Raw genomic sequence first — 57,671 nt, forward strand, 5'->3', positions numbered from 1 at the left:
TAAAGCAGAGAAGTAAGTCAATATAAAAGAAATAGATCACTTCCTATTCAAAAACTAAACAGGAAGTGATCTATTTTGTTTTGAGAAACAATTACTAATTTAAAAGCGCAACTTTTTCAGTGGCCTCGTATGCTGCCGGAGTCATCTTTTTTAATGTCCATTGCTTTCTTGTATTGTTATAGTGGTCCATGTAATCATCAACCATTCGTTTTAGTTCTACTATACTGTTTGCTTGTTTATAAGGTATTTCATCTTTCATGTGCCCAAAGAAGGATTCCATCGGCGCGTTATCTAGGCAGTTCCCTCTTCGCGACATAGATTGTAGGAGTCCCATCCTCTTTACACGAGACTGGTACTCCGGATGGGTGTAATGAAAACCTTGATCCGAGTGAATCATGGCTTCCGGATGTAGTCGATTCCCGATAAAGTCTTCTAGTTTGCTTAACGTTCGATAGACAATTTCCATCCGTAAACTCGTTGAAAGTTCATAAGCGACAATTTCCCGTGTCGCCACATCTTTTACACAAGACAAATAAGCCGTTTTACCACCCTGAATTTGCAAGTAAGTAATGTCGGTTACGAATGTTTTCCCAGGTTCCTCTTGCTTGAACTGACGTTTTAAGTGGTTTGGTACCTGGCGGTGAGCTTCTGTAGCTTTGGCTAGCGTACGATAAGGATTTGCTCTTCGTACTTTGGCAAAGAACTGAAACTTGCGCATTAAACGCAAGATTTTTTTATGATTCATGGGCTGACCGGCCTTTTCAGCAACTTTCATATACAAACCACGATAACCAATTTTCCCATTGGCTTGATCATAAATTTCTTTTAGAAAGAGATAATCTTGATAATCTGATTCTTCACTCATGGCTCGTTTTTCTCCGTTTTGAAGCCACTTGTAATAGCCACTAGGACTTACTTTAGCTACTTCACATAAGTAACGGACCATGTTTTTTAATTGATAGAGTCGAATCGTTTCATTGATGGCTTGGTATTTCTCTCGAGCTGTTAACGACGATTCTTCTTCGCCTGCCTTTCTAACTCGTCTAGCTTTTTTAGTAAAGACAACTCCGCCTCTAGCAATCGAATACGCGCTTCTGCTTGAGCTAATTTCCTTTCTGCGGAGGCATTTTCTTTCTTAGGACGTCCTTTACTGCCTTTTCCTCGACGTTCTTCAAAAAAACCATTTTCTCCATAGGCTTGAAAGGTTCTGCGCCAACGATCTAAAGCACTTCGTGCTTTACTTAGGCCAATCACCTTCAAATCAAATCCAGCTTCTGTGAAAATTTCTGCCGGTCCTTTGCCAGCTTGGTTTTGTTTAACCGCTAGTAGTTTGAAGTCAGGGGTATATTGAATCGTTCGATCTGTCACGATTCTAACATTTGGATTGGCCTCTAATTGTCTTTGTTGGTGTTCATTAAAGATGATCTTACTCATGAAAAATACTCCGTTCTAAAAAATTGTAATGTTAGTATAACGGGACTTTTCTAGAAAGAAAATAGAAAAACCCCGAATGGTAGTCACTTTTTAAGTGTCTACCATTCGGGGTTCAGTTCAGGATAAAGGGGCTCACGCGCTTTTTCTTTTTTTGATTCATGAATTAAAAAGGACGATGCAAGGACGTACTAAGCTTCTAGTGGAGTAAGTGGATCTACTCCCTTGGCTGATTCGGAAGAAAAAGCGGGATGAGCGTTATGGGTTATTTCTTTACATACGAGATTTTCTTCTCTATACAAAATCTCATTAACAAAATGCATAACTTCCTTACGGTATAAGGACGGATTGGTCATATAAGCATTAGCGTGCTCTGCTTTTTCCACTAATAATAAACGTTTGTATCCGATTTTATGGGTGAATAAATCTTCGCTCATATAGGTAGGAACAAATCGATCCTCTATGCCGTGAATAAACATGACAGGGAGCTCACTTTCTTCTACAGCGCGCAGCGGCGATACCTGTTCTATCCGAAAACCGGCTCTTTTTAGTACACGTCGATGCATGATCGAATAAAACCAGGGAAAAGCTTGAAGTTTCACTCGTTTAATCTGATACTTCATAAGTTCAGTCAGATCGGAGTAAGGACAATCGGCAATCACAAATTTTACACAGGGGTTTGCAATGGACAGATATTCGAGAACCGTACCGCCGCCTAAAGATTGCCCATGCAGACCGATGAGGCAGTCCTGACCAACGCGTTCGTATAAAAAATCCACCCAAGCTGCTACATCATACTTCTCTTTGTATCCAAACGTTGTATAGATGCCTTCACTTTTTCCATGTCTCCGCTGATCAACGAGCAGTAAATTAAATCCTAACTCGGAGAACATCGTAATGTACTGCGTTGATATGGAGTGAGAAGCGGTGTAACCGTGCACTATAATAATCCAGCGATGGGAAGAAGGGTTGGGTTCGACTATGACGCCATGGAGCTTCAGACCATCTTGGCTTTTAATCCATACATCTTCTTTAGCCAGTTCATCATAGGCAGAGCGGTGATAGACACCTGCCTTTTCAAGCATGGAGAACAAATAATCTTCACTTCGTACCTTCATACGTATCATTTTTCTAAAAGTATACGTAAGAAGTCCTTCAACTAAGAGTAAGAAGGAAAGTAAAATGAAAGCAATTTGATACATAGTGGGTTGTTCCTCCTTCCGTGGATACTGACCGTAGTATACCCCTTGATTTATGTCTGATATCCCGGTACCTATGATTAACCACTTGTCTTCTTTTTCTTCCTGTGATTAGATGACTAGAGCAACAAGCTGTTTTACTTCAGAAAGGATGAATAGGAGGAATTAACATGTATAGATGCTCAGGACACCTCCCTGAATTACATACAGAACGATTGTGGCTGAGAAAGCTACGGAAGCAGGATAGCGCAGCGATTTTCCAGGTATGGTCTGATCCAGCCGTCACAAAATATATGAATATTGAGTCCATGCACAGCAAAGAGGATGCTGAGGAAATGATTGAACTCCTCGATGAGTGCTCGCAGAATGAGGAAGGTTTCCGCTTTGCTATTATTGAAAAGAGCAGTGGTAAAATTATTGGCAGCTGCGGATTTAACAATTGGCAGCTTGAAGGTGCTTTTCGTGGTGAGATTGGATATGAACTGGCTTCTTCGCACTGGCGGCAAGGATTCATGACAGAAGCGGTAACCGCAATGCTGAATTTCGGGTTTACTACAATGGAATTAAACCGTATAGAGGCTTTAGTTGATCCTCGAAATGATGCTTCTGCCAAGCTGCTTTCATCCCTGTCATTTACCTGTGAAGGGATTCTTCGACAGCTGCAATATACATCTACAGGTTATAAGGATATGCAAATGCACTCCCTTTTGTTTGAAGAATGGAAGTACTTGAGAAAATAAAATTCCAAAAACACTTCAAATTATTTCCCGTGAATAAATGTAGATGCTTTCTTCCATGGGAAGTAAGGGAATGGTAATATGGAATAGGTTTGCGTGAAGAGCAAACAAAGGAAAGAAGGTATTAATTTTCATGACGAATACAAGTAAAATAAATGGCCGTGGCCTCATCTTAATCGGTGTGCTGCTGGCCACATTTTTGTCTGCAATTGAAGGGACTGTGATTGGACCTGCAGGACCAACCATCGTGAGTGACCTTGGCGATGTTTCGCTGCTAAGCTGGATCTTTACGTCCTACTTACTGACGATGGCGGTCAGCACCCCGATCTTTGGTAAAATTAGCGATTTGTATGGCAGAAAACCTGTGTTTCTAATCGGTGTAGCTTTGTTTTTATTAGGCAGTATCTTATGTTGTTTTGCTGTAAATATGGAAAGTATGATTGCTTTTCGTGCCATTCAGGGGATTGGAGCCGGGGCTGTAGTTCCTGTGACGTTTACGATTATCGGCGACATTTACAGTATTGAAGAACGCGGCAAGGTGCAGGGATTGATTAGTTCGGTATGGGGAATTTCTTCGTTAGTCGGACCATTAATCGGCGGTTATTTTGTTGATTACCTTGGCTGGCAATGGATATTTGGATTTAATATTCCCTTTGGTCTTCTAGCGATGTGGTTTGTTGCGAAGTACTTTAAAGAAGAAGTAGTAAAACGAAATACGAAAATCGACTTTGCGGGTGCTTTTACTTTTATTATTGGGATTACTTCGTTGTTGATTGTACTCACACTCGGCGGTCAGTCTTACGCATGGACCTCACCGTTCATCATTTTTCTACTCATTGGTGCGATAAGTTTTCTGATCTTATTTGTTTATATTGAGAGTAAAGCAGAGGAACCGCTTGTTCCACTGAGTCTATTCCGTATTCGGGATATTACCTTATCTAATATTTCTGGCATGCTCATCAGCGCTCTGCTTATTGGTCTTTCGAGTTATCTTCCCCTGTGGGTACAAGGAGTGCGCGGAGGAAATGCGACTTCTTCTGGATTAATGCTCGCTCCGATGTCAATTGGATGGTTAATTGGAGGGATCATTGCAGGCAGGCTTCTTGTGCGGCTGGGCTCACGTAAAACCACATTGATTGGACTTACGGCTATTGTCATCGGTTCGGTCGGTTTACTATTTGTGGCAGCCAGCACACCAGAATGGGTGATGTATGTATATACTTTCATCTATGGTATTGGGTTTGGATTTTCTTTTACCGTGTTTACGATTATTGCACAGTCTTCTGTGGGTCATCGTCAAAGAGGAGCTTCTACAGCGCTGAATACTTTTACACGTACGTTAGGACAAACCATCGGAGCTGCTGCGTTTGGTACATGGTTAAATGTGCGTATTGCCGCCCTTTCCGAAGAGAATCATCTGGCCCAGCAAGGCATCACACAAGCAGATATTAATCAAATCCTTGCTCCGCATGGTACGGCTTCTATGCCAGATCATTTGAAGATGATGCTGCAAAATGTGCTCGAACTCAGTTTACATTCGCTTTTCGTTATTATGATGATCATTTCCGTTATTGCTTTTCTCGTTACTGCGGGTCTGCGGAATGCAGCGCCTGAACCTGTTACTGACGAAGATTAGTAACGATTATTTATCTATACTTTAACTCCATAATCTATGTAAGATTATTTTTTTCTCTTCATCTTTCATAAATAGACTCTAACATCGGCATACTAAGAAACAGCGTGACAGGCATTCTTGAATTCTAGATATGATGAAGAGAGGATGAGCGACGTGGAGGAACCTGCAATCATGATTCAGTTTCCTGATCAGACAAAAGCTCGCGGAGCGTTTGAAACGTTACTAGAGCTAGGATATAAACCAGAAATGCTCGGATCAGGACTTATGGATGTAAAAATAGAGCAACAGGACATTACGACAGCACTTGAAATCATCGAAGTATTTGAAGGAAAGATACAGGATGAGAACGGCAATCGAGAGGGGATTACTCCAAGTTTCGATGCTAAAGATGATACCGAATTCGCATACCTGTCCATTCCGGCCCATACGGTTAATGAAGATTTAGATGAAGCTTATTTATCTGGACGGAGCGACAATCCTTTCGGAGATAACTTCTTGGAAGAAGAACGTAATTACAGTACGGACCATGATGATTTTGGGGCAGCATACGGCGGCTTTTCGGGTAGTGTAAAAGCGTGACTATACAAAAAAAGCGATCATTCCGCAATGATCGCTTTTTTTGTATGTCCATAGCTCTAATAGATCGTTTATATCTGCTTATGCTCCAGTAGTTTGTTCTGCGGCGTGTTTACCTGCGGTGTATCCGGTGGAGAAGGCAGCGGTGATATTATATCCTCCGGTGTAGCCGTGAATATCAAGAATTTCTCCACAAAAATAAAGACCTTGCATGAGCTTAGATTCCATTGTTTTCGGGTAAATTTCTTTTAAGTTTACTCCGCCTCCCGTCACAAATGCTTCAGCAAGAGAACGAGTGCCTGTTACGATAATAGGGAAACCTTTTATTAAATTCGCAAGGGTTTCCATTGCGCCTTTAGGAAGGTGGTGATATGTCGTATCTTCTTCAATCTCTGCCTTTGTCAGGATTACGGGAATAAGCCGCTCAGGGATAATTCCCTTCAGCGAGTTTTTGATCGCTTTTTTCGGTTCCTGTTCGAGTTTGTACTTCAGTTCGTGCGTCATTTCCCCAAGAGATTTCGAGGGATAGAGATCAAGCTTCATCGTTACCTGATGTGAACCTGTTTTCTTCTGTACTTTGCGAATGAACTGACTGCATCGTAGAGCTACAGGTCCAGATAAACCGAAATGAGTAAATATCATATCTCCTTCATGACGAATGACAACCTTATCTTTTGCATCGTGAACCGAGAGGGCAATGTCTGATAAAGACAGGCCTTGCAGTTCTTTAGACTGAATAAAACGCTCGCCTGAAACAATAGGCACCTCAGTAGGATATAGCTCTGTAATGGTATGACCCGCAGCTTCAGCCCATGGGTATCCATCACCTGTAGAACCGGTTTGAGGTACTGATTTTCCTCCCGTCGCGACAATAACCGCATCCGAATGAACCATCTTACCAGATGCGAGCTTCACCCCAGCAACCTTCTGATCCTCATACACAATTTCGGACACGGGTGTATCTGTATAAATCTGTACCCCGAGAGCTGTTGCTTTTCCGATCAGTGCATCCACCACCGTCTTGGCCCGGTCTGATACCGGGAACATTCTTCCGTTGTCTTCTTCTTTTAAAGCAATGCCGAGATCCTCAAAGAACCGCATAATTCCTCTGTTATCCATATGTTGAAAAGCACTATACAAAAACTTGCCGTTTCCTGGTATGTGGCGGATCAGCTCATCTGGTTCTTTGGCATTGGTTACGTTACAACGTCCTCCGCCGGAAATTCCAAGTTTCCGTCCAAGTTTATTACCTTTATCTATAAGAAGAACGGAAGCCCCATGTTCCGCTGCTGCAACAGAAGCCATAAGACCGGATGGTCCTCCGCCAATCACAATTACATTTACATTCATTGTATGAATTAACCTCTTTCTATACCTTATTACGAATTCAGAACCCTGTGTAGGTCTCAGGGTGGGTCTCTTATCTATCGTATCAGAACCATGACATGAAGTCGAAACGATGTCGTAATTTGTTTTTATGTTGAAATAAAGAGAAAAGAACTTGATGAATATTGGTAATCTTGCGTATCTACACACAGAAAATATTGTAAAATAATGCCTGCTATGTTTTAATCAGGTTACATAAGGATGTGCTTCGGTAACGGTGCGCGAAGGAGGAATAACAGCCCATGTTTGCGGTCAAAGGTATTTTGTTGCAAGTCCTGCTTGCTGGTATAACTCCGCTTTTATTTTTCCTGTTTTTAGGGCGACTCGGGACCGAATTTCAGGAGATGAAAAAAGTATCATCATCTGTGCAGATCCAGCGTAGTTTACTGCTCTCATGTCTTATTACGCTTTGTTTATGTTTTCTTTTTTCATCTGTCTTATTAGAAAAGATATATCTGAACTTAAGTCTAGTTCCCGTGACCTTATCCATCTTGTACGGATCCTATCCAATTGGGATTTTAGTCTCTATCATCTCGATGTTAGCCTTCTCTTTTATCTCCGACTATTGGACAGAACCCGCTATCTTTTTAGGATCAGGTGCTTTACTTTATCCTATCATGTTATTGTTCGTAAAATATTTTAAAAAAGCAAGTCTATCCAGTAAAAAGAAAAAATTTACGATAATATGGTTTGCTTACACGATTCCTTGTTATGGAATTGTTCTGTGGAAATATAATTTAGAGCGGACAGAACAGATTGAATATGCGCTCTATTCATCGCTATACATTTTTTCCTCACTGCTTGTCTTTCTAGCTGCTATTCATTTAATGGAAAAAATCTTGGTGTATCACAGCTTTGCTGCTGAACTTGAAATAAGTTGGAAAGAATATCGTCATCAATTAGATATGAATGAACATTTATTAAATACCGTCCCTGTGTCAGTGGTTGCATTTGACATCGAAGGGAATATTGTCAATGCCAATACACGAATGCTTACTCAGATGAAGACGAAGGAATTTATGCCAAATTCTCCTGAAGAAATGATTGGAAGGCGAATTGAAGCCATCATTGGTATGGAACATGGACTGCGTGTAACCGAGCGAATTCGGAGTGCAAGCCAAACCGGTGAGATCACCTCTGAGTACCTGAGAGTAGGAACTAATACCTATTTCACTACCATATCTCCCGTTAAAAACCCGATTAGTGGAAGAATGATCGGATCATCAATGGTTCTTCAGGATATAACGGAACTGGAGAAACTTCGAAATGAGCTTGCACATGTAGAAAGGCTGGGTGTTGTCGGTCAAATGGCAGCCAGTATTACACATGAGGTGCGTAATCCGATGGCTGTAGTCAGAGGATTTCTTCAGCTGCTTAGGGAGAAGAGTCCCCGGTCTCTTGATCATTATTACCATATTGTGATGGATGAATTAGATCGTGCAAATAGTATTATTAATGACTTTCTTTCTTTGGCTCAGAATCATGCTTCGGAAAAAGAAGAAGTTCATCTCCATCATATCATTAAGGAGCTGACCCCTTTACTGCTCGCAGATGCGAACATGAGAGGTCAAACCATAGAAGTTACATTAGATGAAGATATTCCAAGCAAATTTGTTGATCCAAAGGAAATTAAGCAGCTGATACTGAACTTGGCACGAAACGGAATGGAAGCGATGGGGAATAAAGGTACTCTGATCATTAGTACGGCATTGGACGAGGGTAATGTGAGACTCAGTGTAAGTGACAGCGGCCACGGGATTCCCCTTGAAACGCAAAACAAACTCTTCGAACCATTCTTTACAACCAAATCAGAAGGAACGGGACTTGGTTTATCATTATGCCAAGGCATCGCCGAAAGACATAATGCAATCATCAGAATCGAATCCGAGGAAGGGGTAGGCACTACTTTTCATGTGATTTTTAAAAATTAATAAAATGGCGGCCTGTTTAATCAAGGGCAGATTCGTGTATCAATACATAAGAACTTAGGGGCATAAGTTAAGAGGGGATAAAAATCCTTATTCAGAGTCATAATAAGTTTGCCATCATGCTTTAGGTGTGTGGCTTAAGCATAATAGATAACTTTGTGACGAAGAGAGGAGGGATTCCCTGTGTCAAAAAATGATTCTAAACAACAACAGCTACAAAAGGAATCCAACAAAAAGAGCCATTCTAAAGGTCAAGTAACTGACAAGAAGCTGCAAGGTGACAATTTCCCTGCAACCTAGGTTGCAAAAAGATTCAAATCCTTGTGTATCTATGAAGGGGATCCATCTGTTTGATGAGCGTTCATCCTCCCTTGCGTTCACAACTTATGAATGTATAATAAGGTTAGCATCGATTTTTACAGTGATTAATCTAATATACAGATATTCATAAGGAGTGAATAAAACATGTCTATGTCTTTTGATCAATACATGAGAGATATGGTTCAGCCAATGAGGGATGAACTTACAAACCTTGGTATAAAGGAACTTCGCACTGCGGAAGAAGTAGAAGCGAATTTGCCAGAAGCAAAAGGAACAACACTGGTCGTTGTCAATTCTGTATGCGGATGCGCAGCAGGTCAGGCACGTCCAGGAGTTGCTAAAGCACTGGAAAACGAGGTGAAACCGGATCATTTATTCACCGTGTTTGCAGGTCAAGATAAGGAAGCTACTGCAAAAGCGCGTGAGTTTTTTGCTCCGTATCCACCATCATCTCCTTCTATAGCCCTGCTCAAGGATGGGGAACTTGTACACTTTATCGAACGTCATCAGGTGGAAAACCGTTCTGCAGAAGAGATTGCAGCTGATCTGACAGACGCTTTTAATCGTTACTGCAAATAGTCAGTTACATAACGCCCCTAGGTTTTCGGTTAAAACCCGAACTCACTTGGGGCGTTTTGGCTTTTCTTTTCTTATTGCCTATAAATATCATGGAGAAACCGAGGTGTGGATGATGAGTTTACAAGAACAGATCATTGCTGAATTAAAAGTGAAGAAAAGCATTAACCCGGAAGAAGAAGTTCGTAAACGTGTGGATTTTCTGAAGGACTATGTAAAACAATCACATACGAAGGGACTTCTCATTGCGATTAGCGGCGGACTTGATAGTGCAGTTGCAGCCGGACTATGTAAACAAGCGACCGATGAACTCACGAAGGAAACAGGGGAAGAATACAAAACGCTCGGCGTATTTCAACCTTACGGTGAACAATCGGATATTGAACATAGTTATGCTACAGCGAAAGCATTTGATCTTAAATATACAGTGGAAACGAATATTGAAGAAGCAGTGAATGAAATCGCACTTGAAGTGGAGCATGGTTTCAAAAATATGGGGATGTCTCGTCATATGTCACCACAGGGCAAAGGAAATGTAAAAGCTAGAACACGGATGGTTATGCAATATGCATTATCTTTTGAAATGAATCTACTCGTTGTGGGTACAGATCATGCATCAGAGGCGATTACCGGCTTCTATACAAAATGGGGAGATGGTGCAGTTGACATCACTCCGCTATCCAGTCTGAATAAACGTCAGATTCGCCAGGTTGCTGCTCATATTGGTGTACCTGATGAAATTATTAATAAGGCACCTACAGCAGGACTATGGGAAGGCCAAACCGATGAGGATGAACTCGGAATTTCCTATGAGGATAACAGCGACTATCTGGAAGGAAAAGAAATTCCTGCTGAAGCAAAAGAGAAGCTCGAAGCAGCTTATCAACGTACTGGTCATAAACGTAACGCGATCCCAGGTATTTAATACATTACGAATAATTACGATACGGAGTGTCTTACGTACATGTTGCCCCCGTTATTTCTGGCTTATGCCGGAAACGGGGGTTTTTGTCATCTCTAGAACATAGATTCTGGTGAGTCAGACTGTTACAATAGATTGGACCTAATATAGAAGGGTGGTGACCTCAGATGATCTATGGAATCGGCAATGATGTACTGGAAACGGAGCGAATTCGGCGTATTTTAGAAAGTGATCGAAGGACTTCGTTTATTAACAGGCTTCTGACCAAAAAAGAGCAGGATCTTCTTTATACACGAAATAAAAATGAGCTGGCTTATGTCTCGGGACGTTTTGCTGCTAAAGAAGCCATAACAAAAGCATTTGGCTGCGGAATCGGAAAAACGATTGGATTTCAAGATCTCGAAATTTTGCCTGATGAGAAGGGAAAACCTATCGTTTCATTAACTGCGGATGCTTGGCAGCGTCTTGATCTCACCGGGGAACAGGAGTATCTTATTCATCTGAGTATTTCACATCAACCCGCTGTAGCCGCAGCTTTTGCGATCATAGAACGAATAGACCAAACGGCAGAATAATGTAGCTTACTATAGATGTAGAAACAAGGATGGGAGAACAAACAGGAAATGGATCAACGTATGGCAAAACAATATTTCAGCACCGAGCTGCTGAATTGGTATATGCAGAATAAACGGGATTTGCCTTGGCGTCGCCATCGCAACCCTTATTATATTTGGGTATCTGAAATTATGCTTCAACAAACCAGGGTAGAAACCGTTAAGCCTTATTTTGAACGGTTCATTACTCGCTTTCCGACTTTGACGGATCTGGCCGAAGCGCCAGAGGAAGATGTACTGAAGCTCTGGGAAGGGCTTGGTTATTATTCACGTGCACGAAACCTTCAAGCGGCAGCAAAGCAAGTCCTTGAGCTCCATGGGGGAGAGGTGCCTAATGAAAAGGATGCTGTCTTTAACCTCAAGGGAGTAGGTCCGTATACAGCGGGTGCAATTCTCAGCATTGCTTTTAATCAGCCTGAGCCTGCCGTGGATGGAAATGTTATGCGGGTATTGTCGCGGTACTTCTTAATTGAAGACGATATTATGAAAGGCAGTACTCGGGTCAAAATGGAGACTTTGGCAGCGGAGCTCATTCCGCAAGGACGAGCAGGTGACTTTAATCAAGCGCTGATGGAACTAGGCGCCCTTGTATGTACACCGAAATCACCGCATTGTCTGACTTGTCCTGTGATGGAGATGTGCAAAGGCCGGATCGAAGGCAGAGAAGATACTTTGCCTGTGAAGAAGAAAGCGAAACCTCCTCGTCCAGAGCAGCGCATTGCAGCCTTGGTTACAGGAACATCAATAAACGAAGGTAAGATTCTCGTTCGTCAGCGTCCGCAAACCGGACTGCTTGCTAGAATGTGGGAGCTGCCGCATGTACTTGCTTCTGAGCCAGGCGGACTTGCTTCACAGGTACCGGATGAGCCAGCAATGGACATGATGAAAGGTCATCTACTAGAAGAGGGTTACGCAATAAATCCGAAAGAGTTCTGGAAGATTGCTGAACATACGTTTAGTCATATTCATTGGAATCTTCAAGTGTATCGCTGTGAACAAGCAGATCACATGGTAAGCCCTGCTATGGTGGCAGAGAGAATCGAAACTTATAAGACCGAAGGATATGTATATAAGTGGATCGGGCCAAACGATATGGAAACCATGGCGTTTCCGAATGTATTCCTAAAACTGCTTAAAGAACATTTTGCCTTATAAAATACAAATATTTCTTACACTAAGTCTGCTTCGTTGAAGCAGACTTTTTCTTTTTATATTTAAAAAATAAAATTATTGAATATAATGGAATTAAATGTTATAAAATAAGGTATACATACTCCACACGGAGTATAAATTTAGGAAAAGAGGAATTCCCCCGAGATGAATGATCAAGATAAAATCGAGAAAGTGACCGTAAATGTAGGGATTGTAGACTTAGGTCAGATGGATTTGTTGGTAGATCAAGCCTTTTATTCAAACCGGACTGATTTTATCAGGACAGCCATTCGGAATCAGCTTGAGGCGCATCGGAAGGACATACAGGATTATGTAACACGTAAAATAACAGCAGTCGGTGTGGTGATTTATGATCGGCACGATCTTGAAATGTTACGGGAGTCAAAGACAAAGATTGAGATTCGTCTTATCGGTCAACTCGTATTTACTAAAGATGTCGATGTAGAACTAGTACGTGACACAGTAAAGCACATCCAGCATTTCGGAGTAATAAAAGCAAGCAAAGAAGTGAAAGAAGTGATTAAGGAAATCCAAACTTTAGGATAAAAGGAGCTGTATAGGTGGCTGTTTTTAAAGGTCTAATCCGCAAATATTGGTACTTCTATGTGGTGCTTGGTCTAGTAACGGTTATTGATATCACGATGAATTTATCCATTGCATGGCTTTTTGGCAACTTAACAGAAACGGCTGTATCCCGTAATACGGCGAAATTTCTTCCTCTGCTGTACGTCGGAATCGCACTCATTCTCATCATGGGTATTAATCAATATGTGAACGGATATTTAAAATCTCGTGTATCTGCAAACGTACAGGATGAGCTCCGTGCCCTGACTTTTCGTAAAATGCTAGGGCTTTCACAAGCCTACTACGACAAGCATCATTCAGGAGACCTGCTGTCCCGAATTACGACAGACAACAAGACGATTGGCGGTGCGCTCGGTCATACTCTTATTGAATTGATCAAAAATCCGCTTATGGCTCTTTGTGCTTTTATCTACCTCGTCATCATTGAATGGCGGCTGGCATTAATCTCCTTGCTGATTGGACCGACTATTTTATTATGCGGTGTACTGCTTGGGCGCAGTATCCGGGAGAGATCAACTGTATCACAGCAAAAGTGGGGGACCATGACCTCCTTTGTGCAGGATGTGGCAGGTGCGAGTATAATTTTCAAAGTATTTCGTCTGGAATCCATTTTTAATCAAAAATTCAGCACCCAGTCTAGAGCAGTAAGAGAACAGGAAATAAAGCTGGGCGCAACCACAAGTATTTTGCAATCTTTATCGAATATGATCGGTTTTTCGGCTTTTGTCCTCGCCATAACATACGGAGCCTATCTTGTAGCTGAAGATGTAATTACAATCGGAAGTCTTATGGCTTTTGTTCAGCTGATGAACTACGTCATTATGCCATTCACGACATTTGCTTCTACCTGGGGAGAACTGCAGATTTCACTAGGAGCGGCGGACCGAATACAGGAAGTACTTAGAGAGCAACCAGAAGAAGTGGAGAAACGGGGATCGTTACCAAGGAGTAACCATGAAGAGAAGGAAGTTCGTATTTCCCTTGAGCAAGTCGATTTTGCCTATTCAGATCGTAAGGTGTTGGATCAATTCAGTATAGAGATTGAACATGGGAAGTTCACTGCAATAGTAGGAGCAAGTGGCAGTGGAAAAAGCACGTTGTTCCGATTGTTGCTCGGCTTTTATAGTCCTGATCAAGGGGACATTCGTATGAATGGGGTGAGCTATTCGGATATGTCTTTACACGAAATACGAGCCCTGTATGCACTTGTACCGCAAGAGCCTCAGCTTTTTACAGGGAGCATTCGTGAGAATATCTTATATGGTAATCCGGAAGCTTCGGAGGAAGATATGAGGGAAGCGGTGGTACATGCGAATGCGCATTTGTTTATAGAGCAGTTTCCTGAGGGACTGGATACGCAGGTGGGGGAGAAGGGCAGCCAGTTATCTGGAGGACAACGTCAGCGGATTGCTATTGCTAGAGCGATTCTAAAGAATGCGCCCATTCTTCTTCTGGATGAAGCCACAGCCTCACTTGATAATGAATCGGAACATTTGGTACAGGATGCACTTCGACAGCTTATGAACGGAAGGACAACGGTAGCGATAGCCCATCGTTTGTCTACCATTCAGCAGGCCGACAAAATTGTTGTTATTCATGAGGGAAGAATCGTAGAGACCGGTACTCATGAGGATTTGATGCAGTTATGTGGACATTATTATGAGTTATATCGAACCAGACAAAATAATGATCTTATCGAGACTGAATCAATTGCTTAGCATAACCTGATAAAAACAGCCGCCTTGTCTTATAACAAGGCGGCTGTTCGAGTAATTATGAAATTAATTATTTCGCAGCTTCGTAACGTTTATTTACTTCATCCCAGTTGATTACGTTCCAGAAGGAAGCGATGTAATCAGGACGTTTGTTTTGATATTTCAGGTAGTAAGCATGTTCCCAAACATCAAGACCAAGAACTGGAGTCAGTCCTTCCATAATAGGGCTGTCTTGGTTAGGTGTGCTTGTAATTGCAAGTTTGCCGTCTTTACCTACAACGAGCCAAGCCCAGCCGCTGCCGAAACGAGTTGTTGCTGCTTTAGCGAAATCTTCTTTGAATTTATCAAAGCCGCCAAGCTCGCTGTCAATCGCTGCTGCGATCGCACCTGTAGGAGCGCCGCCGCCGTTAGGTCCGATAATTTCCCAGAATAGGCTGTGGTTATGATGTCCGCCGCCGTTGTTGCGAACCGCTGTACGGATGCTTTCAGGTACGCTGTCAAGGTTTGCGATCAGATCTTCAAGGGATTTACCTTGAAGCTCAGGAGCGTTTTCCAAAGCTGCGTTCAAGTTAGTTACATAAGTATTGTGATGACGATCGTGGTGGATTTCCATTGTTTGAGCATCGATATGTGGTTCTAGTGCGTCGTTTGCGTAAGGAAGTGCTGGTAATTGGAATGCCATAATGAAATTCCTCCTAATAAAATAGTTTTAAGTGAAAGGTACAGTCTCTATGTAAGAATTACCCCTCGTCAATTCTATTAAACCGTATTCAGCGTATTTAATCAACATTTTTGTTGAATAAGTTGTTATATAAGGGTTTATAATTTACATCAAGTTAACATTGTAAAATTATCATATGATAGATAACCTAACGCAAATAACAGATGTTGGCCGAAATGGAAGCCTAAAAATGTAAACGCTATAAATGAAGCGCTTTCAGAAAAAAATTGCGTGTTTTCTGTAATAAAATGTGGTTTAATGGACCAAGAAGTAAATACTTTTCGTTTTTTGTCGTAATTATATTTCCTGAACATTTCTAGTTGGCCTTTATGGGCGTGACAGATGTTCCAGCCGGCTCTTGGCCGGTTTTTCTGCCTGTATTTGAATACATATTCTGATTGTATCTAAATACATACAGAAAAGTGATCATCGGGTTTTGGGTAAAAAGGGATGCCTTTTTTGTAAAACCTCACTAAAGTTAACGAAAAGGGAGATTAACAGATGAACATTCGTTCCTTTCAGTTGAGTGACGCAAATCGCGTGACGGAGCTGCTGCAAGTTGCTTTGTCGGAAGATTGCTACGAGAACACGATTGGGCCTTTTGCAAGACAACTATCCTGGGACTCGGACCTAATCATGGTTGCTGAGGAAGACGGAGAACTTGTAGGTGCACTAATTGGGACTATCGATCAGAATCAAGGTTACATTTATCGTATTGCCATTCATCCAGATGCTAGACGCCGTGGAGTGGGCAAAGCTTTGGTTAAAGCTGTGGAGAAACGTTTTCAGCAGCGCAAAGTAACCCGCGTATGGGTTGCTGGTGATGAACATAACAAGGCAGCGATGCCTTTGTACGAGGCAATGGGATATGGTGCCAACCAGATTATGAAAGCTTTTCAGAATCTGAGTATTCTGGTCCACAACTAACTAGAGAATCAGGCATAAAAAATAGACACAAATAAATAGAACTAATATTCATCATATCAGGCATATCTTGGCTTCCGTTGCAAATGGAACCGAGATATGCTTTTCTATTCATATGGCATTTATAGAATATAGATAAAAAACGGCACTACAGATGATAGAGGTGACTTAAGGGATGAATCGTCATGTACCGCAAAAAAAAGATCGTCCGGTGAAACCATCTCCCTCGGGCTTTTCGATCACAAGAGAGCTAAAGGAATGGTTCAAAACAATTGCCATCGCTTTAGTCATTATGCTGCTTCTGAACCTATTTGTGTTTAACATTTCCATCGTTAAGGGTGAATCCATGCAGCCTACTCTTACCGAACAAAATCGACTATTTATAAACAAAATCATATATGAGTTTGAACAGCCGCAGCGACAAGATGTGGTTGTGCTTCATGATCCAAGCAATGGACCTGACCGTAAAGAGTTTCTTGTGAAGAGAGTTATTGGGATTCCCGGTGATCTCGTTGAGATTCGGGATCATGTATTATATGTGAATGGCGAAGCACAACAAGAGTCTTACACGGATACAATCATTGAAGATCCTGATTTTGGACCGATCAAACTCCAGGAGGATCACTACTTTGTAATGGGTGATAATCGCCATGCAGGGATGAGTAAGGATAGTCGTTTATTCGGAAGTGTTATAGCAGATGAGATTGTAGGAAAGGCTGAATTTATTTTTTGGCCTAAGGAGAGTATGAAAAAACTCTGAACGATACAACGTATGACAGAAACATACATTATATAACTTAGAGGTGAGAGTATGATTAGCGGACAGTCAGTACCGAGCCCAGATGGGCGTTACGAATGGTTGAAGCAAGAAATTATTGCCGCAGCGCCGTCACTCGGTATTGATGATATCGGGTTTGCGGCCGCTGATCCTTTTGTTTCATTACGTTCAATCTTAGAAGAGCACCGGGCAAAAGGTTATGAATCAGGGTTCGAAGAGCGAGATATAGAGAAACGGGTCAACCCTGCTTTAGATGATGCGAAACCAGCTTCACTGATTGCGATCGCCATTGCGTATCCATCAAAGATGAAAGATCCACCGAAGTCAGAACCGGGAAAATATAGAGGGATTTTGGCGCGTTCATCTTGGGGGCAAGATTATCATCATGTCCTTCGAGCAGCGATGGATAAACTTTCGGATTTTATCAAGGAAAGAGTACCAGAAGCTCGCATTGAAAGCATGGTTGATACGGGAGTTTTGGTAGACCGTGCTGTTTCCCAGCGAGCGGGTATTGGATTTAGCGGCAAAAATTGTGCCATCATTTCTCCTACACTCGGTTCCTGGATTTTTCTTGGGGAGCTTGTGACGAACATTCCTTTCACACCGGATGAACCGGTTACGGAAGGTTGCGGGGAATGCACGAAATGTATTGATGCCTGCCCTACCGGCGCTTTGGTTGGACCGGGGCAGCTCAATGCTCAGAAATGTATATCTTTCTTGACACAAACCAAAGGATTTTTGGATGATGAATATATGAAAAAGATCGGGAATCGGCTTTATGGATGTGATACATGCCAGATAGTATGTCCTAAGAACAAAGGCAAAAACTGGAATCATCATCCTGAATTTGAGCCAGACCCGGAGGTTGTAAAACCGTTATTGTTACCGATTCTTGATTTAAGCAATAAAGAATTCAAAGAACGTTTTGGTCACACCTCTGCCGCTTGGCGAGGTAAAAAACCAATTCAGCGTAATGCAGTTATTGGACTGGGGAATTTTAAAGATAAGTCAGCTATACCGAAATTGAGCGAAGTGCTCCTGCGCGATCCGCGGCCTGAGCTGAGAGGAACCGCCGCATGGGCACTCGGCCAAATAGGAGGGGACGAAGTAATGAACACACTAACAAAGGCATCTTTAAGAGAAGAACATGAGACCGTCCTGGCGATGATCCAAAAAGCGGGAGAACGTTTGGGTGCTCAACTTCCTGCAAAAACCAATAGTGAAGCTGTACTAAGCAGCAGTTCTGGTGAACAACATAACGAAACTGCCTCAGAGGCAGATCATATAGAAGGTAAGACTCCGGATCAGGCTGTATCCTGGAAGCCAACAACGGTTACAAACCAATCGGGTACGCCTATTTATTATCATGAGATGATGACAGACCTTGGAGAGTTAACATTATGTGCAACGCCACAGGGCCTCGCACGACTCGATTTTGGTAATTATGCGGTGCGTGAAGCTCATTTGCAGCAATGGGCGAGAACATGGATTGGAGAGTATCATTTTGTTCGTGATCTAACTCCTTTTAAGGAAGCAGTATGGCAGCTGGACGAGTATTTAAAGGGTAAACGTAAATCGTTTGAACTAAAGCTCGATCTGCACGGAACCCCTTTTGAAGTTCAAGTGTGGAAAGCACTGGCTGATATTCCTTTTGGTCAAAGTGTATCAAGTTTGGATTTAGCAGAGACGATCGGCAGACCAAAAGCAGTGCGTTCTGTTGTGGCCGCTATCGGAAAAAATCCGCTGTCCATCATTATTCCACACCATCGTGTGACGGGTAATGAAGGTGGCGTTATCATATATCCAGGCGGCTTGTCAGTAAAAGAGAAGCTTATGACGATAGAGAATCAGAATTAGATATAAAAGTGGTAAGAAAAACACCAATTTCCGTTTGCTAGCAGCCATCCTACATGCTATGATATCGTTTGTAAACCGTTTTTAAACGATAGGAAATCTAGTTAAAAATAGGGGTGTAGAAGTATGTGGGATATTATCATACCCATTATTACACTAATTGTGGGCTTGATCGGAGGATTCTTTATTGGAGCTTTCTATCTGCGTAAACAGATGGAGAAAATGCAAAATGATCCTGAGGCTTTACAAAAAATGGCTAAGCAAATGGGTTACAATTTGAATAGCAAGCAGATGCAGCGTGCTCAACAGATGATGAAATCCCAGCAAGGCGGTAATGGATCTGGTAGAATGCAACCGCCTATGCGTAAAAATCAGGGCAGAAAAAGATAGCAGCTGCAATTTGCCTGCCAAAATGCGACGGCGGGGAGGTTATACGAAATGGCTGGACTTAAAGATTACGTGAATTCTTCTGTTGCGGATAATCGCGAGCAGATTGAATACCATGTTGAACAAATATTAAAGCTGATTGGTGAAGATACAAACCGTGAAGGTTTGCTTGAGACACCAGCGCGCGTTACTCGTATGTACGAAGAGATTTTTGCAGGTTACGAAGTAGATCCAAAAGATGTACTGGGTGTAACGTTTGATGAGAACCACGAAGAACTCGTTATTGTTAAAGATATCGTGTTTTATAGCCAATGCGAACACCATATGGCTCCCTTTTTCGGGAAAGTTCATATCGGATACGTTCCAAGTGGACAAATTGTCGGTCTTAGCAAACTTGCGAGATTGGTAGAAGCAGTAACTCGCCGTCTTCAGGTGCAAGAACGTATTACATCCCAAATTGCTGATATTTTGGATGAAGCTTTGAAGCCGAATGGTGTGATGGTTGTCGTTGAAGGTGAACATTTATGTATGTGCGCTCGCGGCATTAAAAAACCGGGCAGCATGACGGTTACATCTGCAACGCGCGGTACATTCCGTGAGAATGCAGCTTCTCGTGCTGAGTTTCTTTCTTTGCTTAAAGGATAATACCGTTAGACGGGCCTTGGCATATGAAGTACGGATCGAAAGCCTTGACCTTATAGGTCAAGGCTTTTTTGCATGTGTACAGATGAAATATACATGGAAGGAAAGGAGCAGAATAACATGTTCGAGGAACTACAGATCTATGAATCTCCGCTCATGAGAAGTTCAGAAGATGTGCTTGCTGCTTTTGCATGGGAAGAAGTGCTCAGTAAGCAGGTTGGACAAGGGCATCCCCCGGTTGCTCATCTATGGAGGCATGAGAATGCGCTGGTGATCGGACTTAGAGACCGCAGGCTTAAAAGGGCTTCAGATGTACTGCAGAGCTATGAGTCGCGCGGAATCCGTACTTGTGTACGTCCTTCGGGAGGGGCTGCGGTAAAACTTACACCTGGGGTGATTAATGTATCTTTGATCATGCCAAACACAGATCGAGTTCTAAATATTCATGAAGATTTCAAGAAGATGGTGAGTTACATACAAGAGGCATTACTGCCTTGGGGAGCTGTGGCAAAGGCTGGGGAAATTGAGGGAGCCTTTTGCCCAGGAGATTATGATGTAAGCATAGCTGGTCGTAAATTTTGCGGTATAGCCCAGCGTCGCTTAGCGAAAGCCTACCTCATTACCGCTTTTATTATTGTCGAGGATCATGGGGATGAGCTGGCAGCAGAAGTACGTGAATTCTATGACGCAGCTGCCTTAGGTGAAGAAGAACATTATCCGCATGTTGTAGCAGGAACGATGGGAGGTCTCCGTGAACTGGCAGGTGTGCCTTCAGCTGAAGCTTACATGAATTCGCTTATTCAAGTTTTTCGTAAGCAAGCTGTACATGTATCTGAAACCGAGCCTAAGGTAATCAGAGAAGAAGTAGAAAAGATGGTAACCACATTAAAAGAAAGATATGATCGGGACTAGAAACTGATTATAGAATTGAAAAAACAGCCTGTGCAGAAGCGAACAGGCTGTTTTCGCGGCATATTCTTTTGTTGTAATTGGTATCTATTACACTTTACTGAAGATTAATAAGGTGCCCAGCGTAGTTTACGCGCTTCCATGAATCGTTCGGATACCTCTGGCCAGTAAACCACATTCCACCAGTCCGTGATGTATCTTTTTCGTTCATTCTGATGTTTAAGGTAATAAGCATGTTCCCACACATCGAGAGGAAGCAAAGGGATGATATCGTATTGAGACAGATTCTGGTGTTTCTCCGCTTGTAGAATCTCTAGACGATGTGACCTAGGACTCCAGACAAGAACAGCCCATCCACCGCCCTCTACTTTATTCGCTGCCTCTGTAAAATGCTTCTTGAAAGCTTCATAACTTCCAAAGTCTTTGCGGATTTGCTCGCCGAGAGAGCCGGTCGGTTTGCCGCCCCCTTTCGGGTTCATGATGTTCCAAAAGATCGTATGCAAATAATGACCGGCTCCGTTAAACGCAAGCTCCCGTTCCCAATGCTTTACAAGTTCAAAATCCCCATCTTTTCTGGCCTCTTGCAATTTCTTCTCTGCTTTGTTCAGATCATCCACATAGGTTTTATGATGCTTATCATGATGGATACGCATCGTTTTCTCGTCAATATAAGGTTCAAGTGCATTATAAGCGTAAGGAAGAGGAGGGAGTTTGTGCCCACCGATCGGTACAGGCGATTCAGGAGTGCTTGCTTCAAGTGACACACTAGAATCCGTATCTGCTTGAGAAGAAGCTGTGGTTGCAAATAGTGAAATCTTCTTCGCCAAGTCGGTCATATCCCGCTACTTCAGGATAAGGGAAGGGTTCTTCTTCCCAGTAGTCTCGTTGCTGCGCGCTCGCATACGTAGGTTTGTTAATTAGATTAGATACTGCATTAGGATGATCCAAAGGTTTTAACTGATTTATGCTTTTTTCACACTGATTTCGAATATATTCAAGGATTACTTTCGCGGAAGGATGCTTTGCTACGGATTCACTGCCGCTTAGTAAATGACCAAGTTGCCGATGGAATTCTTTGGACTGGGAGAAACAAGTCTGAAGCAGAACATCCATCTGACCCAGCATATATTCATTAGCAGGCTCAGAAACTTCCTTCGTTTTCTTCTTCCAGTCGTCCGCTGTGTAGCTTGTTCTCTCAAAAACAGATTTCCATTCATCAAGCAGTTTTACATAAGGGGATTCTAGATTCGGTACAATAGACTGAATAATATCAATGTATTCCTTTTCTGCATCTTTCCAAGAACCAATCTCTTCAAGAACACGCAGTGGCAAATAGGGACCATACGCAAGCTCCATATACGGGTTACCTCCTAAAATAATTGATATGTTCTTTTTCAGTCGCAGCATCTACTCGGGAACGTTATCTCTTCTATCTCTATTCTTGGAGGGGCTTGGTTTATGATGACTTGTCAAAGAATACGAAACAGGCAAGGGGGGGATAGCTGGTTAATAGATACAAGCACATGCTGTGAGCTTTTTTGGATACACAAAAAAGGCACCTTGGTTTAAGGTGCCATCTCAATGAAATATTGTATTATTGCTGTGCTAGTTGTATGTTACCGAGGAACATCGATACTTTTCGTAAGTATTCCTTTGGGTGTTCTCTAAAGATAAGCTCGTGCCGCGCATCCTCTACAATCCATACATCTGAATTTGGATTCGTTTGATTGCTAGCGAGTAGTTCAGCCATAGGATAAGGAGCTTTGTCATCCTCTGTACCATGAATGAACAAGATTGGAATGTCATAATCTGTTGTTTTTACTTCCTGATACGGTATGGAATTCAGACTCGTACCATTAAGAATCGGAAATAACATGGTAAGAATCTGTAGTGTCGGCTGTCTCGGTAAGTCGATCTGATTCTGGATATTATGATAAAGGGTATCTGGTTCGAGCAGGAAGGTGCTGTCGAGGATCATAGCATCAATATCATCCGAGACGAGAGCTGCCTGTAAAGCCGTACCTGCTCCCATCGAAAAGCCCCAAACAACGACTTCCTGAGCACCCTTTTGCTTCGCTAATTGTACTGCACCGAGCAACTGCTTGGATTCTGCTTTTCCTCCTGTAGCAACACCGCGGCTGTTCTGGGAGGCAAATCCGTAGTCAAACATAATGACATTAAAGTTTTGCTGGTGAGCGTAATGAGCAAGATCATACATTGGAATCCAGGATTCCTCCCGATTAGCGCCATATCCATGGCTCAAAACGATGGTTTTTTTCGCACCGTCTTCCTCTGCGGGAATATACCATCCATTCACATTACGGCTTCCATCGACTGCAGGAAACGTAACTTCTTCATAAGCCATCCCTTTGGCAAGCATAGGATTTGAGTATACGGGTGCCACTGTCGGATTCGACAGTACCCAGGCAATATAGGCATGAAGGGCAATAAAGCAGAATACAAAAAAGAATATGATGGATAGAATAAGAGCTACAATAATATGTTTAAAACGAATCAACCTTGGTGAGATTGCTGGAGGAATCGTTGATACGTCTCGCTGAAGATGACTATTGCTCTTGGATGTAGGAAACATTCAGGATCCCCCTCCTTCTAGTTAGTATCTTATACAACTTGATCTCTCACGACTAAAGGACTAGTTATTGTATGAGTTCTCATAAATTTCCGACAAAGTATGACATGTTCTTCATTAGTCACTTCTTGACTCTCTTACTATTATTTTTAATCCTATGTTCTACAAGTAGCAAAGTCAATCCATTAAGATGATTTGTTACACAGATGTAATATTCGACAATCTAGTAGTAAAAGGTACTTGTCAAGTGAAGCAAGCCCTAATCTCATAAGATGAGAAGAGGGCTTTAATAAGATGATGATATCCTCTAAATGAGATTCATTCTCAATAATTATCTTTACTTTAAGGACGAGTTCTCATATAATTTATGTAACCAGGTTTCACGTGATGAAACATGAAAGGAGCATGGATCCCATGGAAGATCAGGATCGCAAATCAACAGTTCGAGCGGTCGAACGGGCACTGGACATTCTGCTCACTTTTACAGGTCAAACGGACCTTGGGCTAACCGAAATATCCAGCAAGATTGGATTACATAAAAGTACGGTGCATCGACTGTTGTCGACCCTGGAGGAGAGAGGGTTTGTTATCCGTAATCCCGCTACTGAGAAATATCGGCTGGGGATTCGGATATGGGAACTCGCTGCGCATATGTCGCAAAGTGATGATCCCGCCGTGTTGCTGCTCCCTGCAATGGAACAGCTCCGCGATAATCTAGGAGAGACCGTTAGTTTGTATTTAAGGGATGGCATTGAGCGTATTCGTGTTCAGGCTGTGCAAAGCAACCAGGCCATTCGCCGGGTCGCTCCTGTAGGAGTTAGACTTCCTTTATCTGTAGGAGCTTCGAGCAAAGTACTTGTCGCTTTTGCACCGATGGAAGAGCAGGAACAATTAATCAGGGAGTTTGATCCCCAGATTCCTTTTGACAAAGAAACTTATCTAGCACAGCTTCAAGAGATTAAAGCTTTGGGTTTTGCTACAAGTTATGAAGAAAGAGAGCCGGGAGCAGCCGCCGTTTCTGCCCCGATTTTTGACCGTAAAGGGAATGTGGCAGCGGCTTTATCCGTCTCGGGACCTGTCAGCAGATTATCTCAGGAGACGCTGCATGAATATGGACCTGTGCTTGTCAGAGCCGCTGCTCAGATGGGGCTTATGCTGAGATAGCAACAGCTTTTAAGCTGGAATATGTAAATATTAGGTTGTGTTTCTCGTTTTTATGAGATACCCTAATAGAGACCGTTCTTTAATAGGAGCGGAAGTGATCTATCATTATAACGTAATAACAACTTACTAGGGGAGCCCGTAAGGCCGGGCTGAGATGGTGTCGCAAGATACCGGACTCTTTGCACCTGATCTGGATCATACCAGCGTAGGGAAGTAATTGGCGATAACATTAGGAGCTTATTCGATTCCATCTTAATACAGGTAGCTTATCTGATTTCAGGAGCCGTGTCATGACGCGACTTTCGAAATTCGCCTGTATAGATATGGAGAGAGTAGGAACAAACTATTGTATAGAAGCTGATTCCCCTAAGGGAGTCGGCTTTTTTTATTGTCGTACACTTCTTGCAGCAAAGGTTCATGTGATTCTTTTACAGGGGCGGTAAGCCACTTTGAAGGAGGATGAAGAAGATGAAGTTGCAGCAACAAGGCAGTACCGAAAATAGTAAAGCAGAGGGCGTTACAGAAGGAATGGGGAATGAATCGATGTACATTCCTTTTCCTGCAAGCCGTAAAGTGTACAAGACAGGATCTCGGCCTGATCTTGTTGTCCCGGAACGCGAAATAGAGCTCAGTCCCACACAAACTCCGCAAGGGGTAGAGATCAACGAACCTTTGCGTGTCTATGATACGAGCGGACCGATGGGGGATGCCGATTATGAAGCAGATATTACGAAAGGACTTCCTGCACTTCGGCATGAGTGGATATGGGAGCGCGGGGATGTAGAGTATTATGAAGGGCGGACCGTGAAACCGGAAGATAATGGACTGCGGTCAGAACGAAGTGTTCAGCAAGCAGCCGAAGTTTTTCCAGGAGAAGCAAGCAGGCCGCTGCGAGCAAAATCGGGTCAGAATGTGACGCAACTGCATTATGCCCGCCGGGGGATCATTACGCCGGAGATGGAGTTTGCTGCCATCCGCGAAGGGCTGGAACCGGAATTTGTGCGCGAAGAAATTGCTAGTGGACGAGCGATTCTGCCGTCTAATATTAATCACCCGGAAGCTGAACCGATGATGATCGGAAGAAATTTTCTCGTGAAAATCAATGCGAACATTGGTAACTCTGCTGTTTCTTCTTCCATAGAAGAAGAGGTAGAGAAAATGACGTGGGCGGTACGCTGGGGAGCCGATACGGTGATGGATTTATCAACCGGCCGTAACATTCATACCACGCGGGAATGGATTATTCGTAATGCACCTGTTCCCATTGGGACCGTGCCTTTATATCAGGCGCTCGAAAAGGTGAACGGTGAAGCAGATCAGCTGAGCTGGGAAGTGTACCGGGATACCTTAATTGAACAGGCAGAACAAGGTGTTGATTATTTTACGATCCATGCTGGGGTGCTGCTTAGGTATATTCCTATGACTGCCAAGCGAATGACAGGGATTGTGTCCCGAGGCGGTTCGATTATGGCAGCTTGGTGCTTAGCCCATCATCAGGAGAACTTTTTATATACTCATTTTGAAGAAATATGCGAGATTATGAAGACCTACGATGTTGCTTTCTCGCTGGGTGATGGACTGCGGCCAGGAAGTATCTATGATGCGAATGATGAGGCACAGATGGCGGAACTTGCTACGCTGGGGGAACTCACGCAAATCGCCTGGAAGCACGATATCCAGGTGATGATCGAGGGACCGGGTCATGTACCGATGCACAAGATTAAAGAAAATGTAGATCTGCAGATGGAAATTTGTAAGGAGGCTCCATTTTACACTTTGGGCCCACTGACAACCGATATTGCACCGGGTTATGATCATATCACTTCTGCTATCGGTGCTGCGATGATCGGTTGGTTTGGTACTTCGATGCTTTGTTATGTTACGCCGAAAGAGCATCTCGGTCTGCCGGATAAGAATGATGTTCGTGAAGGAGTTATCGCCTATAAAATTGCTGCACATGCAGCGGATTTGGCGAAGGGTCATATAGGAGCACAGCGGCGTGATGATGCTTTATCCAAAGCGCGATTCGAATTCCGCTGGAGGGACCAGTTCCATCTTTCGCTCGATCCAGAACGAGCGCTGTCTTATCATGATGAGACCCTGCCTGCCGAGGGGGCAAAGACGGCTCATTTTTGTTCAATGTGTGGACCGAAGTTCTGTAGTATGCGAATTACCCAGGATATCCGAAATCTTGCTGCTGAAAAGGGAGTGAGTGAGGCTGAGGCGGTTCATGCTGGAATGCAGGAGAAAGCAGCAGAGTACCGAGATAAGCGGTCCTTTGTATCGTCTTTTGATATAGATCCTTCTTAATAATAGAAAGTTATCCATTTCATGAAGCAGTACTCTCTATTGTATAAATCATGATAGGGGAGAACAAAATAGGGTATCCGAATGATCAGAAATGAAGGAGGCCCTATCCTATGTATTTTTACAAAGAAGATTTAATTAATATTATTGTACCAGACAAGCCCGATCCAGCGGCAGCTAAAGTGATTCAGGAAACGCTTGGCGGACAATTTGGTGAAATGCGTACGATGATGCAGTATTTCTTTCAGAGCAGTAATTTTCGGGGTAAAGCAACCCAGTATCGTGATTTGATTCGTGGTGTATTTCTTGAGGAAATCGCCCATGTGGAACTTGTTCAGCAAACCATTAATCAGCTGCTGAGCGGAAGTGGAGAAGCCGTTCCTGGTAATGCTGGGGTAGATGGGGCACCGATTGATGAAGCTGTTCGTCATGCAAATCCGCACCATTATATTATGGGTGGACAAGGTTCACTACCTGTAGATGCAGGCGGGAATCCTTGGCTTGGAAGTTATGTATATAATCATGGGAATCTAACTGCTGATTTACTTAATAACGTGGTGCTAGAGTCTACTGGTGTTTTGCAAAAGACAAGGATCTATGAGATGAGTTCCAATAAAACATTCCGCGAAACCCTTGGATTTCTGATTGTAAGAGATAATGCGCATCAGAATGCTTTTGCCAAAGCACTGGAGACCCTGGGGGTAGATTGGGGCAAAATATTCCCGATTCCTAACTACGATATTAATAAGTATCCAGAGTGCAGAAAATATGTAGACCTGGGATACCATAATGCACAGTTTAATTTCCGATTGGATTCAACCCGGATTGGGGAGATTTTCACAGGGGAATCGCCAAGCCGAAATGGAGGACAACTTCAAGTTACTGATCCGCCGGAAGGTTTCCCGGTACCTGAATTGCCAGAACAGCCTAATATGCATAGTCCGGGACTGTATGATCTGAACCATTAGTTAAAAAGTACTTACTGAGTATAGCAACAAAAAAACAAAGAAGCCGCAATCTCTTGCCAATAGGCAGGAAATTGCGGCTTCTTTTATAAGCTCAAAAGTGAAGGTTTAGACGGTTTGCTCGTCATTTTGCATCAGCTGACGAAGTACAGTTTGCAGAATACCGCCATTGTGGTAGTAATCTACATCCACCATACTGTCAAGACGTGCAATCACTGGGAAATCAAACTCGGTTCCATCTTCTCTAGTAGCAGTTACCGTCAGTTCTTGGCCTGGAGTGACATCATTACTGAGTCCAACGATATCAAACGTTTCACGACCGTTCAGACCTAGGCTTGACCATCCATAACCTTCTTTGAATTGAAGAGGGAGAACGCCCATACCTACGAGGTTACTGCGGTGAATCCGTTCAAAGCTTTCTGCGATAACAGCTTTCACGCCGAGCAGAAGGGTACCTTTTGCTGCCCAGTCACGGGAGCTTCCTGTACCGTATTCTTTACCTGCAAGCACGACTAAGTTTCTGCCTTTTTCTTGATACTTCATGGAAGCATCGTAGATGGACATTACTTCATCGGTTGGGAGGTAGGTGGTTACTCCGCCTTCTGTGCCAGGTGCAACTTGGTTACGAATCCGAATGTTTGCGAAAGTACCGCGCATCATAACTTCGTGGTTACCACGGCGGGAACCATACGAGTTGAAGTCTTTACGCTCAACACCATGTTCTTTCAGGTACAATCCAGCAGGACTCGATGGAGAGATATTCCCTGCAGGAGAGATATGGTCCGTTGTAACGGAATCACCCAGGAGAGCTAGAACATTTGCATCACGAATATTCTGAATGTCATTCAGCTCGTCACCGAGACCTTCAAAGAACGGAGGATTCTGAATGTAAGTGGAGTTTTCATCCCACTCATACAGCTCGCCTTCCGGAATTTCAATGGCATTCCAGCGTTCGTTCGCTGTAAACACATTAGCATATTTATTGCGGAACATGTCTCTGTTCAAGGAAACGTTAATTGCTTCTTGAATTTCCGCAGAAGAAGGCCAGATATCTTTCAGATATACAGGCTGATTATTTGTATCATAACCAATTGGATCATTTTGAAGATCGATATTTACGGTTCCAGCAAGTGCGTATGCAACAACAAGTGGCGGAGAAGCCAGGTAGTTTGCTTTTACTTGAGCGTGAACACGGCCTTCAAAGTTCCGGTTACCGGAAAGTACAGCTGCAACCGTGAGGTCGTTATCTGTAATTGCCTGGCTTACTTCATCAGGAAGTGGACCGGAGTTACCGATACATGTCGCACAGCCATAACCTGCAACGTTAAATCCAAGTTTCTCAAGCGGCTCCAGAAGTCCTGCTTTTGTCAGATACTCTGTTACTACGAGAGAACCTGGAGTCAGAGAGCTCTTCACATAACCTGGTTTAGTAAGTCCGCGCTCTACTGCCTTTTTAGCAAGAAGTCCTGCACCGACCATTACGCTCGGGTTAGAAGTGTTCGTACAGCTCGTAATTGCCGCAATAACGACTGCTCCAGCAGAGAGTTCACTCTTAGAACCGTCCGGGTGAGTAATCGATACTTTCTCAGCGATCTTCTCATCGCTGAGTCCATAGCCGCCTTTATCTACGGGTGTACGTACAATGCCTTCCCAGTTCTCTTTCATTTTTGTCAGTTCAATACGGTCTTGCGGACGTTTAGGTCCTGCAAGGCTTGGTACAACAGACGCGAGATCGAGTTCAATGGTATCCGAGAAAACAGGGTCTTCTGTATGATTCGTACGGAACATGCCTTGAGCTTTGTAATATGCTTCCACCAGCTCAATTTGCTCTTCCGGACGACCTGTATTACGAAGATAGTTCAATGTTTCTGTGTCAACAGGGAAGTATCCTACGGTTGCGCCGTACTCAGGAGCCATGTTTGCTACCGTTGCACGGTCAGCAAGGCTGATGTTAGAGAGTCCAGGACCATAGAACTCGACGAATTTACCGACAACGCCTTTTTTACGAAGCATTTCTGTAACGGTAAGTGCAAGGTCTGTTGCTGTTGCACCTTCAGCGAGGCTGCCGGTAAGTTTGAATCCAATAACTTCAGGAGTTACAAAATATAGCGGCTGTCCGAGCATTCCAGCTTCTGCTTCAATACCGCCGACACCCCAGCCAACAACGCCGAGACCATTAATCATCGTGGTATGGGAGTCTGTACCAACGAGGGAATCCGGGAATACTACTGTTTCGCCGTCAATCACTTTGGTAGCGGCCACAGAAGCGAGATATTCAAGGTTAACTTGGTGAACGATCCCTGTGGAAGGCGGAACGGCACGGAAGTTATCAAATGCCGTTTGCGCCCAGCGCAAGAAGCGATAACGTTCTTCGTTACGTTCAAATTCCACTTTAATATTATAATCCAGCGCATCGTTTGTTCCGTAAGCATCAACCATAACCGAGTGGTCGATAACGAGGTCAACAGGGACAAGCGGATTGATTTTTTTAGGGTCGCCGCCTGCTTTTTTCACCGTATCACGCATCGCAGCGAGATCGACAACAACCGGTACACCGGTGAAATCTTGCAATACAATACGTGCAGGAATAAATGGAATTTCTTTATTGTTATCTTTGCCTTCAGCCCAGCCTGTAAGCTGGCTTACGTGTTCTTCTGTAATTGCGCGGCCATCGAACTGACGAACGGCAGCTTCTAGTAATACTTTAATAGAGAAGGGAAGTTTAGAGATATCGCCATGACCTTGATCTTGCAAAGACTTGAGGCTGTAGTAACGGTACGTTTTGCCCCCGACTTCAAGCGAACTTGCAGCAGAGAAATGGTTCTTTTGAGACATGCATGTACCTCCTAATTGATAGTATTCGGATGAGTTCATTTCCACAGGTCCATCGTCGTTTGTTTCACTGTACGAAACACTATTTCAAAAACGAACTTTTGAGTTTAGTATACCGTTTTCAAACTTGTTCGTAAAGGGTTTTTTCAGGGTTGATGTGCTCAGGACCCGTACATACCCTGGGATACTTTATCATATAGATGAAAGAAAAGGGAGCTTGGAACGTTGGCAATGGCTAGGGGCATGGGAAAGGGGAGAAAAAGGCGTGGAACGTGAATGGAATCATGCGTTATACACCTATGTTAATGATTACAATGCTTGCGAAATCAGCTGTAAACCACATCATGAGCCGTTGATTGCAGATGTGGCGATACTCGAGAAGAGGGCGGAGCGGCTCCTTTTGTTAGAGCAGTGGTATCATGAACGTGAATCTCATCCTGTCCGAAGCGAGACGCGGGCCAAACTGCTTCAGGTATTATCAAATGAGCCATACCAAGGAGTTGTCGATGTACAGCTCTATCGTCGCCTTTATTATATGAAGTCAGGTATTACCCATAGGGAGGATCGGATTGAAAAAGAGCGGCTTACTTTTTACAAACAACAAGGCCGCTGGGGCATTTCGAGTATTGTTCATGATGTCCCTGAACGTAAACCAATTATTCTAGGAGATTCAATGAGCGATGAGAATAGCTTCGCCTTAAACAAACCGCTTTTAAATAGAGAATTATTATATCCCGGCATTCCGGCAAGGCCTTCTCGTTATCGCAGAGAGGATGCGGTAGCCTATGCAGACAGGTGGTGGGATTCGGGTAATCCCGAGTTCGAGGAATTTGATGTGAACTGCACCAATTATATCTCTCAATGTCTCTTTGCAGGGGGAGCGCCGATCAACTATACTGGTAGGAGAGAGTCAGGCTGGTGGTATAGAGGTTACGTAGGTGGAAGAGAATTATGGAGCTTTAGCTGGGCCGTTTCTCATAGTTTGCAGAATTACTTAGCTCATGCTCGTACGGGTCTTACTGCAACCCTTGTTGACAGTCCGAGTGAACTTCAGCTCGGGGATGTTATTTTTTATGATTGGGATGGTGATGGTAGATACCAGCACAGCACCATAGTGACAGGGTTTGATGCGGGAGGAATGCCGCTCGTGAATGCAAACACAGTCAGCAGCCGGCATCGCTACTGGGACTATAAGGATTCTTATGCTTGGACAACTGCGACCAGATACCGTTTTTTTCATATCTCTGATACGCTAGGAACATAATACGGAACGATCATCATCCTTGATGAATATACTGCTGGCATAGATACGGTGGGCCTTGGCGGATACGATATCTTCTTAACGAATGTTTAACTTTCTCCAAGACCTATCCGTTTAATAGAAACCGGAGGTAAGGCATGGTACAGAATAAAATGACCGTAGGTATTGTATACGGTGGTAAATCAGGGGAACACGAAGTATCCCTGCAGACTGCATTTGCTGTGACAAGTGCTTTTGATTATGACAAATACGAGCTTGTTCCTTTTTATATCTCGAAGCAGGGGACATGGGCAAAAGGAAATATGCTTACAGCTCCGCCTGCAAGCGTAGATGCACTAAAACTTAAGGGTAATCCCGAGGATACTCGAGATGCACTGAATACGTTATTCAGCCGTCTATACGGCGGCGAGAGTGAAATCGATGTTATGTTTCCGCTCTTGCATGGCACGTATGGTGAAGATGGTACAATTCAAGGACTTTTCGAAATGGCTGATATGCCATACGTAGGTGCAGGCGTACTGCCATCTGCTGCCGGCATGGATAAAGTAACGATGAAGAAGTTATTTGCACAGGCGGGTATTGAGCAGTGTGAGTATGCTTACTTTAATCATATTCAGTGGAAACGTTCAAGCGATGAACTCATTGTGAATATGGAAGGCCAGCTTGGATACCCAATGTTCGTTAAACCGGCGAATCTTGGCTCAAGTGTAGGTATTTCTAAAGCACGCAATCGGGAAGAACTGATCGAAGCAGTTGATTATGCTCTTCGCTATGATATCAAAGTCATCGTAGAAGAGTTCGTCGATGCAAGAGAAGTGGAAGTCAGCGTACTTGGTAATGAAGAAGCAATTGCTTCCGTTCCAGGCGAGATCGTATCTTCCAGCGATTATTACGACTATGCAGCGAAGTATACGGATGGACAATCCGAAATGCTGATCCCGGCTCCTCTTGATGAAGAGAAAGCAGATCAAGTTCGCGAAGCAGCACTGAGTGCATTCCGGGCGATTGAAGGAAACGGGATTACTCGTGCAGACTTCTTCGTTCGCCGTTCGGATGGAAAGATCCTTATCAATGAAGTGAATACAATGCCTGGGTTTACCCCATTCAGTATGTATCCTCTGTTGTGGCGGGAAACAGGTATATCCTATAAGGCGCTTCTTGATCGTATGATCGAGCTTGCCTTGGAACGTTATGAACTGAAACAAGCTTTGCAGTACGAAAATAATAAATAAGATGTAGGCGAAAAGGGGAGCGATGACTTCCCCTTTTTGCTATAACGAAAAAGGAAATAAGAGAATGGAAGGGGAGGACAAGTCATGGGATTTCAGACCGAGTTTAATTCAGTATGTAAGTTTAAAAGTGAACAAGAGCTGTACGAGCTTCTAGAATACGGAAGAGGTAAAATGGTGAAACAGGGCTTGCGCGTCTTTCCTACAGGGCAAAAAGTAATTGCGTATACCCCAGATAACGTGGCGATCGCGATTGTGAAAATTGTAGGCTGCATCGCAGAAATTAACTTTCAGAATCAAGAAGTGACAGAGGTTGAGATGATTCTCGAGCGTAAGCTTACAGAAGAAGAGTCACGAATTCAGACAAAGCTTGCTTATGAAATGTTCTTTGGAGAACAAACGAAGAGCTGAAGCAGAAGGAACAGGGTTTTAACAAGTCTCTTACGGGTATAATCTGTACTATTAAGGTTACTGTGAGAGGAAGGACTCATCCTATGATCGTACGCTTCGGTTATGTAGCTAGGTCTGTCCTTGTAAACAATGCTTCTCCATCGAAGACGATGACAATGGCTAGTTTTAATAAAATTGGAGATCGAGAGGCAGCCATTCGCAAACTTGAGCGTATCGCTGCCGAAAATTTACATAACACATTAAGATTACTTAGGCACAACCTCGCTCATCAGATTTGGGTATACCGTTTTTCTTCGAAACTGATCCCGCTGGCCACACATGCAGATTTGCAGGACTGGAACCCGTTTGAAGCGCTAACCCCATCCTTTCGGGAGGTAGGCGATTTTGTGAAAAAGCACAAGATGAGAGTATCCTTTCATCCGGATCATTTTACGGTGCTTAGTACACCGCGTGAGGACGTTTTGGCAAGTTCGATCCGTGATCTGCAGCATCACAAATCTATGCTGGGTGCCATGGGGCTGAATGCTACGGCGAAGAACAATATACATATCGGCGGAGCCTATGGTAATAAACAGCGCTCGGCTGAACGTTTTATAGAGAATTTTAGTGCCTTGGCATCCGATATCAAGGAAAGAATGACACTGGAGAATGATGATAAGACATTTAACGCGGTGGAGACTCTTGAGGTTTGCAAGAAAACAGGTCTTCCCATGGTTTTAGATATTCACCACCAGTGGGTAAATAATGATGGAGAGAAACCTTGGGAGTTGTGGGAAGAGATTCAGGCTACTTGGAGAACTCCTTTCGCTCAGGCTGATACTCTACCAGAGACTCCTTTAGCTCCTAAAGTCCATATTTCGAGTCCTAAGAATGAAAAAGACATCCGTAGTCATGCAGATGGATTGGAGCTGGAACCACTGCTTACTTTTTTAAGAGAGATTGCGAAGGATACGCCGTTTCTTGATGTGATGATTGAAGCAAAACGTAAGGACGAAGCGTTATTTGCGCTTATGGATGCATTTAAGACTTTAACGGGGGAAGGTATCGAAATTCTAGATGGAGCTACCATTCGTGTAACGCCCTGATCCCAATTCGTACAATTTTGTGAATCAGGACTTTTGTGGGTAACCGATATGCTCCTGAAACGTTACTATAGTAAGCAAGAGTAAGCAAATTGAATATTTTCTAACATGGTGTTCTCTTAGAAATGAGGAAAGTAGTGTGATTGTTTTGAATGAAAATCAGAAGACTCCTTATGTAGTTTCAAGTAAGAGTTATACAGCTGTTGCTATTAATGCTGCTGCGAAAACAGGGGAATGGATTAAGAGCAAAGTCGGTTCCAATCTGAAGATGTCGACAAAATATTCCGAGCAGGACCTTGTTACGGAAGTGGATAAAGGGGCGGAGCAAATGATCCGCCGATTAATTCTGACTCATTTTCCGGACCATGCTATTCTTGGTGAAGAAGGCGTAGAGCCGGGCCCGGATGCTTCTAATCTTGCTTTGCAAGCGGTAAAAGATGAGGAGTTTCTATGGATTGTAGATCCGGTAGACGGAACAACGAACTTTGTTCATGGATTTCCATTTTTCTCCGTATCCATTGCGCTCGCACATCACGGAGAGATCATTGTAGGCGTGATCTATGACCCCATCCGAGACGAGTTGTTTGTAGCTGAAAAAGGAAAAGGGGCTTATGTACATGGAAACCGTATGCAAGTCTCTTTAGAAGAGCACCTTTCCGATGGACTTATAGCCGTCGGTTTTCCGCCGGACCCAAGCTTTGCCTTGCCTACGAATATGGCAGCAGTGCAGGCTCTGGCTCCCAAAGTCCGTAATTTACGAGCAGGCGGATCTGCCGCACTGCATCTTGCCTATGTTGCGGCAGGCAGACTGAGCGGATATACAGAGATTGGACTTAACCCATGGGATATCGCAGCAGGTGCCTTACTCGTTCAGGAGTCAGGTGGTATGGTAACAAGCGCAGCAGGGCATCCTTATGATCTGTCGGTGCGCCATGTTACAGCAAGTAATGGAAAGCTGCATCACGAACTGATTACTGTCCTGAAAGAAGCGAAAGCCACAGGTATCGCAGAAGACAAGTGAAGGAGGAATGCAGATATGCCAGATTCACATGAACTTGAGAAAAAGCTGAGCGATATGCTTACAGACGGTGAACCGGATTATGGAGATCCTGAGAAAAGAGAGCGGGAACAGGTCTCTCCTAAATACGAGATCCGAATTCAGACAGAGCTGGATCCGATCGTAGAAGAAACGTTAAAATATCGCAGTATGGCTAAAGAAGTAGACGATCGTTATGACGCCTATATGGAAAAAGCCAAGCATTCTTCCACCAACAAACCTTTGGCTGAAAAGAAAGATTCAGAAACAGAAAAATAAAGAAGTGCTTAACAGTTCAGAAGAAGTTCTCTCTTAAGGTGAAGAGAGAACTTCTTTTTTATTTGTACCCGTAGTCCTGCACAGGTGGTAAAATAAGGAATTATAAAAAGGGGGCGACATATCATCTATGTTGAAGTGGACTAGCATTAAAAATAAGGTGCGGACATGTTCTGTATCGCTTATCGCGATTGGATTCCTTTTAGGAACAGGACCATTGTCTGCACAGGCACAGGAAATAACGAAGGAATATCGCATTGTAACGCTGGGAGATTCCATTACTGTCGGTTTTGAGCCGGGAATGGAAGATTTTAAAACAAGTCCTTATGGTTACGTTGAACGACTGGAAGAGCAAGCCCTGCTGCATGGACGTACCAAAGTTAGTAACTACGGCATCGCGGGACTGAAAACATCAGGCCTTCTTCAGTTTACAGATGCGATTGCTAAGGGAGAGAAGAAATCTTCTGAAGCGATTCAGGAAGCATTGCCTGACCCAAGGGTTGGAGATTTTACAGATCAGATAAAGCAGATTCAGACCGAAGTTACCGAAGCGGATGTCATCGCTATTACGATCGGCGGAAATGATGTATCGGAGTTACTGGTTACAGGGGAAAGTCTCACAGATGCTCAGCTGAGTGAGCGAGTAAAGGAACTGCTGAGTCGTTATTCGGAGCAGGTAACCGCTTCAGTAAATGATCTGCATGCCTTAAACGAAGATGCTCTCTTTGTGATTGCAGATCAGTATCAGCCCCTCCCCAAAGTGGGCAATGAAGCTCTATACAACAAGCTGATGGGTGCAGCCGCTTTATTTACAGATACGGTGGATACGGTGGCAGCCCAGCTGAACGAACAGGGAGTTCGTATAAAAGTCGCTCATGTGGCGAAGGAGTTTGTGGGAGGAGAGGGAACGATGACCCATATGATCAGGCATCGTGACTTTCATCCCAATCAATATGGATATGAAGCCATCGCTGAGGTATTCGCTAAAGTGATCTGGGGAGATTATGTAAAGCTTCAGATACCTGATCGGGAGGAGCCGATGAATATTTTCGTGAGCGGTAAGCAGCTTGCTACTCCTTATAAACCTGTTCTTAAAAATAATCAGAACTATATTGCGATTCAGGATATTGTAGAAGCCGTATCCGCAGAATCCAAATGGGATAATCAGACGAAATCTACGAAAATCACATATGGTACGAAGACGATAGAAATTAAAATGGGATCAAAGACCGTACTTGTGAATGATCAATCGATCCCAGTTGCAACACCAGCCTTCTTACAGAAAGTGGGTAAAGAATCCAAAACCTATGTGCCTCTTGCCCTAGTTGCAGAATATCTTGGTTTTGATGTCCAGTATCAGTCCAAATTAAAAACGGTCTTTATCAATCCTTAAATTTTGGCTTGGTAGTAAATGAAGGAAGGTTATCTCTGAGTGGTTATCCCTGGGGGTAACCTTTTTTCACTTTCATCAAATCCAAACTGTACAATATACAGGAATTGGGTTTATAATCAAAATAAAGAAATTCAAAGAACAACACAGATTTAAATGTGGTAAGTTGTTATTTTTCCAAATGCAAAACAGATGGAGGAGGTAATTAAGTTTCTTTTCTTGCTTACAATTTAAAACGCTTACAATTTATTTTAGGTAGATAATTAATGATTGGCTTCATCAGAAGGGCAGCAGAGAATGTTTGTACACTAATGTACTGTTCCTTAAAAGGAGGCGCGTTTGTACATGAACGATTTACTGCAAATGGAACATATGAGTCAAGGATCAGCCTATTCATTACTAGATACGTCTTTACCTCTCTCAAAAGAAAAAAATATGGAAGCAGTCAGTAGACAGTCGATGATCGTCTATCAGCTTTTGGAACTTGTTCATCGTCATTATGCAGATTCGGACATTTCCTTAAATACCATTGCTAGACATAAGCTGTATATGAATCCGGACTATTTAGGAAAAGTATTTAAGAGAATTACAGGAATCGGCTTCTCTCAATATCTCAATCAATATCGGATACAGCAGGCATGCAGTTACATGCGGCACAAAGATCAGGATGCGAAAATTTTTGAACTTGCAGAGTCATTTGGCTTTGGAAGGAATCCGCAGTATTTCAGTCAAGTGTTTAAAAAGTGGACAGGGGTTACTCCCTCGGATTATCGAAGCAGAGCGAGATGAAGGTTATAAGATGAAGGAGATGAGGTCACTTCATGATTCATTATAAATTTGATTTTGGACCTGGAACGGCAGCAGAAGGCTATACTGGGGTTCTTCCGGATACGCTGTATCATGCGGAACTTGGTTATGGATTTGAATCCATAGACCGAGTGTATGGGAGAGATCGTTCACAGGAGCAAACGGATCTTGCTTCATCTAAGAAGGCTTCTACTATTAAAAAAACACTTCAAGACCGTTTTTGCATTCCGCTTCATGCGGCTTTTATCCTCGATGTTCCGCCCGGTACATATCGTGTTCATACGTTGATGGGCGACAACAATACCGAATCGATTACTGAGATAAGGGCTGGTGAAGGCAGACTCATGATGCCGCCTGTTCATACCCAGCCTGGTCAATGGATTGAAGAAAAATTCAGTGTTGTTGTTCGTGAAGGTGAACCGTTACGACTTTCTTTTTCCGGTCCCGCTCCGAGGATTAATGCACTCGAAGTAATGGAAGCAAAAGAGACGCTTACCGTTTATATTGCTGGGGATTCTACGGTATGTGATCAGCCTGCATCAGGCTATCCCTATGCGGGATGGGGGCAGATGTTGCCTTCCTTTTTCAAACATGATGTGGCGGTAGATAATCATGCACATTCGGGACGCAGTACAAAAAGTTTCATCGAAGAGGGACGGCTGGATGCGATACTAACTAACATCAAAGCCGGAGATTTTCTCTTTATTCAGTTTGGTCATAATGATGAGAAATCAGATGTACTAAGAGGAACGAAGCCGTTTACAACCTATCAGGAATATCTGAGTAAATATACTCTGGCAGCTCGAGAGCGCGAGGCTCATCCCGTTCTGATTACTCCTGTACAGCGCAGATACTTTAACGAAGATGGAACCCTCATGGACACACATGGGGATTATATTGTTGCTATGAAAGAACTCGCAGAAAAGGAGAATGTTCCTTTGATTGATCTCGCTGCTCGCAGCAAGATCGTATTTGAACAAGCTGGGGTGGAAGGCAGTAAACTCGATTTCTTGTGGGCTTGGCCTGGCGAATATATTCATTTCCCTGCTGGAGTAGAAGATAATACACATTTCTCGCAGTACGGGGCAAAAAGAATGGCTAGAATTGTAGCCGCCTCTATAGCTGAACTCGCAATTCATCCGCTGACTATGTTTTTGCGTTCACCGGAAGCTTTGAGAGACAGGTAATAGCGGAAATAAACCTATTTGAAGGGAGATACGAGGATGAGTTCAATTAGACCGGAAGCCGCAAAAGGTAACACCGTATGGGTAATTCCAGATGGATACATTCCTCCGCAGAGCAGCGGTGCGCTTGAAAGTCATGAAAGTATTTGTGTCCTAAATATAGGAAGACAAGATGCGAATCTACGGATTACTGTCTTTTTTGAAGATCGCGATCCGCTCGAGTGTAATGTGATCAGGGTATCTGCAAGGCGAACTTCTCACATCAGGACGGCCAGCCTTCAGGCGGATGGGGAGTTTATACCGCTTGGTGTGCCTTATGCACTTATTGTGGAAAGTGATATTCCCATTATTGTTCAGTACAGCAGGCTTGATACATCTCAGCCTGAACTGGCACTCATGAGTGTGATGGCTTATCCCGTATAGGGGGTAAGAATGAATCAAGGTTTCTGTTTTTGTTTCTCTAAGACGAATACTTTATCATACGAAAAAGAACCGCCCTCCAGATCGACTGAAGGGCGGTTCTTTAACGTTGTTAATTTATTTTTCTTTAGCCATGGCTTCAAATGAAGAATCAGCAGCTGCAATCGTAGCTTCGATATCTGCATCCGTATGTTCCGTTGTCAGGAACCAAGCTTCGTATTTGGAAGGTGCAAGGTGTACTCCACGGTTCAGCATATGTTGGAAGAAGGAAGCAAATGCTTCTCCATCCGTATCCTGAGCTTCTTCATAATCCGTTACCGGATGATCGCAGAAATGAGTGGAGAATGAGCCGCGAACCCGGTTAATTGTCAGTGGAATTCCATGGCGATCTGCTGCTGCCTGGATTCCCTCTGTTAATTTAATGGTGAGACGTTCCATCTCTTCGTATACTCCTGGCTGGGAAAGCACCTCAAGGCATGCAATACCTGCCGAGATGGAAGCTGGATTCCCTGCCATAGTGCCTGCTTGATAAGCAGGTCCAAGCGGAGCCACTTGTTCCATGACTTCTTTTGAACCGCCGTAAGCGCCGATGGGAAGACCGCCGCCGATGATTTTACCAAGAGCCGTAAGGTCAGGCTTAATAAGGTCATGGTTTTCAAGCCCTGCATAGGTTTGCGTCGAACCATAGTGGAAGCGGAATGCGGTAATGACCTCATCATAGATAACGAGTGCCCCGTGATCATGTGCCAGCTTGCAGAGGCCTTCAAGGAAGCCTGGTTTTGGCATAACCATACCAAAATTACCGACAATCGGTTCTACCATGACGGCAGCTACATCATGACCCCATTTTTGCAGTGCTTCTTCAAGTCCGCTCAGATCGTTGTAAGGAACGGTGATCACTTCTTGTGCAATACTTGCAGGAATCCCTGCACTGTCTGGTATGCCAAGAGTAGAAGGGCCAGAGCCTGCCGCTACAAGGACCAGGTCCGAATGGCCGTGGTAGTTCCCTGCAAATTTAATGATTTTATTACGTTTCGTATAAGCGCGCGCTACCCGGATGGTGGTCATGACCGCTTCGGTACCTGAGTTCACAAAACGAACCTTATCCATGGAAGGGATCGCTTCTTTTAGCATTTTCGCTAATTTGATTTCGAGCACGGTAGGAGTACCGAGGAGCGTACCATTGGAAGCTGCTTCTGTAATCGCTTTGGTGATGTGCGGGTGAGCATGACCGGTAATGATCGGTCCGTATGCCGCAAGGTAATCAATATATTTGTTATCATCTTCATCGTAAAAATAAGCACCTTGTCCGCGTTTCATGAAGACAGGGGCTCCGCCGCCTACTGCTTTGAACGAACGAGAAGGGCTGTTTACACCGCCGACAATATGTTCAAGTGCTTCTGCATAGTACTGCTCCGATTTGGAACGATTCATTTGTATTCATCCTTTCTTTGAAGCAAGTCACCACAAGGGTATGGTATGTACAATGTAAAAGGGCAGCGATCTGCTGCCCTTACCAAGTTCAAATCTATTATAACATTTCCTTTTTGTGAAACCATAGCTCTCAGGAAGAGTCTGCGTTATTATTCTTCTCCACTGGCTGACTTATCAATCGTAGATTTGTTATCTGGCTCGGTTACCTGAGGATTCAAAACTTCTTGAACGTATGATTTTAGCTCATCCTTATCTCTAACGGTAAGGACAGCAGCGCCGCCGATTCGCTCTTCAACCAGAAGCTTCATAGGAGGAACTTGTTCGCTCCCTTGCATGTTGCTCTGATAGCCCACAGAGGCCAGCTTCCACATGTCGTTAAGGGTTAGGTTGGTATCAATGTAAGGATTCACTTCATTAAGAATGGAAGGCAGTTTAGCTATAGAAGTTGTTGTTTGCATCTTATCCGCAATGGCTTTCAAGAGTTCACGCTGACGTTCTGTACGAGAGAAATCGGACAAGGCGTCATGCCGGAATCGTACATACATGAGTGCCTTTTCACCATCAAGATGCTGCATTCCTTGCTTGAGATCAATATCATACTCATGCTTATCTGCTTTGCTTGTATACTTCATATCTTTTTCGACTTCAAACTCAACGCCCCCAACAGCGTCAACGAGTTCAATAAAGCCTTGGAAATCGGTATATATATAGTACTGGATTGGAATCCCCAGCAGATCACCGGCTGCCTGCATAGCTACATTAGGACCATGGGTAATTGCCGTATTAATTCGATCTCTTCCGTATCCAGGGATGTCTGTATATGTATCGCGCAGGAGAGAGAAAAGCGATATTTTTTTGCTGACTGGGTTAAGGGAGGCTACAAGCATGGTATCTGAGCGAGGGATCTCCCCTTCTGTCAGACCTCTGGCATCTACGCCCATAAGCAGGATGTTAACAGGTTCCTTACCTTCCCATTTTGGGGGATCGGGGGTGATTTCCTGATCTACCTTCTCTACGTTGTAAAAAGGAGAATTCTCTCCTTCTTTGTTCAAATCTTGTAGTTCGTTAACAACAGAAGTAAAATAATAAACTGCGAGTAAGGCGGCAGTAACAACGATTACTGCGAGAACCATCCATACGGTTCGTTTCGTCTTCCTGTTCATGTAACGTTCTTCCTTTCCATCTTATGGAATGAAGCCAGTTAGGGCTCTGGCCGTTTGACTGCCTGCGTAAAAGTAGTATGGTATAATTTTGGATGAATTAACACAAATTTCATTCGACAACTTCCATTATAATTTTTTTTATGGAGACAATCAATTGATAGAAATACAGTAACTTTAAAGGAGACTGACATCATGAGTATAAAGATCGGTTCTGAAGCACCAGATTTTGTTCTAAAGGGCGCTGGAGATCAGCTTTTGAAGCTGTCTGATTTTCGCGGAAAGCGAGTCATATTATATTTCTATCCCAAAGACATGACAGCGGGCTGTACAGATGAAGCGTGCCAATTTCGGGATGAATACACCTCATTTGAAGCGTTAAATACAGTAATCATAGGAGTAAGTGGAGATTCCTTAAAACAACATGAGAAGTTTATTGCAAAGTACAATCTGCCGTTCATTCTATTATCGGACGAGGATCATAAGGTTGCTGAATTGTATGGTGTGTGGCAGCTCAAAAAAATGTACGGTAAAGAATACATGGGCATTGTACGTTCGACCTTTGTCATTGATGAACAAGGCATACTTACGAAAGAATGGCGAAAAGTGAAAGTGAAAGGCCATATAGAAGAAGCACTGGAGTATATTAAACAAATGTAGTCTGTGAGATAAAGTACGTGTGTTAGAACATCAGGACCGGCTCTTTAGGAGTCGGTTTTTTATTTGCTTACTCATTCATCAACCCTAACAGGAAAAAGTGAAACGCTTGAAATGCAAAAAATATCCACCTACAAATCCCCATTTTAAAGCACTCAAAAGTAGTCTTTTTTATAAGAAGCCCTCATAGACTGAATATATAAATCTTAAAATCTATGAATAATTCATATAAAGATCATGGGGGCGAAGCGATATGAGAAGAATAAGTAAACAAAACAGATGGAAAAAATTCAGTTATACAGTAATCGCAGGTTTTATCATTCTTTTAGCGGTTGCTCTCACGGATAAAGGTTTTTTATCAAACGTTGTGAATTCTCAAGCCGTGTTTATAGATACTGAAGTGAACCCTGCGAGAATAGAAACAGTATCAAAAGTTGTACATACGGTAGTAACGAATGCTGCCATTCACTCGAATTTAGAACAGGCCGTTCATACGCAACCAGTAAATTCGACTTCTTTGACTGCCCAAAAACAAGAAGCAGATCTCGTTCAGTCTAGTTCGAAAAAAGTAACAGCTCCAGCAGCAAAAACGGCAGCAAACAAAGTGTATTTAACATTTGATGACGGGCCGGGAAAATATACGGAAGCCGTTCTGGATATTCTTGATGAATATGAAGTTTCTGCTACGTTCTTCGTATTAGGAAAGCAAGTTGAAGTGTATCCTGAATTAATTAATCGCATGCATGAAAAAGGATATGTCATTGGGAATCATACTTATGACCATAAATATGATAAACTATACAGCTCTTTCCCTGATTTTTGGAAACAGATTAAGCAAACAGAGGAAGCGGTTAGGCGGATCACAGGAGAACGACCGCAGCTTGTTCGTGCTCCCGGGGGAACCTATGGTCATTTTGATGCCACTTATTTCGAACTCATGAAACAAGCAGGTTATGTGGTTACCGACTGGAATGTGGATAGTGGAGATTCGCTTAAAAAAGATGTACCTGCTAAGGAAATTATAAAGAATGCAACAAAGTCAGCAGTGAGTGGTGATCGAATCGTATTACTACATGATGGAGGGAGCCATGCGGAGACGGTAAAAGCGTTACCTGCCATCATTGAATATTACCAAGCGCTAAATTATGAATTTAGAGGCCTGAATCCTGCGGAGAAACCCGTGCAGTTTCAAGTGAAAAAGCAAAATTCTAAAGAAAAAATGATTCAGCCAAGCAAAGAATGGATAAATAATCATATCACTGAAAATGCTGCTCTATTTGATACAGGGCCTTCACTTGTGATTGAAGCAGGGAAACTTGTGACAAAGCTTGCACCTGGTGAATATCAGGAAGAGCAAGGCGAACTTCTTGTTCCACTTCGAGTTCTTGTGGAGCGATATGGAGGTACAGTGAAGTGGAATAGTACGGATCGGTACGCAACGGCTAAATGGGCTGGGAATGAAATTACAGTGAATCCAGCACAGCAACAGCTTGACTCGATAGAAGGCCGTGTAGAGATGAAGTCGGGTTCCCTATGGGTTTCACTTCGAGATCTTCTTTCCGCAGCAGACTATAAGATCAAGTCCATCGATCGAAATCAAGCTGAACTTATCATAAAAGCGAGCTAGTCTGCGTTTTGGGTTTTTCAGTGATATAGGGAAGATGAATGCTGCCACTTGAGCTAGAAGAGTTTTATAAATATTTCTTGACTATGAGCTTTGATTTTTATATGTTTATTACACGGTTTGGCTGATCGTCATATCAGTTAAGCAGGAACGTGATTAAAGGGGAGTAGCTGTTACAGCAAAGTCGTCAGTTCGGGAGAAAATCCCCGGCTTTGTTGGCAACCATTCGTTGTTAGCGAGACCTTTACCACACTCTGTGGTAGAGGTCTCTTTTTTGTTGGAGACCTTTGCCAAGCCGGCAAGGTCTCTTTTTATTTTATTATTTTAGGAGGATGTTTTTATGGATTTATTCTTAGAGTATGGCTGGGTACTTCTTGTACTCATTGTACTAGAAGGGCTGCTTGCCGCAGATAATGCGCTAGTCCTTGCCATTATGGTGAAACATTTACCAGAAGAAAAACGTAAAAAAGCGCTGTTCTATGGTTTAGTGGGGGCCTTTTTCTTCAGGCTGGGATCCTTATTCCTGATTTCCTTCTTGGTTGACGTTTGGCAGGTACAGGCGCTTGGTGCGATCTATCTCCTGTACATTTCCATTAACCACACCATCAAGCATTTCCTTAAAGGAAGAACAAAGACAGATGAAGCACAAGATTCACCGAAAAAGGCCAAGAAACAATCTGGCTTCTGGATGACCGTATTTAAAGTAGAAGTTGCGGATATTGCTTTCGCTGTAGATTCGATTCTGGCAGCTGTTGCTTTGGCTGTTGCACTACCTCCAAGTGGACTTCCGAACATCGGCGGTTTGGACGGAGGGCAGTTCATTGTCATCTTCCTCGGCGGATTTATCGGACTCATCATTATGCGTTTTGCAGCAACCTTCTTCGTGAAGCTCCTGCAACAACGTCCGGGCCTGGAAGTTGCGGCATTCCTTATCGTAGGTTGGGTAGGGGTTAAGCTTGCCGTGATTACTCTAGCGCATCCTGATGTTGGCTTAATTGATTCTCACTTCCCGCATAATAGCATTTGGAAAATCTCATTCTATTTTGTTCTTGTAGCGATTGCTGCACTTGGATGGTTCCTTTCGTCTAAGGTAGAAGTTACAGATGATGAGAATGCGATCAAAGAAGTCGAAGAACAACAGCCTGCAAAAGATACAGACACATCAAAGTAATCAAATATCGTGTTTATAGTAAAGTCTGGAGATTCTCTCCAGGCTTTTTTGTTTTGAATTCCGATGTCTATTTATTCTATATGAGGGGAATACTAGCAAACATAGAGTAGAAATAGAGTTGATGAAAAAACGAGTGATACTGCGGATATAGGAGGGATGCTCGCCATGGAATATATGAAGTCTAGTGAATATGCTGCAGGGCTGCTTGAGAGAGTGACTGAGCGAGTAGAGAGCGTCATTGTAGGGAAACGGAAAGAAGTCCGATTCATTCTCATCGCGATGCTGTCGGGAGGACATGTGCTGCTAGAAGACGTGCCAGGTACGGGGAAAACAAAGCTGATTCGAACACTGGCTTCCTGCCTTTCTGCGAGTTTTGGACGAATTCAGTTTACGTCTGATGTCATGCCTTCTGATGTGACAGGAACCTCTGTATATAAACCGATGACGGGGGAGTTTGAATACCGTCCGGGTCCGGTTATGGCAAACATTGTGCTTGGGGATGAGATCAACCGTGCTTCTCCTAGAACCCAGTCAGCACTGCTTGAAGCTATGGAAGAGAAGAGTGTTACGGTGGATGGGGTGACTTATGCATTACCGAGGCCTTTCCTACTGATGGCTACTCAGAACCCGTTGCAATTTGAAGGCACTTATCGTCTTCCGGAAGCTCAGCTCGATCGTTTTCTTATGAAGTTAAGTCTTGGATACCCTGGTATTGATGAGGAGGTTGAGATCATGAATCGGCAGGAGTCAGGTTCTCGTTCTTTCATAAAACCTGTCATGTTAGCGGAAGAACTTGTTAAGATGCAGCGTGAAGTTTCTGGCGTCTTTGTAGATCCTGTTATCAAAAAATACATTGCTGAATTTGCTGCTGCATCACGCACACATAAAGACCTTTTACTCGGGATCAGCCCGAGAGGAAGTCTTGCATGGATGATCGCTTCTCAAGCAGCCGCCTATCTGAATGGCCGAACTTATGTCATTCCTGATGATTTGAAAGAAGTTGCCTTGCCTGTCTTAACTCACCGGATTCGTACTCGATATGAGATTGTGCAATCTTCCGATGCCGAGCGTAGCGTAACGGACTTGTTGCAGCACATCCCTATTCCCGTACAGTCCTCAAGAATGAGGGGGTGAGTCTATGTGGAGAACCATGATCAGTCCGCTGATTATGATTTTACTTACGGGTCTTCTGTTTTCTCTATACCAGATTCAAGGCGGAGAGACTCTGCTATTCCTGTTGGTATCTTGTATGATCTTGACCTGTTACGGCTTGTTAGCTCAGTTTATCGGTCCTCGGCATGTTCACATTGCAAGAGAATTTCAGCCCGGCAGAGTGACAGCAGGAGAGAGAGCGGAAGTTAGAATTAATGTCACCATAAATAGCTGGGTCCCTTTATTGTGGTTAAAGATTGAAGAAGAGGCCGCTCCTTTCAAACATACTCATATTATTTTTCCTCGCAAACGCAGCTATGAATGTTCTTATTCTTATCATCTAAAAGCAGTACACCGAGGAGTGTATGCTTATGAACACTGTAAAATCACATGGGGAGATGCATTCGGCTGGTTTACATGCAGCAGACGTGTGCATGTGCCGGGAGAACTGATTGTGCATCCTTCCTTCCACCGAAGTCTTCCGGGATTAGAAGAAGGTTACGGAGAATCTCTACATCAGCAGCATACCCGAAACAGTGTGGTAGAAGAGTGGAAAGGGTATGAAGTGAGGGAGTATACCCCTCGTGACGGATTTCGTTCTATACACTGGAAAAGCTCTGCAAGAAAAGGAAAACTCCAAGTTCGTATTCCAGAAAAAAGTGCTGCTAATAAAATATATCTTCTTCTAGATAATGGAACAGATTCCTATATGCATAAGGGGAAAGATCAAGGAAATGAACTGTCATGGAAGGCCTATGATTCGGCAATCTCACTTTGTGCAACCATATTAAGAAATGCATATAACAAGGGGATAACGCCTTTAGTAGCCACCTATGTTGTCCAATCGGGGAGAGCAGTGTTCCAAGGGGATATTAACACGAGTGAAGCCGTATTTTCTACCGATAAAATGCTCCATCAGTTGGATTTTTTAGCGCAGTTGGAACCAGGAGAAAGGTTACGAAATACGCTGGATGTCTCCTTACCCGCAGGGTCAGAAGTATATATGGTCACCGGTAGTTTAAATGAGCAAAATTCGAAGCTGGCTAGGGAGCTGAATACACAAGGAGTACGTGTTCGATTCTATGAAATGACAGATTGGAAACAGGAAAATAAAACACATCAAATCAAAGGAAACTCGTTAGCGGCAGAGCTAGAGAAGGAACAGATTCGTGTGAAGACGATCGCTTCTTTTTCTGAGATTGTCTAAAGTATGGGGAGGAGGAACACGGGTGGAGACAACAGATCTAAATGGGAAGGGAAAAGGATATATCGAACCTTGGTTATACCGTGTCGGCATCTCTTTTTTGTTATATATCATGTTTATGGATTGGCTCATGCCCGCTGGCTTCGGAGAGCAGCCCGACATTACTGCTTCGATGAGGATCATGTTCCTCCTTACGGCAGTGCTCCTTCTGGTCGGCAGTCTGCATATTCCTCTAAAATACATGGTTTTTATGAGAGCAGGTTGTGCTCTGTTTTTTTTATGGTGGATGCTGGCCCCATCTGCAGGAGAGAGCTGGGTATTTAATTATGTCTATACGCTTCAAAGCGATATCGCAAGCTGGGGGAGATCGGGGCATTTTCGGAATGTGAGTGAAGAAACAAGAGCGGTCTTCGTTGTGATCGGATGGACGCTTTTTGTGACCTCCGTTCAAATGCTGGCTATTCAGCTTCGGACCGTGCTTCTGTTTGGTGTGGTTACGATGGTCTATTTACTCTGCATGGAAATGCTGAGCGGTATCTATTCCCCAGGCGGGATGATACGTACGGTTTGTTGTTTTCTGTTAGTACAATCCCTATTGCAATTGCCAAGATTATTAGGGACAGCAAAAGTGCTGGTAAAGGATAAAAAATCGCATCTAATTTGGGCTGGTACAGCGATTGCGACAGTGCTTTTAACGACGATGATGACATCGTCCATTGCTTCTGCAATTCCTGCGAAATCAGAAAATAAAGAAGTGCTGACAAAGATGTGGGATAAGATCTCTGAGTGGACGAGTCCTGATACTGATACGAATGCAGTACCTGCTTTTTCAACGACAGGTTATGATCCGGCGGGGAGAGACATGGGAGCTCCGCTTGTTCAGAGTAATGCCGTATATTTTACGGCAATAACTCCTATTCCAACTTACTGGAGGGGGCAATCTCGAAGTATCTACGACGGGAGAAGCTGGAAGCTGAATGAATCGGCAGGTCAATCCTTTGAATACATCAGTACTGAACAGAGACTCAGAGAGGACGAGATTGAAGAGAATCCGTATTTTCAAATCGTGAAACAGACAATTAGCCTTAAGGAACCTGCTAAGGGCGGATCTGATATTTTTGTGGGAGGAGTTCCTCTGCGATTATCGTTCGGAGATAGTATGGGAGACGGTACAAAGAAGGAAAGTGGATTAACAGAAAGTGGTAATGAGTCTGCCTTTCCTTACATATGGAGCGATATATCTTCGGGGAATGTAAGATTTGATGATAAGCAAAAAGCACAGCCGATTCAGCATTATAGTATGGATGTACTGATTCCTGTACAAGACAAAACGGTGCTTCGTAAAGCGGTGGGAGAAGATCCCGCTTCGATCCAGAAGACGGATCTTCAGCTTCCATCTAGTTTACCTGCAAGGGTCACGAAGCTGGCGAATTCAATAACTGGTGATACAAATACGCGTTATGACGCGGTCATGGCTGTATCGAAGTATTTAAAATCGAACTACACGTACACACTGAATACTCGTGTTCCGGCAGTAGATCAAGATTTTGTGGATGATTTTCTGTTTGTAACCAAGAAAGGGTATTGTAATCATTTTTCTTCAGCCATGGTTATTCTCCTGCGGAGTAAAGGGATTCCTGCGAGATATGTGCAGGGGTTTGCTCCAGGTCAGCGAGATGAACAGCAGCCGGACAAGTATACGGTTACTCAAGGGGATGCACACTCCTGGGTAGAAGTGTATTTCCCGGGGGCCGGCTGGTTTCCATTTGAAGCAACACCGGGCTTTGATCCGGCCTCTGAACTGCAAGCTGCATCTGCTGCGGATGAACCGGCACCGGGGCCTATGAAGAATGGCGGGTTTGAAATCGATCTGAGTCAGTTGATGACTCTCTTTCAGACAGGGCTAAGAAGCGTTGCTCAGCCGAATATACTTGCATGGGCTGCTGCAGCGATGCTGCTGCTCGCAGCAGTGATTACAGCGGGACGTGTTTACGGCCCGGTCATACAGCTCCGGCTTCGGATGATTTGGCCGCGCCGGACCTTTCCAGACCGAGAGCGCCTGCTTCACATAGGTGCTCCCGTTTGGGACATGCTCGCTAAGCGTTACGGTGAGCGGGCCAGCGGAATTACACTGCGGGAATATATCGCAGGGCTGCCTGTGGAAGAGGACACCCTGCGTGAGGAAGTGCGGCAGTTCGCCAAAGACTGGGAAACGATGGTCTATAGCCCGGCAGGTCCTTCCCGAGGAGAGAGCATCGCTTTTTTACAGTGCTGCTTGCGGATGGCTAAAATTTTGTGAATAATTCCCTTAAAAGTAATATGTAGAGTTGGAGGTATGACCCCCTTTTATAACATACATTTTCTTACAAAATTTTATTAATAAGAAGAAAGCGAGCTTTCCTTGACGTCAGGTTTTGTCGGCAAGTATAATTAATCTCATTGAATTGAGGGAGGCACGGTAATGATAAAGCCAAATGAAATTGTTGTTGTTCTAGATTTCGGGGGACAGTATAACCAACTAATCGCAAGAAGAATCCGCGATCTCGGAGTATACAGCGAGTTGCTTCCATATAACACACCTGCAGAGAAGATACGTGAACTTGCACCAAAAGGTATCGTATTCTCCGGTGGACCATCCAGTGTATACGCTGAGAATGCACCGCATGTAGACCCTGCTGTTTATGACCTGGGATTGCCAATTTTCGGTATTTGCTATGGTATGCAGATGATGGCCCAGCAATTAGATGGTAAAGTAGAACGTGCTCACAAACGTGAGTATGGTAAAGCAGATGTTTTGTTTAACGAAGGATCTGATCTTGTAGCAGGTCTTGAATTGAATCAAACGGTATGGATGAGTCATGGAGATCACGTTGTTTCCTTGCCTACAGGTTTTAAACTTGATGCGGGAACAGAAAGTGCTCCGATTGCAGCAATGAGCCATCCAGAACGTAAATTTTATGCAGTTCAGTTCCATCCAGAAGTACGCCATTCTTTGAATGGTAATGATATGATCCGTAACTTCCTATATAACGTGTGCGGTTGCGAAGGCAACTGGAGCATGGAGACTTTCATCGAAGATAAAATCAATGAAATCCGTGAACAAGTTGGCGACAAAAAAGTGCTTTGTGCCCTCAGTGGCGGCGTTGATTCTTCTGTAGTAGCAGCACTGCTTCACAGAGCAATCGGTGATCAACTTACTTGTATGTTTATCGACCACGGTCTTCTTCGTAAAGGAGAAGCAGAGAGCGTAATGGAAACTTTCGTAGGTAAATTCGATATGAAAGTGGTTAAAATTGATGCTCGTGAACGCTTTATGTCCAAGCTTGCTGGAGTAGATGATCCAGAACAAAAACGTAAAATTATCGGTAACGAATTTATTTACGTATTTGAAGAAGAATCCAGCAAATTTGATGATTTCACATTCTTGGCACAAGGAACCCTTTATACAGATATCGTAGAAAGTGGTACAGCTACAGCGCAAACAATCAAATCTCACCACAATGTCGGTGGACTTCCTGAGAACATGAAGTTTGAACTTATTGAGCCGCTGAACGCACTCTTCAAAGACGAAGTTCGTAAAGTCGGTGAAGAATGTGGATTGCCAGAAGAGATCGTATGGCGTCAGCCATTCCCAGGACCGGGTCTAGCGATCCGTGTACTTGGTGAAGTAACGGAAGAGAAACTGAAGATTGTTCGTGACTCTGACTACATTTTGCGTGAAGAGATCATTAAAGCAGGTCTTGGCCGTGAAATTTGGCAGTACTTCACCGCTCTTCCTAACATGAAGAGTGTAGGGGTTATGGGCGATGCTCGTACGTATTCCTATACCGTAGGTATTCGTGCAGTAACATCCATCGACGGTATGACAGCAGACTGGGCACGTATCCCTTGGGATGTGTTAGAGAAAATCTCTGTTCGTATCGTTAACGAAGTAGATAACGTAAACCGTATCGTTTATGATGTAACTTCTAAACCGCCTGCAACGATCGAGTGGGAATAGGATAGGAACATTTTTATAAAAATCAAAACCTTCTATTTGCTTATACAGCAAGTAGAAGGTTTTTTTTGTGTACAACTTGCCATACAAGTTTCTGTATAATGGACATTTTTGGTCAAGCTTAGGGATAAAAGTATAAGCACTACGAATTCTGTTTATGATAAAAAGGTGAGTAGCTCATGATGATTCTTCGTGTAATGACTGGTTGTGAAGATACCATTTTACACGGATCTATCATGAGTATTTTAAATATGTGAGAAGTTTCACATTGACAAAACAACTTTTATGAAAGTGCTTGCAAGGAATGAAAAGTTATGATAAATTGAACTTGTATAAAAAACATACAAGTTAGACATGTTAGACATGTTGTTCTAACCAGCATAATTATCTATAAAGGAGCAAAAGAAAATGATGACTACCAAAGAAACCCCTCATATTAAACCAAATGGAGTAGAAATAGCTGAAACGATTCTGTTACCTGGAGACCCTCTAAGAGCCAAGTTTATTGCTGAAACCTTTTTGGAAGATTACAAATGCTTTAACGAAGTAAGAGGAATGCTCGGGTATACCGGTACTTACAAAGGGAAAAAAATATCTGTAATGGGTACGGGAATGGGACCAGCGAGTATGGGGATTTATTCTTGGGAATTAATCAATGTATTCGGGGTTAAGAATTTAATTCGAATTGGTACTTGTGGTGCGATGCAAAAAGACATCGAGCTATATGATGTTATTTTTGGTATGGGAGCTGCAACAGATTCCAATTATGGTCATCAATTTAACTTACCAGGACAATTTCCATTAACTGCTTCCTTTGAACTTTTAGAAAAAGCGAAGAAAATCGCAGATGATAAAGGTCAAAAAGTTCATATTGGTAATATTTTATCAAGTGAAATTTTCTATAATGCAGATCCAACAGCAAATCAAAAATGGCGTGACGTTGGAATCATGGCCGTTGAAATGGAATCTGTAGCACTTTACTGGAATGCGATTAAAGCAGGTGTAAATGCGCTTTGTATTCTAACGGTGAGTGATCACCTTATTACAGGAGCACAAACGACTCCAGAGGAACGCCAAACTGCATTTACGAACATGATGGAGATTGCATTAGAGTTAGCGTAAACGGTTCTTTTTGAACCATCTAAAAATATAAATAAGCCTCCTTCACTTTACGGTTTGGTTGTGAGTGAAGGAAGCTTTAAATAGTGAAATACTTAATCAAATGCTAAGTAAGATAGTTAATTAAATGAAAAAGTTTGCTTTTATGCAGATAATGTAAGCGCTATTATAACATCTTTGTTTATGCAGCATGAGATACTTGGAGGTATATTATGAATAGTTCAGTTGGAAAACCGGTAGTCAACATGGGGAAAATCGTTCCGGTTATATTACTTTTAATGATCTTTTCCATCGTTATCGATAACTCATTTAAGATCATCTCCCCAGACCTAGTTGATTATTTTGGTGTATCCGCAAGTACGGTAAGCTGGCAAGTAACGCTTTCAGGTTTAGTGATTGGTATCGGTGCAGTTGTGTATTCATCTCTATCTGACTCGATCAGTATACGAAATCTACTAACGGTAGGTATTTTATTAATTTGTGTAGGTTCTTTACTCGGTTATATTACACATGAGAATTATTGGTTGATCGTTTTTTCTAGAATTATTCAGTCTGCCGGTTTAGGTGCGACAGAAACGCTGTATTTGGTGTTTATTACTAAATATGCAACCGAACAAGAACAGAAAAAGTATATGGGATTTAGTACAAGTAGCTTCCAGCTTGCTACGGTTATTGGTACATTAACCGGCGGGTTTGTTGCGACTTATCTGGCATGGCAGAACTTGTTCCTAATTCCGCTGCTTAGCATTATATTACTGCCATTCATTCTTAAGAATTTGCCAAAAGAAGAGAAAAAGAAAAATAATGTAGACTTCTTAGGTCTTATTATCGTCGCAGTGATTGCTACTTCAATCATGCTGTATATGTCTTCTTTCAACTGGGGACTTTTCATCCTCTTTATTGCAGCTGTGATTGTATTCTTACTTTATATCAGCAAAAATAAAAATGCTTTTATTACAATTGATTTCTTTAAAAACAAACAATTTCTATTTGGATTAGTTGTGGCGTTTATTCTTAACTCTCTATACGCTGCTTATGCACTGAATACGTTGTCGTTCCTGCTAACATCTGTATATGATATCCATCTGGATAAAGTCTCCCTACTGTTCATACCAGCATGTCTACTAGCAGCAGGTGTTGGAGCTCTATCTGGTAAAATAGGAAAATTTTTAGATAGTAAGCAATGTGTTTACTTAGCGATTAGTTTAATTATTATTAGTTTATTACTTGGTGTCTTCTTTATTAAAATGTCCATCGCCGTATTTGTTGTATCGCTTATTTTATTCTCTTGTAGCTTTGCACTGCTATATGCACCACTTATTGATATTGCTATTAAAAAAGTGCCAACAGAAAAATCGGGTACGGCTTTAGGTTTCTACAATTTGTGCATCAATATCGCAATGTCCGTTGGTTTCACATACTCAGCTCTATTGATCGATAAGAAAGATTTACAATTTGGATTTTTGAGATTTGTAACAGAGGAAGGAACGGCATTAAACTATAGTAGTATCGTTGCTGTTCTTGCGGTAATTGCGGTACTGGCTATCGTATTGTTTTGGATTTTGTTGGGTCGTAAATCAGAGAGCCACACTCAAGAAACTAGATAAAGGAAGCGAGTTAAATGAAAAAATTTAAACGTGTGCATTTGGTCGTAATGGATTCTGTGGGAATTGGAGAAGGAAAAGATGCAGCAGATTTTAATGATGTTGGTTCCCACACTCTCTTACACATTGCCGAACATATGAACGGATTAAATCTGCCTAACTTAGCTAGATTGGGTCTGTCCAATATTGAAGAAATCTTAGGTGTGCCAAAAGCCGATAAACCTCTTGCCTATTACACGAAATTACAAGAGAAATCAGTCGGCAAAGATACAATGACAGGTCACTGGGAAATCATGGGTCTTAATATTGATAAACCATTTAATGTGTATCCAAATGGATTCCCAGACGAATTAATCAAACAGATTGAAGAGGTAACTGGACGAAAAGTAGTTGCGAATAAGCCTGCAAGTGGAACAGCCATTATTGATGAATATGGCGAACATCAAATGAAAACAGGGGATCTGATTGTGTATACATCTGCTGACCCGGTTCTGCAAATTGCAGCTCATGAAGAAATCATTCCACTCGAAGAGTTATATGATATTTGCGAAAAGGTACGGGAGATCACAAAAGACCCTGCTTATTTAATCGGTCGGATCATCGCAAGACCTTATGTAGGTGAACCAGGGAACTTTACGAGAACATCTAACCGTCATGACTATGCATTAAAACCATTTAATAAAACCGTCATGAATAGTCTGCAAGATGGAGGCTATGATGTAATCGCCATTGGAAAGATCAATGATATCTTCGATGGTGAAGGAGTTACGGAATCCATTCGTACGAAAGACAATATGGATGGTATGGATAAACTGCTGGAAGTCATGAAAAAAGATTTCACTGGAATGAGCTTTTTGAATCTAGTTGATTTCGATGCCTTATACGGTCATCGCCGTGATCCAGAAGGTTATGGAAAAGCACTAGAGGAATTTGATAAGCGATTAGATGAAGTATTCGACTCACTTCGAGAAGATGATTTGCTAATTATTACAGCTGACCATGGAAATGATCCAACATTCCCTGGCACAGACCATACTCGTGAGTTCATTCCTGTCTTGGTATATTCCAAGCAATTAAAGGATAGTGGAAAATTACCTGAAAATGATACATTTGCTGATATTGGTGCAACCATAGCAGATAATTTTGATGTTCATATGCCAGATTACGGTGAGTCTTTCTTACAATTTCTTAAATAAGTGATTACTTTGTATAAACCTCCAAAAACCTTTTTTTTGGAGGTTTGTATGCTATATTTGGAGAAGAAAATGACATTCCTTGTCGTCTAGAAAGTGATATGTCATAATGAGTTAATTATAATATTGATTAACCTAGGGAAGCTAAGGGAGAATCTCCTACTTCCCTTTACTTTTATCCATCTCTTGTCAATGTTCGGCCATTAAAACGAGTTAATTAATAGTTTGAATTTACAGTAAAGGACACAACTTTAATGAATACAAATAAACTAGATAAATTAAAACGGCCACTCTATATAACTGTATATGACGAGCTTCTCCTTCAGATTACGAAAGGAGAATACCAGGCAGGAAGTCAGCTTCCTTCAGAACCGGATTTAGCTAGAAAACTAGGGGTTAGCCGTGCAACGTTAAGACAAGCTTTAGTCCTTTTGCAAGATGATGGATTAGTAAGAAATATACGCGGCAAAGGAAACTTTGTACTAGAATCTTCTTATAAACAAGAGGATGTTCAATTAGAAAAACTAAGTAATCCCATGCATAAATGCCATATAAGTACATTTGACCAAATAGACTTACATTATCGATTAGATCCGGAAACGGAGCATACGAAACAAGTTTTAAAGAGGGATTCATCTGCTGTAGTGGCTTTAGAACGTTTGTATAGAAAGGGAGGCGATTTACTTGCTTATGCCTTCACTTTCATGTCCATGCAAACAGTAGAAAGCTTATCTCTGGACCTTAATAATAAGGAGCGGCTACTAGAATTTCTAGAGAATGAGGCCTATGGAATCGCTAACCATGGAAATATTGAAATAAAATATACACATACGGTTAATTTGGCTAATCGGAAAGATAAATTAATAGGACAAAATGAATGCTTTTTACTGCTAGAAGCCCTTTACAATAAAACGGAGGCAGATCCTCCATTGATGTATAATAAATTTTATATACCGCAGCAATTTTCGAATATTAAATTAAATACATTTAAATGAAAATATAAGTTCACAAAAAACACAGGAAAGTCCATTCTTGGTAAGATGATCAGCTAACGCGCCTTAACGAAGTTATATGATTAGGACTTTCATTCATTGGGAGCCTGACACTGTCGCCGTATGTAGTAATTTGAAGAGTAATAAAAAACTCTCTTTTATTTGCTTTGTTCAGCAAAAGAAAGAGAGTTTTTGCTATTGAAACAGAATAGTAGGCATTCCTATATATAAATTGAATCAAGAAATACCAGGGTGGTACTATAACTCTATAACAACATCATGAGTAATTAGAAACTTGCAGAAATGGCGGGGTTTTATGTCTATTAAGAAATTTAATTTTTATTCTGTTGGACAATTTTTAATAAGTGACAAATTTTATATTCCAGATTATCAACG

Annotated in this window: 50 protein-coding genes, 1 pseudogene and 1 riboswitch (1 of these 52 running past the window's edge); of the genes and pseudogenes, 41 read left to right on the forward strand and 10 right to left on the reverse strand. The window is 42.8% G+C overall.

Features of this window, described 5'->3' with window-relative positions:
* Positions 1-94: 94 nt before the first annotated feature.
* Positions 95-1,434 (reverse strand): IS3 family transposase gene (locus tag PV403_RS21530; protein WP_332085932.1). Its coding sequence is split into 2 segments (ribosomal slippage): positions 95-1,056 and positions 1,056-1,434, totalling 1,341 coding nucleotides; the frame shifts between segments, so codons are not numbered across the junction.
* A 188-nt stretch (positions 1,435-1,622) separates the two neighbouring features.
* Entirely contained in the window at positions 1,623-2,633 is a 1,011-nt protein-coding gene (locus tag PV403_RS21535; RefSeq protein WP_332085933.1) for an alpha/beta hydrolase, read from the reverse strand.
* A gap of 167 nt (positions 2,634-2,800) precedes the next feature.
* On the opposite strand from PV403_RS21535, the gene PV403_RS21540 reads away from it, so the two are divergent.
* The 3 genes from PV403_RS21540 (at position 2,801) to PV403_RS21550 (ending at position 5,582) form a co-directional block, all read left to right on the forward strand.
* Entirely contained in the window at positions 2,801-3,370 is a 570-nt protein-coding gene (locus PV403_RS21540; protein WP_332085934.1) for a GNAT family N-acetyltransferase, read from the forward strand.
* A 130-nt stretch (positions 3,371-3,500) separates the two neighbouring features.
* A complete protein-coding gene (locus PV403_RS21545; RefSeq protein WP_332085935.1) occupies positions 3,501-5,003 on the forward strand; it encodes an MDR family MFS transporter in 1,503 nt (500 codons plus the stop codon).
* 144 nt (positions 5,004-5,147) lie between these two features.
* Entirely contained in the window at positions 5,148-5,582 is a 435-nt protein-coding gene (locus PV403_RS21550; protein WP_332085936.1) for a hypothetical protein, read from the forward strand.
* A 78-nt stretch (positions 5,583-5,660) separates the two neighbouring features.
* On the opposite strand, the gene PV403_RS21555 is transcribed toward PV403_RS21550, so the two are convergent.
* Positions 5,661-6,929 (reverse strand): NAD(P)/FAD-dependent oxidoreductase, encoded by a 1,269-nt coding sequence (locus tag PV403_RS21555; RefSeq protein ID WP_332085937.1) that lies wholly within the window; start codon positions 6,927-6,929, stop codon positions 5,661-5,663.
* A gap of 278 nt (positions 6,930-7,207) precedes the next feature.
* Here PV403_RS21555 and PV403_RS21560 point away from each other — a divergent pair, with 278 nt between their 5' ends.
* The 7 genes from PV403_RS21560 to PV403_RS21590 all read left to right on the forward strand — a co-directional run bounded on the left by PV403_RS21560 (position 7,208) and on the right by PV403_RS21590 (position 14,802).
* A complete protein-coding gene (locus PV403_RS21560) occupies positions 7,208-8,896 on the forward strand; it encodes a two-component system sensor histidine kinase NtrB (RefSeq protein WP_332085938.1) in 1,689 nt (562 codons plus the stop codon).
* Positions 8,897-9,358: 462 nt separating this feature from the next.
* Entirely contained in the window at positions 9,359-9,793 is a 435-nt protein-coding gene (locus PV403_RS21565; RefSeq protein ID WP_213534846.1) for a BrxA/BrxB family bacilliredoxin, read from the forward strand.
* A gap of 112 nt (positions 9,794-9,905) precedes the next feature.
* A complete protein-coding gene (gene nadE, locus PV403_RS21570; protein WP_332085960.1) occupies positions 9,906-10,715 on the forward strand; it encodes an ammonia-dependent NAD(+) synthetase in 810 nt (269 codons plus the stop codon).
* 164 nt (positions 10,716-10,879) lie between these two features.
* Positions 10,880-11,287 carry a holo-ACP synthase gene (gene acpS / locus PV403_RS21575; protein WP_332085939.1) on the forward strand — a complete coding sequence of 136 codons (408 nt, stop codon included), beginning with the start codon at positions 10,880-10,882 and terminating at the stop codon, positions 11,285-11,287.
* A 48-nt stretch (positions 11,288-11,335) separates the two neighbouring features.
* Positions 11,336-12,481, forward strand: a complete 1,146-nt coding sequence (gene mutY / locus PV403_RS21580; protein WP_332085940.1) for an A/G-specific adenine glycosylase — start codon at positions 11,336-11,338, stop codon at positions 12,479-12,481.
* A 162-nt stretch (positions 12,482-12,643) separates the two neighbouring features.
* On the forward strand, positions 12,644-13,045 hold the full coding sequence (locus tag PV403_RS21585; protein ID WP_332085941.1) for a CopG family transcriptional regulator: 402 nt from the start codon (positions 12,644-12,646) through the stop codon (positions 13,043-13,045).
* A 14-nt stretch (positions 13,046-13,059) separates the two neighbouring features.
* Positions 13,060-14,802 carry an ABC transporter ATP-binding protein gene (locus tag PV403_RS21590; protein ID WP_332085942.1) on the forward strand — a complete coding sequence of 581 codons (1,743 nt, stop codon included), beginning with the start codon at positions 13,060-13,062 and terminating at the stop codon, positions 14,800-14,802.
* A 67-nt stretch (positions 14,803-14,869) separates the two neighbouring features.
* On the opposite strand, the gene PV403_RS21595 is transcribed toward PV403_RS21590, so the two are convergent.
* Positions 14,870-15,481, reverse strand: coding sequence for a superoxide dismutase (locus tag PV403_RS21595; RefSeq protein ID WP_213534829.1), 612 nt, complete (start codon positions 15,479-15,481; stop codon positions 14,870-14,872).
* 540 nt (positions 15,482-16,021) lie between these two features.
* On the opposite strand from PV403_RS21595, the gene PV403_RS21600 reads away from it, so the two are divergent.
* From PV403_RS21600 to PV403_RS21625, 6 genes are all read left to right on the forward strand, one after another.
* Positions 16,022-16,447: a GNAT family N-acetyltransferase gene (locus tag PV403_RS21600; RefSeq protein WP_160036533.1), complete on the forward strand. Its 426-nt coding sequence runs from the start codon at positions 16,022-16,024 to the stop codon at positions 16,445-16,447.
* A gap of 172 nt (positions 16,448-16,619) precedes the next feature.
* Positions 16,620-17,204 (forward strand): signal peptidase I, encoded by a 585-nt coding sequence (gene lepB, locus PV403_RS21605; protein WP_213534827.1) that lies wholly within the window; start codon positions 16,620-16,622, stop codon positions 17,202-17,204.
* 51 nt (positions 17,205-17,255) lie between these two features.
* The gene (queG, locus tag PV403_RS21610) at positions 17,256-19,079 is read left to right on the forward strand and encodes a tRNA epoxyqueuosine(34) reductase QueG (RefSeq protein ID WP_332085943.1); all 1,824 of its coding nucleotides are present in this window, start codon (positions 17,256-17,258) and stop codon (positions 19,077-19,079) included.
* A 123-nt stretch (positions 19,080-19,202) separates the two neighbouring features.
* Entirely contained in the window at positions 19,203-19,466 is a 264-nt protein-coding gene (locus PV403_RS21615; protein ID WP_213534823.1) for a YneF family protein, read from the forward strand.
* 48 nt (positions 19,467-19,514) lie between these two features.
* Positions 19,515-20,108 (forward strand): GTP cyclohydrolase I FolE, encoded by a 594-nt coding sequence (folE, locus tag PV403_RS21620; protein ID WP_191800258.1) that lies wholly within the window; start codon positions 19,515-19,517, stop codon positions 20,106-20,108.
* A 117-nt stretch (positions 20,109-20,225) separates the two neighbouring features.
* A complete protein-coding gene (locus PV403_RS21625; RefSeq protein ID WP_332085944.1) occupies positions 20,226-21,017 on the forward strand; it encodes a lipoate--protein ligase family protein in 792 nt (263 codons plus the stop codon).
* 104 nt (positions 21,018-21,121) lie between these two features.
* On the opposite strand, the pseudogene PV403_RS21630 reads toward PV403_RS21625, so the two are convergent.
* The 3 genes and pseudogenes from PV403_RS21630 to PV403_RS21640 form a co-directional block, all read right to left on the reverse strand.
* Positions 21,122-21,751: pseudogene (locus PV403_RS21630) on the reverse strand (superoxide dismutase); the annotation flags it as partial.
* Between the two features lie 28 nt (positions 21,752-21,779).
* The gene (locus PV403_RS21635) at positions 21,780-22,370 is read right to left on the reverse strand and encodes a DUF2935 domain-containing protein (RefSeq protein ID WP_332085945.1); all 591 of its coding nucleotides are present in this window, start codon (positions 22,368-22,370) and stop codon (positions 21,780-21,782) included.
* A gap of 238 nt (positions 22,371-22,608) precedes the next feature.
* Entirely contained in the window at positions 22,609-23,607 is a 999-nt protein-coding gene (locus PV403_RS21640) for an alpha/beta hydrolase (protein ID WP_332085946.1), read from the reverse strand.
* 411 nt (positions 23,608-24,018) lie between these two features.
* On the opposite strand from PV403_RS21640, the gene PV403_RS21645 reads away from it, so the two are divergent.
* The 3 genes from PV403_RS21645 to PV403_RS21655 all read left to right on the forward strand — a co-directional run bounded on the left by PV403_RS21645 (position 24,019) and on the right by PV403_RS21655 (position 28,043).
* Complete coding sequence (locus tag PV403_RS21645; RefSeq protein WP_213534815.1) at positions 24,019-24,768, forward strand: IclR family transcriptional regulator; 750 nt, start codon at positions 24,019-24,021, stop codon at positions 24,766-24,768.
* 118 nt (positions 24,769-24,886) lie between these two features.
* Positions 24,887-24,997: riboswitch (TPP riboswitch) on the forward strand.
* A gap of 299 nt (positions 24,998-25,296) precedes the next feature.
* Positions 25,297-27,078, forward strand: coding sequence for a phosphomethylpyrimidine synthase ThiC (gene thiC / locus PV403_RS21650; RefSeq protein ID WP_332085961.1), 1,782 nt, complete (start codon positions 25,297-25,299; stop codon positions 27,076-27,078).
* A 110-nt stretch (positions 27,079-27,188) separates the two neighbouring features.
* Complete coding sequence (locus PV403_RS21655) at positions 27,189-28,043, forward strand: manganese catalase family protein (protein ID WP_332085947.1); 855 nt, start codon at positions 27,189-27,191, stop codon at positions 28,041-28,043.
* A 105-nt stretch (positions 28,044-28,148) separates the two neighbouring features.
* On the opposite strand, the gene acnA is transcribed toward PV403_RS21655, so the two are convergent.
* The gene (gene acnA, locus PV403_RS21660) at positions 28,149-30,875 is read right to left on the reverse strand and encodes an aconitate hydratase AcnA (RefSeq protein WP_213534811.1); all 2,727 of its coding nucleotides are present in this window, start codon (positions 30,873-30,875) and stop codon (positions 28,149-28,151) included.
* Positions 30,876-31,137: 262 nt separating this feature from the next.
* On the opposite strand from acnA, the gene PV403_RS21665 reads away from it, so the two are divergent.
* From PV403_RS21665 to PV403_RS21710, 10 genes are all read left to right on the forward strand, one after another.
* On the forward strand, positions 31,138-32,136 hold the full coding sequence (locus PV403_RS21665; protein ID WP_213534982.1) for an amidase domain-containing protein: 999 nt from the start codon (positions 31,138-31,140) through the stop codon (positions 32,134-32,136).
* 134 nt (positions 32,137-32,270) lie between these two features.
* Complete coding sequence (locus tag PV403_RS21670) at positions 32,271-33,365, forward strand: D-alanine--D-alanine ligase (RefSeq protein ID WP_191800274.1); 1,095 nt, start codon at positions 32,271-32,273, stop codon at positions 33,363-33,365.
* Between the two features lie 84 nt (positions 33,366-33,449).
* Positions 33,450-33,773, forward strand: coding sequence for a hypothetical protein (locus PV403_RS21675; protein ID WP_213534809.1), 324 nt, complete (start codon positions 33,450-33,452; stop codon positions 33,771-33,773).
* An 83-nt stretch (positions 33,774-33,856) separates the two neighbouring features.
* Positions 33,857-34,858 carry a UV DNA damage repair endonuclease UvsE gene (uvsE, locus tag PV403_RS21680; protein WP_332085948.1) on the forward strand — a complete coding sequence of 334 codons (1,002 nt, stop codon included), beginning with the start codon at positions 33,857-33,859 and terminating at the stop codon, positions 34,856-34,858.
* A 145-nt stretch (positions 34,859-35,003) separates the two neighbouring features.
* The gene (locus tag PV403_RS21685; RefSeq protein WP_213534980.1) at positions 35,004-35,876 is read left to right on the forward strand and encodes an inositol monophosphatase family protein; all 873 of its coding nucleotides are present in this window, start codon (positions 35,004-35,006) and stop codon (positions 35,874-35,876) included.
* Positions 35,877-35,891: 15 nt separating this feature from the next.
* Positions 35,892-36,170 (forward strand): hypothetical protein, encoded by a 279-nt coding sequence (locus PV403_RS21690; RefSeq protein ID WP_332085949.1) that lies wholly within the window; start codon positions 35,892-35,894, stop codon positions 36,168-36,170.
* 127 nt (positions 36,171-36,297) lie between these two features.
* Entirely contained in the window at positions 36,298-37,560 is a 1,263-nt protein-coding gene (locus PV403_RS21695) for a stalk domain-containing protein (protein WP_332085950.1), read from the forward strand.
* 342 nt (positions 37,561-37,902) lie between these two features.
* Positions 37,903-38,346, forward strand: a complete 444-nt coding sequence (locus PV403_RS21700; RefSeq protein ID WP_213534802.1) for a helix-turn-helix transcriptional regulator — start codon at positions 37,903-37,905, stop codon at positions 38,344-38,346.
* Positions 38,347-38,378: 32 nt separating this feature from the next.
* Positions 38,379-39,551 (forward strand): rhamnogalacturonan acetylesterase, encoded by a 1,173-nt coding sequence (locus PV403_RS21705; RefSeq protein WP_332085951.1) that lies wholly within the window; start codon positions 38,379-38,381, stop codon positions 39,549-39,551.
* Between the two features lie 36 nt (positions 39,552-39,587).
* Positions 39,588-39,971: a sensory rhodopsin transducer gene (locus tag PV403_RS21710; RefSeq protein WP_213534798.1), complete on the forward strand. Its 384-nt coding sequence runs from the start codon at positions 39,588-39,590 to the stop codon at positions 39,969-39,971.
* Between the two features lie 114 nt (positions 39,972-40,085).
* Here PV403_RS21710 and PV403_RS21715 read toward each other — a convergent pair whose 3' ends face one another.
* Positions 40,086-41,402 (reverse strand): glutamate-1-semialdehyde 2,1-aminomutase, encoded by a 1,317-nt coding sequence (locus PV403_RS21715; protein ID WP_283771332.1) that lies wholly within the window; start codon positions 41,400-41,402, stop codon positions 40,086-40,088.
* 149 nt (positions 41,403-41,551) lie between these two features.
* Positions 41,552-42,565: an LCP family protein gene (locus PV403_RS21720; RefSeq protein WP_332085952.1), complete on the reverse strand. Its 1,014-nt coding sequence runs from the start codon at positions 42,563-42,565 to the stop codon at positions 41,552-41,554.
* Between the two features lie 192 nt (positions 42,566-42,757).
* On the opposite strand from PV403_RS21720, the gene bcp reads away from it, so the two are divergent.
* The 12 genes from bcp to PV403_RS21780 all read left to right on the forward strand — a co-directional run.
* A complete protein-coding gene (gene bcp, locus PV403_RS21725; RefSeq protein WP_332085953.1) occupies positions 42,758-43,222 on the forward strand; it encodes a thioredoxin-dependent thiol peroxidase in 465 nt (154 codons plus the stop codon).
* Positions 43,223-43,472: 250 nt separating this feature from the next.
* On the forward strand, positions 43,473-44,846 hold the full coding sequence (locus PV403_RS21730) for a polysaccharide deacetylase (protein WP_332085954.1): 1,374 nt from the start codon (positions 43,473-43,475) through the stop codon (positions 44,844-44,846).
* 337 nt (positions 44,847-45,183) lie between these two features.
* Positions 45,184-46,014: a TerC family protein gene (locus PV403_RS21735; RefSeq protein WP_332085955.1), complete on the forward strand. Its 831-nt coding sequence runs from the start codon at positions 45,184-45,186 to the stop codon at positions 46,012-46,014.
* A 165-nt stretch (positions 46,015-46,179) separates the two neighbouring features.
* The gene (locus PV403_RS21740) at positions 46,180-47,148 is read left to right on the forward strand and encodes an AAA family ATPase (protein ID WP_332085956.1); all 969 of its coding nucleotides are present in this window, start codon (positions 46,180-46,182) and stop codon (positions 47,146-47,148) included.
* 4 nt (positions 47,149-47,152) lie between these two features.
* A complete protein-coding gene (locus PV403_RS21745) occupies positions 47,153-48,373 on the forward strand; it encodes a DUF58 domain-containing protein (protein ID WP_332085957.1) in 1,221 nt (406 codons plus the stop codon).
* Positions 48,374-48,395: 22 nt separating this feature from the next.
* Positions 48,396-50,669 (forward strand): transglutaminase-like domain-containing protein, encoded by a 2,274-nt coding sequence (locus PV403_RS21750; protein ID WP_332085958.1) that lies wholly within the window; start codon positions 48,396-48,398, stop codon positions 50,667-50,669.
* 162 nt (positions 50,670-50,831) lie between these two features.
* Positions 50,832-52,370, forward strand: coding sequence for a glutamine-hydrolyzing GMP synthase (guaA, locus tag PV403_RS21755; RefSeq protein WP_213536145.1), 1,539 nt, complete (start codon positions 50,832-50,834; stop codon positions 52,368-52,370).
* A gap of 408 nt (positions 52,371-52,778) precedes the next feature.
* Positions 52,779-53,489 (forward strand): purine-nucleoside phosphorylase, encoded by a 711-nt coding sequence (gene deoD, locus PV403_RS21760; RefSeq protein ID WP_213536158.1) that lies wholly within the window; start codon positions 52,779-52,781, stop codon positions 53,487-53,489.
* 209 nt (positions 53,490-53,698) lie between these two features.
* Positions 53,699-55,093: an MFS transporter gene (locus tag PV403_RS21765; RefSeq protein ID WP_213536147.1), complete on the forward strand. Its 1,395-nt coding sequence runs from the start codon at positions 53,699-53,701 to the stop codon at positions 55,091-55,093.
* Between the two features lie 14 nt (positions 55,094-55,107).
* Positions 55,108-56,286, forward strand: coding sequence for a phosphopentomutase (gene deoB, locus PV403_RS21770; RefSeq protein WP_213536148.1), 1,179 nt, complete (start codon positions 55,108-55,110; stop codon positions 56,284-56,286).
* A 251-nt stretch (positions 56,287-56,537) separates the two neighbouring features.
* The gene (locus PV403_RS21775) at positions 56,538-57,278 is read left to right on the forward strand and encodes a GntR family transcriptional regulator (protein ID WP_213536150.1); all 741 of its coding nucleotides are present in this window, start codon (positions 56,538-56,540) and stop codon (positions 57,276-57,278) included.
* Positions 57,279-57,591: 313 nt separating this feature from the next.
* On the forward strand, positions 57,592-57,671 hold the 5' portion of the coding sequence (locus tag PV403_RS21780; RefSeq protein ID WP_213536152.1) for a DUF262 domain-containing protein. The gene runs 1,579 nt beyond the window's last position; the window shows 80 of its 1,659 coding nt (coding positions 1-80); the start codon lies at positions 57,592-57,594; its stop codon lies off the right edge, out of view.

Origin of the sequence: Paenibacillus sp. GYB006 (assembly GCF_036577645.1) — a bacterium.
GTDB lineage: Bacteria > Bacillota > Bacilli > Paenibacillales > Paenibacillaceae > Paenibacillus.

Bases quoted from the DNA above. Each gene is read 5' to 3' on its own strand.
- PV403_RS21535 (WP_332085933.1), bottom strand. From the start codon at position 2,633: ATGTATCAAATTGCTTTCATTTTACTTTCCTTCTTACTCTTAGTTGAA.
- PV403_RS21540 (WP_332085934.1), top strand. From the start codon at position 2,801: ATGTATAGATGCTCAGGACACCTCCCTGAATTACATACAGAACGATTG.
- PV403_RS21545 (WP_332085935.1), top strand. From the start codon at position 3,501: ATGACGAATACAAGTAAAATAAATGGCCGTGGCCTCATCTTAATCGGT.
- PV403_RS21550 (WP_332085936.1), top strand. From the start codon at position 5,148: ATGAGCGACGTGGAGGAACCTGCAATCATGATTCAGTTTCCTGATCAG.
- PV403_RS21555 (WP_332085937.1), bottom strand. From the start codon at position 6,929: ATGAATGTAAATGTAATTGTGATTGGCGGAGGACCATCCGGTCTTATG.
- PV403_RS21560 (WP_332085938.1), top strand. From the start codon at position 7,208: ATGTTTGCGGTCAAAGGTATTTTGTTGCAAGTCCTGCTTGCTGGTATA.
- PV403_RS21565 (WP_213534846.1), top strand. From the start codon at position 9,359: ATGTCTATGTCTTTTGATCAATACATGAGAGATATGGTTCAGCCAATG.
- nadE (WP_332085960.1), top strand. From the start codon at position 9,906: ATGAGTTTACAAGAACAGATCATTGCTGAATTAAAAGTGAAGAAAAGC.
- acpS (WP_332085939.1), top strand. From the start codon at position 10,880: ATGATCTATGGAATCGGCAATGATGTACTGGAAACGGAGCGAATTCGG.
- mutY (WP_332085940.1), top strand. From the start codon at position 11,336: ATGGATCAACGTATGGCAAAACAATATTTCAGCACCGAGCTGCTGAAT.
- PV403_RS21585 (WP_332085941.1), top strand. From the start codon at position 12,644: ATGAATGATCAAGATAAAATCGAGAAAGTGACCGTAAATGTAGGGATT.
- PV403_RS21595 (WP_213534829.1), bottom strand. From the start codon at position 15,481: ATGGCATTCCAATTACCAGCACTTCCTTACGCAAACGACGCACTAGAA.
- PV403_RS21600 (WP_160036533.1), top strand. From the start codon at position 16,022: ATGAACATTCGTTCCTTTCAGTTGAGTGACGCAAATCGCGTGACGGAG.
- lepB (WP_213534827.1), top strand. From the start codon at position 16,620: ATGAATCGTCATGTACCGCAAAAAAAAGATCGTCCGGTGAAACCATCT.
- queG (WP_332085943.1), top strand. From the start codon at position 17,256: ATGATTAGCGGACAGTCAGTACCGAGCCCAGATGGGCGTTACGAATGG.
- PV403_RS21615 (WP_213534823.1), top strand. From the start codon at position 19,203: ATGTGGGATATTATCATACCCATTATTACACTAATTGTGGGCTTGATC.
- folE (WP_191800258.1), top strand. From the start codon at position 19,515: ATGGCTGGACTTAAAGATTACGTGAATTCTTCTGTTGCGGATAATCGC.
- PV403_RS21625 (WP_332085944.1), top strand. From the start codon at position 20,226: ATGTTCGAGGAACTACAGATCTATGAATCTCCGCTCATGAGAAGTTCA.
- PV403_RS21635 (WP_332085945.1), bottom strand. From the start codon at position 22,370: ATGGAGCTTGCGTATGGTCCCTATTTGCCACTGCGTGTTCTTGAAGAG.
- PV403_RS21640 (WP_332085946.1), bottom strand. From the start codon at position 23,607: ATGTTTCCTACATCCAAGAGCAATAGTCATCTTCAGCGAGACGTATCA.
- PV403_RS21645 (WP_213534815.1), top strand. From the start codon at position 24,019: ATGGAAGATCAGGATCGCAAATCAACAGTTCGAGCGGTCGAACGGGCA.
- thiC (WP_332085961.1), top strand. From the start codon at position 25,297: ATGGGGAATGAATCGATGTACATTCCTTTTCCTGCAAGCCGTAAAGTG.
- PV403_RS21655 (WP_332085947.1), top strand. From the start codon at position 27,189: ATGTATTTTTACAAAGAAGATTTAATTAATATTATTGTACCAGACAAG.
- acnA (WP_213534811.1), bottom strand. From the start codon at position 30,875: ATGTCTCAAAAGAACCATTTCTCTGCTGCAAGTTCGCTTGAAGTCGGG.
- PV403_RS21670 (WP_191800274.1), top strand. From the start codon at position 32,271: ATGGTACAGAATAAAATGACCGTAGGTATTGTATACGGTGGTAAATCA.
- PV403_RS21675 (WP_213534809.1), top strand. From the start codon at position 33,450: ATGGGATTTCAGACCGAGTTTAATTCAGTATGTAAGTTTAAAAGTGAA.
- uvsE (WP_332085948.1), top strand. From the start codon at position 33,857: ATGATCGTACGCTTCGGTTATGTAGCTAGGTCTGTCCTTGTAAACAAT.
- PV403_RS21690 (WP_332085949.1), top strand. From the start codon at position 35,892: ATGCCAGATTCACATGAACTTGAGAAAAAGCTGAGCGATATGCTTACA.
- PV403_RS21695 (WP_332085950.1), top strand. From the start codon at position 36,298: ATGTTGAAGTGGACTAGCATTAAAAATAAGGTGCGGACATGTTCTGTA.
- PV403_RS21700 (WP_213534802.1), top strand. From the start codon at position 37,903: ATGAACGATTTACTGCAAATGGAACATATGAGTCAAGGATCAGCCTAT.
- PV403_RS21705 (WP_332085951.1), top strand. From the start codon at position 38,379: ATGATTCATTATAAATTTGATTTTGGACCTGGAACGGCAGCAGAAGGC.
- PV403_RS21710 (WP_213534798.1), top strand. From the start codon at position 39,588: ATGAGTTCAATTAGACCGGAAGCCGCAAAAGGTAACACCGTATGGGTA.
- PV403_RS21715 (WP_283771332.1), bottom strand. From the start codon at position 41,402: ATGAATCGTTCCAAATCGGAGCAGTACTATGCAGAAGCACTTGAACAT.
- PV403_RS21720 (WP_332085952.1), bottom strand. From the start codon at position 42,565: ATGAACAGGAAGACGAAACGAACCGTATGGATGGTTCTCGCAGTAATC.
- bcp (WP_332085953.1), top strand. From the start codon at position 42,758: ATGAGTATAAAGATCGGTTCTGAAGCACCAGATTTTGTTCTAAAGGGC.
- PV403_RS21730 (WP_332085954.1), top strand. From the start codon at position 43,473: ATGAGAAGAATAAGTAAACAAAACAGATGGAAAAAATTCAGTTATACA.
- PV403_RS21735 (WP_332085955.1), top strand. From the start codon at position 45,184: ATGGATTTATTCTTAGAGTATGGCTGGGTACTTCTTGTACTCATTGTA.
- PV403_RS21740 (WP_332085956.1), top strand. From the start codon at position 46,180: ATGGAATATATGAAGTCTAGTGAATATGCTGCAGGGCTGCTTGAGAGA.
- PV403_RS21745 (WP_332085957.1), top strand. From the start codon at position 47,153: ATGTGGAGAACCATGATCAGTCCGCTGATTATGATTTTACTTACGGGT.
- guaA (WP_213536145.1), top strand. From the start codon at position 50,832: ATGATAAAGCCAAATGAAATTGTTGTTGTTCTAGATTTCGGGGGACAG.
- deoD (WP_213536158.1), top strand. From the start codon at position 52,779: ATGACTACCAAAGAAACCCCTCATATTAAACCAAATGGAGTAGAAATA.
- PV403_RS21765 (WP_213536147.1), top strand. From the start codon at position 53,699: ATGAATAGTTCAGTTGGAAAACCGGTAGTCAACATGGGGAAAATCGTT.
- deoB (WP_213536148.1), top strand. From the start codon at position 55,108: ATGAAAAAATTTAAACGTGTGCATTTGGTCGTAATGGATTCTGTGGGA.
- PV403_RS21775 (WP_213536150.1), top strand. From the start codon at position 56,538: ATGAATACAAATAAACTAGATAAATTAAAACGGCCACTCTATATAACT.